Origin of the sequence: Novosphingobium aquae (assembly GCF_037572715.1) — a bacterium.
Taxonomy (GTDB): Bacteria; Pseudomonadota; Alphaproteobacteria; order Sphingomonadales; family Sphingomonadaceae; genus Novosphingobium; species Novosphingobium aquae.
The window spans coordinates 55,724-109,014 of sequence record NZ_JBBHJY010000001.1 but is presented as its reverse complement, the minus strand read 5'-3'; the positions used below and the strand labels follow the sequence as shown (position 1 = coordinate 109,014).

The following is a 53,291-nucleotide window of genomic DNA, read 5'->3' as shown; positions in this document are numbered from 1 at the left end:
GCAGTTCCAAAAACGATTTCGACTTAAACGTCGGCTTCCACGGCGGCGGTCTTGCCCGCGGTTACGCGCTCGATCACCTTCCAGGTCTTCAACTTGGAGATGGGAGCCGTTTCCTCGATGCGAACAACTTCACCGGCCTTGAAGGCGTTGGTTTCGTCATGCGCGTGGTACTTCTTCGAGCGGCGGATGATCTTCCCGTAGAGGGGGTGCTTCACCTTACGCTCAACCTTGACCACGACGGTCTTGTCAGTCTTGTCGGAGACGACGGTGCCGACCAGAATACGCTTGGGCATTCGTCTGCTCCTTACTTGGCCACGCGGGCGCGTTCGCCCTGCAGCGTTTTGATCCGGGCGATGTCGCGACGAACTTCCTTGATGCGCGCGGGGCGCTCAAGCTGGTTGGTCGCAGCCTGGAAACGGAGGTTGAACGCCTCGCGCTTCAGGTCGTGCATCTGCTCGCCCAGCTGGTCATCGGACTTGACGCGCAGGTCCTCGACGCGGGTGGTCTTGTTCTTGCCGGCCATTATTCGGCTCCCAGGTGCGAAGTGTCGCCAAGGCGGGCAACGACCTTGACCTTGATAGGCAGCTTCATCGCGGCGCGGCTGAAGGCAACTGCCGCCAGCGGACCGGGAACGCCATCGAGTTCGAACAGGATGCGGCCCGGCTTTACCTTGGCTGCCCAGTATTCGACCGAGCCCTTGCCCTTGCCCTGGCGGACTTCGGCGGGCTTCTTCGACACCGGCACGTCGGGGAACACGCGGATCCACAGGCGTCCCTGACGCTTGATGTGGCGCGTGATCGCACGGCGGGCCGCTTCAATCTGGCGAGCGGTGATCCGCTCAGGCTCAAGAGCCTTGAGGCCGTAGGAGCCAAAGTTCAGATCCGAGCCGCCCTTGGCGTCACCCTTGATCCGGCCCTTGAACTGCTTGCGGAACTTATGTTTTTTCGGTTGCAGCATGGCTTAGTTCCTGCGGTCATCGCGCGCGGGGCGCACGCCGGAGGTCTGGGCCTCCAGCATCAGGCGGTCCTGGGCCATCGGGTCATGGCCAAGTATTTCACCCTTGAAAATCCAGCACTTGATGCCGATGATCCCATATGCGGTCAGCGCTTCGGCTTCGGCATAATCGATATTGGCGCGAAGCGTATGTGCCGGCACGCGGCCTTCACGGTACGATTCAATGCGGGCGATTTCTGCACCACCAAGACGGCCGCCGCAGGTGATCTTGATGCCTTCGGCACCGAGACGCATGGCGGACTGCATGGCGCGCTTCATCGCACGGCGGAAAGCCACACGGCGGATCAGCTGATCGGCAATGCCCTGGGCAACAAGCTTGGCATCGACTTCCGGCTTGCGGATTTCAACGATGTTCAACTTGACGTCGCCGGCGGTCATCTTGGCCAGCTGCGAGCGCAGCTTTTCGATGTCCGCACCCTTCTTGCCGATGATGACACCCGGGCGGGCGGCATAGATCGACACGCGGCAGGTCTTGGCCGGACGCTCGATCACCACCTTGGAGATCGCGGCCTGGGGCAGCGTTTCCATGATGAACTTGCGCATCTTGAGGTCATCCTCAAGCAGCGTGCGGTAGTTCTTGCCTTCGGCGTACCAGCGGCTGTCCCAGGTCCGGTTGATCTGGAGGCGCAGGCCGATCGGATTGCTCTTGTGACCCATGATCAGGCCTCCCCAGCTTCGTCGGAAACTTCACGGACAACGATCCGCAGCCGGCTGAACGGCTTCAGGATGCGGGTCGACTTGCCGCGACCACGGGTGTGGAAGCGCTTCATCGTGATCGACTTGCCGACCGAGGCTTCCGCCACGACGAGCGAGTCGACGTCCAGGTTGTGGTTGTTCTCGGCATTGGCGATCGCCGAAGCGAGTACCTTGCGAGCGTCAACCGCCATGCCCTTCTTCGAGAAGGCCAGGATGTTCATCGCGTCTTCAGCGCGGCGACCACGGATCAGCGCAGCCACGAGGTTCAGCTTCTGGGCCGAACCGCGGATCTGCGTGCCGACCGAGAGGGCCTCGTTGTCACCAACGCGGCGGGGAGCTTTCTGCTTGCTCATCAGCGCTTGCCCTTCTTGTCAGCGGCATGGCCGGGGAACGTGCGCGTCGGCGCGAATTCACCAAGCTTGTGGCCGACCATCTCTTCAGAGACGGAAACAGGGATGAACTTGTGGCCGTTGTAGACGTTGAACGTCAGACCAACGAACTGCGGCAGGATCGTCGAGCGACGCGACCAGGTCTTGATCGGCGCGGCGCGGCTGCCCTGATCCTGCGAGGCTTCCGCCTTCTTCAGCAGGTGCAGGTCGACGAAAGGGCCCTTCCATACGGAGCGTGCCATGGTCGCTTACCTCTTCTTCTTGGCGTGGCGCGACCGGATGATCATGCCATCGGTGCGCTTGTTGTGGCGGGTACGGGCACCCTTGGTCGGCTTGCCCCACGGGGTAACCGGATGACGGCCACCCGAGGTACGACCTTCGCCACCACCGTGCGGATGGTCGACCGGGTTCTTGGCAACACCGCGGGTCAGCGGGCGGATGCCCTTCCAGCGGTTGCGGCCAGCCTTGGCGAGGTTGGTGTTCTGGTTGTCGGGGTTCGAAACCGCGCCAACCGTACCCATGCAATCGCCGCGCAGGTAACGCTGCTCACCCGAGTTAAGGCGGACGATAACCATGCCGCGGTCACGACCAACGACCTGGACGTAAGTCCCTGCCGAACGGGCGATCTGACCGCCTTTGCCCGGCTTCATCTCCACGTTGTGGCAGATGGTGCCGACCGGCATGGTGCTGAGCAGCATTGCGTTGCCCGGCTTCACGTCCGTCTTCTCACCAGCAACAACGCTGTCGCCAACGGCGAGGCGCTGCGGCGCGATGATGTAGTTCTGTTCGCCGTCTGCATACTTGATGAGGGCGATGAAAGCCGTGCGGTTGGGATCGTACTCGAGCCGCTCGACGGTTGCGGGAGCATCCCACTTCCGGCGCTTGAAATCGATGAAACGATACGACTGCTTGTGACCGCCGGCGATGCCACGCGAGGTGACATGGCCCTTGTTGTTACGGCCGCCAGTCTTGCTCTTGCCTTCGGTCAGCGCCTTGAGCGGCTTGCCCTTCCACAGCGACGACTTGTCGACGAGGATCAGGCCGCGCCGTGCGGGGCTGGTCGGGTTATAGTTTTTGAGTGCCATTGTCCGCGCCTCAGATACCGGAGGTGACGTCGATCGACTGGCCTTCAGCCAGGCGAACTACGGCCTTCTTGAAATCCGAACGGCGATAGGGCTTGCCCTTCCACCGCTTGGTCTTGCCCTTTTGGTTCAGCGTATTCACGCTCAAGACCTTCTTGCCGTAGATGGCCTCGACGGCCGCCTTGATTTCCGGCTTGGTGGCATCGTTAGCCACCTTAAAAACCACAGCGTCGTTCTCGCTGGCCAGCGTCGACTTCTCGGTGATGTGGGGAGCCACGATCACGTCGTAGTGACGCGTATTGATTGCGTCCTTAGCCATTGAACCGTGCCTCCAGCTTTTCGACAGCGGCGCGGGTCAGCACCAGCGTGTCATGCTTCAGGATGTCATAGACGTTGGCGCCGACAGCCGGGAGGACGTTGACGCCGATGAGGTTACCGGTGGCGCGGGCAAAGCCCTCGTTCACCTGCTCGCCATCGATGACCAGCACCTTCTTGCCCCAGTTCGCCTTGGCGAGCTGAGCGGCCAGGACTTTGGTCTTGGCGTCGGTCACGTCGAGTGTGTCGACGATCACGAGGCCCGACTGAGCCTTGCTGGACAGAGCCATCTTCAGGCCCAGAGCGCGGATCTTCTTGTTCAGCGAAGGGTTGAAGTCACGAACGCGGGGTCCGTGCGCCTTGCCGCCACCGATGAAGATCGGAGCAGCACGATCGCCGTGACGAGCCGTACCGCCGCCCTTCTGATTGCCGAACTTCTTGCCGGTGCGGGCAACGTCCGAACGCTCGCGGGCACCGCGGGCAGTGCCGCGGCGATTTTCGAGCTGCCAGGTTACGACGCGGTGCAGGATGTCAGCGCGCGGTTCGAGGCCGAACACGGCATCGGACAGCTCGACTTCACCCTTGCCGGCGGAACCGTCGAGGTTGGAAAGCTTGACTTTCACGACTTAGCCCTCCTGGCCTTCGGTCGCTTCGACAGCCGCCACGTCTTCCGCGGGGGTGTCGGCAGGCGCCGAATCGTTGCTGTTGGCGACCTGCTTGAGGCCGGCGGGATAAGGCGCTTCGGCGTGGCGCGAGACCTTCACCGAATCCTTGACGGTCAGCCAGGTGTTCTTCGAACCCGGAACCGAACCCTTGACGAAGATCAGGCCACGCTCGTCATCCACGCGAACCACTTCGAGGTTCTGCTGGGTGCGCTGGCGATCGCCCATGTGACCGGCCATCTTCTTGTTCTTGAAGACGCGGCCCGGATCCTGGCGGTTACCCGTCGAACCGTGAGCACGGTGGCTGATCGACACGCCGTGGGTGGCGCGCATACCGCCGAAGCCCCAACGCTTCATGGCGCCGGCGAAGCCCTTGCCCTGCGTGTGACCGCCGACATCGACCAGCTGGCCAACCGCGAAATGCGAGGCAGCGATCGTCGATCCGACTTCAAGGGTAGCGTCGTCCGCAACGCGAAATTCGACAACCCGCGCCTTCAGTTCGACTTCAGCCTTGGCAAAGTGTTCACGTTGCGGCTTGGCAACGTTCTTCTGCTTGGCAGAGCCGGCGCCCAGCTGAACAGCGACATATCCGTCGCGGTCAGCGGTACGAACCGAAACCACCTGGCAATTCTCCAGCGACAATACGGTAACCGGCACGTGCCGTCCGTCGTCCTGGAAAAGGCGGGTCATCCCCACCTTTTTAGCGATCACGCCGGTGCGCATGATCCATTCTCCTACAGAGGCCTATGAGGACCATCCCCAAAGGCGTGCTCAGCCCATTTGTGATACGAGCCCCGTCCGGGCTGAATGCCCCTTGCAAGCAAGGAGCGAGACGGGGGACGCATGCCCGTTTCTTACCCAGACTGGGCAAGCTCCGGAGGTATCCCTTGTGTCCGCAGCAATTGTGCTGTGGCTCTGTCTCGTCGCAGGCGAGGCCTGCTAGGAGCCGAACCGAAGTCCGGTAGGACGCGGACCCGAAGGTCCGAAACTTTGGCTGATTTAAGGTCTTGCCAGACCCCCGCCACCCCCGCCTTCGCGGGGGCTAAAGGCAAACTCGCTTATGCGAGTTTGATTTCGACGTTCACGCCAGCTGCGAGGTCGAGCTTCATCAGCGCGTCCACGGTGGTGGCGTTCGGCTGCACGATGTCGAGCAGACGCTTGTAGGTGCGAACTTCGAACTGCTCACGCGACTTCTTGTCGATGTGCGGCCCGCGGTTCACGGTAAACTTTTCAATTCTCGTCGGCAGAGGAATGGGGCCCCGGATCAGCGCGCCAGTGCGGCGTGCGGTCTCGGCGATTTCGCCGGTCGCCTGGTCAAGCACGCGATGATCGAATGCCTTGAGGCGAATGCGGATATTCTGAGCTTCCATGTCCTGATACCGATGAGAAAGAGCAAACAAAAAACCGACCGCACCGCCGAGCTTCCCTTTTCGGGAGAGCGGTCCGATCGCTGAAAACCTACCCGCAGGGGGAGCGAATCCCCCTGCGGAGCGCGGCCTATATTACTTAGTGATCTTGCTGACAACCCCCGAACCGACGGTGCGGCCACCTTCGCGAATTGCGAAGCGCAGACCTTCATCCATCGCGATCGGAGCGATCAGCTTGACCGAGAGACCGATGTTGTCGCCCGGCATCACCATTTCGGTGCCCTCGGGAAGGATCACTTCGCCGGTCACGTCGGTGGTGCGGAAGTAGAACTGCGGGCGGTAGTTGGCGAAGAACGGCGTGTGACGGCCGCCTTCATCCTTCGACAGCACGTAGACTTCAGCCGAGAATTCGGTGTGCGGCGTGACGGTGCCGGGCTTGGCCAGAACCTGGCCACGCTCAACGTCTTCACGCTTCAGACCACGAACCAGCGCGCCGATGTTGTCGCCGGCTTCACCCTGATCGAGCAGCTTGCGGAACATTTCGACGCCGGTGACGACGGTCTTCTGGGTGTCGCGGATCCCGACGACTTCAACTTCTTCGCCAACCTTGACGATGCCGGTTTCGACGCGGCCGGTAACAACCGTACCACGGCCCGAGATCGAGAACACATCTTCAACGGGCATCAGGAAGGGCTTGTCGGTCGGACGCGGCGGCTGGGGGATGGCGGTGTCGACAGCGTTCATCAGGGCGATGATCGATTCCTTGCCGATGGCATCGTCGCGGCCTTCGAGTGCGGCAAGAGCCGAACCCGGGATCACAGGAATGGCGTCGCCGTCGAAGCCATAGCTCGACAAGAGTTCGCGGATTTCCAGCTCGACGAGCTCGAGGATTTCAGCGTCGTCAACCTGATCGACCTTGTTCATGTAAACAACAAGGGCAGGCACGCCGACCTGGCGGGCAAGCAGGATGTGCTCGCGGGTCTGCGGCATCGGGCCGTCAGCAGCGTTCACCACGAGGATGGCGCCGTCCATCTGCGCCGCACCGGTGATCATGTTCTTCACATAGTCAGCGTGGCCCGGGCAATCGACGTGCGCGTAGTGACGGGCAGCCGTTTCGTACTCGACGTGAGCGGTCGAGATGGTGATACCACGCTCGCGCTCTTCGGGAGCCTTGTCGATGTTTGCGAAGTCAACAGCGGTGCCGCCGTTGATTTCAGCCATGATCTTGGTGATCGCGGCGGTCAGCGTGGTCTTGCCATGGTCGACGTGACCAATGGTGCCGATGTTGCAGTGCGGCTTGTTCCGCTCAAATTTTGCCTTGGCCATTGTCTCAAACCTTCTTTCAGATGATCTCGAATCTACGGGGGGAAAGGACGGCGCCCGCTGAATCAGGCGCCGCCGTTAGTATCATCTTGCCACTTAGGCAAGCTTCTCCTTGATTTCGGTTGCGACATTCGCCGGAACCTCGTCGTAGTGGGAGAAGAACATCGAATAGTTTGCCCGGCCCTGGGTGAACGAGCGCAGCTGGTTCACATAACCGAACATGTTTGCCAGCGGCACCAGAGCTTCAACAGCCTGTGCGTTGCCGCGGGTGTCGGTGCCCTGAATCTGACCACGACGGCTGTTCATGTCGCCGATGACGTCGCCCAGGTAATCTTCCGGGGTAACGACTTCAACCTTCATGATCGGCTCGAGCAGCTTGATGCCGGCCTTCTGGGCGACTTCACGCATGGCACCACGACCGGCGATTTCGAAGGCCAACGCCGACGAGTCGACGTCATGGTAGGCGCCGTCGTAGAGGTTGATTTCGAAGTCGATGATCGGGAAGCCGATGAGGCTGCCGCCTTCAGCGGTTTCGCGCATGCCCTTTTCGATCGCGGGGATATATTCCTTCGGAATGTTACCGCCCTTGATTTCGTCCTTGAAGACGAAGCCCGAACCGCGCTCGCCCGGCGTGACCTTGATCTTCACGCGGCCGAACTGACCGGTACCACCCGACTGCTTCTTGTGGGTGTAATCGACGTCCACCGGCTTCGCCAGGTATTCGCGGTAAGCCACCTGCGGCGCACCGACGTTGGCCTCTACCTTGAACTCGCGGCGCATACGATCGACGATGATGTCGAGGTGCAGTTCGCCCATGCCCTTGATGATCGTCTGGCCCGATTCATGATCGGTCGAGACGCGGAACGAGGGATCTTCGGCCGAGAGGCGATTGAGCGCGATGCCCATCTTTTCCTGGTCAGCCTTGGTCTTGGGTTCAACCGACAGTTCGATAACCGGCTCGGGGAATTCCATGCGTTCAAGCACGATCGGCTGACGTTCAGCGCAGAGCGTGTCGCCCGTGGTGGTTTCCTTCATGCCGGCCAGCGCGATAATGTCGCCAGCGAATGCCTCGTCAACGTCCTTGCGGTCGTTGGCGTGCATTTCGAGCATGCGCCCGACCTTTTCCTTCTTGTCCTTCACCGAGTTCAGGTAAGTGCCCTTGACGAGCGTACCCGAGTAGATGCGAATGAAGGTGAGCGAGCCGACAAACGGATCGTTCATGACCTTGAAGGCAAGCGCGCTGAACGGCGCGTCATCCGTAGGCGGACGGCTGTCCTTCTCATCGCTGTCCATCTTGACGCCCTGGACGTCAGGAATGTCGAGCGGCGAAGGCAGGTAGGCTACGACCGCGTCGAGCAGGGGCTGGACGCCCTTGTTCTTGAACGCCGAACCGCAGCAGACCGGAACGAACGACTGGTTGAGCGTACCCTTGCGGATCAACGCGCGCAGCTGATCGGCATCCGGAAGGTTGCCTTCCAGGTACGCTTCCATCGCGTCGTCGTCCTGCTCCACGGCCAGCTCGATCAGCTTTTCACGGTATTCCGCAGCTTCGTCGACCATGTCGGCGGGGATTTCTTCGAAGAAGAACTCTGCACCGAGCGCTTCATCCTTCCAGATGATCGCACGGTTCTCGACCAGGTCGACCAGACCCTTGAGATCGGCTTCGAGACCGATCGGCAGGAACAGCACGGCAGGCTTGGCACCGAGGCGGTCGATGATCGACTGCACGCAGTACTTGAAGTTGGCGCCGGTGCGATCCAACTTATTGATGAAGCACATGCGGGGTACGCCGTACTTATCTGCTTGACGCCAAACGGTTTCTGACTGCGGCTCAACGCCGGCAACGCCGTCGAAGCAAGCCACGGCACCGTCAAGCACGCGCAGCGAACGTTCGACTTCGATGGTGAAGTCGACATGCCCGGGGGTGTCGATGATGTTGATCCGGTGATCGTTCCAGAAGCAGGTCGTGGCGGCCGACGTGATCGTGATGCCGCGTTCCTGCTCCTGCTCCATCCAGTCCATCGTCGCGGCGCCGTCATGGACTTCGCCGATCTTGTAGGACTTGCCGGTGTAGTAGAGGATACGCTCGGTCGTCGTGGTCTTGCCAGCGTCGATGTGCGCCATGATACCGATATTACGGTACATGCTGAGCGGATGGCTACGTGCCATGGTCTTAGTGTCCTTTTACCAGCGGTAGTGGCTGAATGCGCGGTTGGCGTCGGCCATGCGGTGGGTGTCTTCGCGCTTCTTCACCGCGTTGCCGCGGTTGTTGGCAGCGTCGAGCAGCTCGCCCGAAAGGCGTGCCGCCATCGTGGTTTCGCTGCGATTGCGCGCGGCGGTGATCAGCCAGCGGATGGCCAGAGCCTGGGCGCGCTCGGGGCGAACCTCGACCGGCACCTGGTACGTAGCACCACCGACGCGGCGCGAACGCACTTCGATCTGCGGCTTCACGTTGTTCAGGGCATCGTGGAACAGCTGGATCGGATCGGCCTTCGCCTTGGTTTCCATGGTATCCATGGCGCCATAGACGATGCTTTCCGCAACCGACTTCTTACCATCGAGCATGAGGTTGTTCATGAACTTCGACAGGATGTGATCACCGAACTTGGGATCAGGCAGGATTTCCCGCTTCTCGGGACGACGACGACGTGACATTTTCGAAACTCCTTCGGAGTGCGGCAGCCATGTCCATGGCTGCCTTGCGGCTCCGGCCCACTCGCATTTTCAGGTTTGACAAAAATGCAGAGATTTCTGTCTGGCCCGACCACCCGTCACCGAGTGAAAGCGTAGACCGTTTCCGCGTGAAACTTACTTCGGACGCTTGGCGCCGTACTTCGAACGGCTCTTCTTGCGGTCCTTGACACCCTGGGTATCGAGAACGCCGCGCAGCACGTGGTAACGCACGCCGGGAAGATCGCGGACACGGCCACCGCGGATCAGCACGACCGAGTGCTCCTGCAGGTTGTGGCCTTCACCCGGAATGTAGGAAATCACTTCGCGCTGATTCGTCAGACGGATCTTGGCAACCTTGCGAAGCGCCGAGTTCGGCTTCTTCGGGGTCGTGGTGTAAACACGAGTGCAAACGCCGCGCTTCTGCGGGTTCTGCTCCATCGCAGGGACCTTGCTCTTGGCCTTCTGCGGAACGCGGCCCTTGCGGACCAGCTGGTTGATTGTGGGCATGAAGTACTCTTCACCTTGGTTCGTGGTCTTGCCGACAAGATGAAGGGAACAAAATCGCGGCGCACCTGCCGCAAGCGAATCGCCTGCGGAAACTTGGCACTGCGAGTCTGAAACGCTCCACCCTGGCGAAAAACCGGGTTACTTTGACGGATTACCGCGAATTCGCGACGCCCCGGCAATGTTCAGCTCTATCCAGGGAGACCCCGGAAGTGGCGGCCCTTAGGGAGATTCTGGGGTGGGGTCAAGCTGGATCGGCCGGTTCAGGCCGGTGCCAAGAAACATATGACTTGCCTGCGAACCTGTTACTACGCCAAGCCTATAACCGCACAAGACTTCATTGCCAAATGCGACGCCATTGAATCAACACCCAGCCAGCCACGCAAGCAATTTAATAGGTCCTGAGCCTAGTCGTGCGCGAGCCCGGGGTTGTCCTCGGGTATCCCGACCGCATTTTGCCCAAGGACGAATCGGTAGCGAAGGAACTGGCCAAGAGCAAGCTCACTAACCTCGACAACGCCCGCCCCGCATGGCTCGACCACGCCCACCGAGCGCTCGATGAAGCCGTGGCCGAAGCCTATGGCTGGGGCGGAGATTTCCGCGCCGGCACGCTCACCGACGATGCAGTGCTGGCCCGCCTGTTCCGCCTCAATCAGGAAAGGGCAGCCTGAAAAGCATTTTCCTACAGCCCCCGCTCCATGCGATACCCTCCATCAAGGACGACGAAAAACCTGCATGGAGCCGCTCTTCGCAGTGACCGTTTGCCCCTTATCGCTCGCCCCTGTTCCGCCCGCCCCTTTCTCGCTCTCCTCCGCCCAGCGCCCGGCCCTTGCCTGCAAGTCCGCGCGCCCTTCGCGGCGGACCAGCCGCACCGCCTTTACCGCTGAACCGCCCGCACCGGATGATCCGTTGCTGGGCTTTGCCCCCTATGTCCACAAGCAGCCCCGGCGCAATTCGATCACGCCGGACCTGCAGCGTGCCTTTATCGCGGCGCTCGCTGCGACAGGCATCGTCACTCAGGCCGGGTTGGCGATCGGGGTGAGCATGAAGACGCGCTATAAGCTGCGGCAGATGCCGGGGGCCGAGGGCTTTGCCGCGGCGTGGGAGGCGGCGATTGATCGGGGGATTGCCCGGCTGGAAGATTGCCTGCTGGCGCGCGCGATCGAGCGGGAGGAGCGGCCGATCGTCTCGGCCGGACGCCTGCTCGGCACCGGGCGGCATTTCGACAACAGGCTCGTCATGTTCCTGCTGCGCCAGCGCCGCTGTGCGCGGTGGTCGGGCGAGGATGACGCCTTTGCCGCGCTGCGCCCCGGCCATCCGGTCTATGAACGCCAGCGCGCCGAGTCGCTGGCCCGCGACGCGGAGGATGAGGACGCCATCATGGCCTCGATCAATGCCAAGCTGGATGCCATGCAGGCCCGCGAGAAGGCCATCCACGCGCTCCTCGCCGCGCCGGCTGGGGAGCGCCGGGGACGACGGAGCGGGCGGCTGTCCCCCTCAGTTGTGCAGCAGTTCGGCGGCGCGGCGGGCGATCGGATCAAGCGCGCTTTTCGTTTCGGGAAGACGCAGCGCCGCGCGCATGCGGGGGTCCCAATAGTCCTTGATGTGCTCCGCCGTGGCCTCGGCGGCATGGTCTTCGCCAAGCGCGGCGAAATTGCGGACGATCTGGTTGGCCATATAGGCGAGGCGCTGCGGGTCCATGGCGCTACTCCGCCGGCTCGGCAGCGATACGGCGGTGACTCTTGGACAGGGCAGCATAGGATTCCTGCCATTCGCTGGGGCCGTTGCTGGGGCTGACCTGCACCGCGGTGACCTTGTATTCGGGGCAACTCGTCGCCCAGTCGGAATGTTCGGTGGTGACGACATTGGCCTGCGTCGTCGGGTGGTGGAAGGTGGTATAGACGACGCCGGGGGCGACCCGGTCAGTCACAGTGACGCGCAGGGTGGTCTCGCCCGTCCGGCTCGCGAGGCGGGCCCAGTCGCCATGCTTGATGCCCCGGTGCTCGGCGTCTGAAGGGTGCATTTCGAGCAGGTCTTCCTCATGCCACACGGTGTTCGCCGTGCGCCGCGTCTGCGCGCCGACATTGTACTGGCTGAGGATGCGCCCGGTGGTGAGCAGTAGCGGATAGCGCGGGCCGGTGCGTTCGTCAGTCGGCACGTAGTCGGTGATGATGAAGCGGCCTTTCCCCCTCACGAAACCATCCACATGCATGATCGGGCTGCCGTACGGCGCGGCCTCGTTCACCGGCCATTGCAGTGAGCCTTCGCGATCCAACCGGGCGTGGCTGATGCCGGCGAAGGTGGGCGTCAGGCGGGCGATTTCGTCCATGATCTCGCCGCTGTCCGCATAATCCCAGCCGAGGCCCATGGCCTTCGCCAGTTCCTGCGTCACCTGCCAGTCCTCGTATCCGTTGGCCGGCTCCATCACCATGCGTACCATCTGCACGCGGCGTTCGGCATTGGTGAAGGTGCCGGTCTTTTCCAGGAAAGTGCTGCCCGGCAGGAAGACATGCGCGTAGTTCGCGGTCTCGTTCAGGAACAGGTCGTGAACGATCACAAGGTCCATCGCCGCCAACCCCGCCGCGACGTGGTGGGTGTTGGGATCGGACTGCAGGATATCCTCGCCCTGGATATAGATCGCGCGGAAGCTGCCATCGAGCGCGGCGTCGAGCATGTTGGGGATGCGCAGGCCCGGGTCAGGATCGAGCGCAACGTGCCAGTCCGCCTCAAAACTGGCGCGCACGTCATCGCGGGCGATGTGGCGGTAGCCGGGCAATTCGTGCGGGAAAGAGCCCATGTCGCAGGCGCCCTGTACATTGTTCTGCCCGCGCAAGGGGTTCACGCCCACCCCGCGACGGCCGATGTTGCCGGTGGCCATGGCGAGGTTGGCAATGGCCATGACCGTGGAGGAGCCTTGCGAATGTTCGGTGACGCCAAGGCCGTAATAGATGGCTCCGTTGCCGCCAGTCGCGAACAGCCTTGCGGCTGCGCGCAAGTCGGCGGCAGGCACGCGGGTGACGAGTTCGAGTGCCTCGGGCGAATGGCGCTCCTGCGAAACGAACGCTGCCCAGTCGGCAAATTCATCGAACTCGCAACGCTCGCGGATGAAGGCCTCGTCGGCCAGACCTTCGCTGACGATCACGTGGGCCATCGCAGTCAGTACCGCGACATTGGTGCCGGGCTGAAGCGCCAGATGATGCGCCGCCTCGATGTGCGGTGAGTGGACGAGATCGATCCGACGCGGGTCGATGACGATCAGCTTTGCGCCCTGCCTGAGCCGCCTTTTGAGCCGGCTGGCAAACACCGGATGCCCGTCGGTCGGGTTCGCGCCGATCACCAGGACGACATCGGCGTCCATCACGCTGTCAAAATCCTGCGTGCCGGCGCTGGTGCCGAAGGTCTTCGACAAGCCATAACCCGTGGGCGAATGGCACACCCGCGCGCAGGTATCGATGTTGTTGCTGCCGAAGCCTGCGCGGACCAGTTTCTGGACCAGCCAGACTTCCTCGTTGGTGCAGCGGCTGGAACTGATCGCGCCAAGCGCTCGTGCGCCGTACTGCGCCTTGATCGCGTTCAACTTGCCAGCAGTATAGGCCAGCGCCTCGTCCCAGCTGACCTCGCGCCACGGCTGCTCGATGGATTCGCGGATCATCGGGCGGGTCACGCGGTCCTGGTGATTGGCATAGCCCCAGGCGAAGCGGCCCTTGACGCAGGAGTGGCCTTGGTTGGCCTTGCCATCCTTCCACGGCACCATGCGGACGAGTTGCTCCCCGCGCATTTCAGCGCGGAAGGTACAGCCCACCCCGCAATAGGCGCAGGTGGTGATGACCGCGCGTTCGGGCAGGCCGATCTCCTTGACCGCCTTTTCCTGCAGGCTCGCGGTCGGGCAGGCCTGAACGCAGGCCCCGCAGGACACGCATTCGCTCGACAGGAAGGTATCACCCGCCTGCCCCGCGCTGACCGCAGAGGCAAAACCGCGCCCGTCAACGCTGAGCGCGAACGTCCCCTGCACCTCGTCACAAGCACGCACGCAGCGCGAGCAAACGATGCATTTAGCCGGATCGAAATCGAAATAGGGGTTCGAGCTGTCGGTCGCCGCACCAAGGTGGGTCTCCCCGTCGTAGCCATAACGCACATCGCGCAGGCCGACTTCGGCCGCCGTGTCCTGAAGCTCGCAATCGTTATTGGCAGAACAGGTCAGGCAATCGAGCGGATGGTCGGAGATATAGAGCTCCATCACCCCCTTGCGCAGCTTCGCGAGACGCGGCGTCTGGGTGTGAACGACCATGCCCTGTTCGGCAGGCGTGGTGCAGCTGGCCGGAGTGCCGCGCCGCCCGTCGATCTCGACAAGGCACAGGCGGCACGAGCCGAAGGCCTTCACGCTGTCGGTGGCGCAGAGGCTGGGGATCGCGCCGCCGCATTCCTTTGCGGCGCGCATGACGCTGGTGCCAGCGGGCACGGAAACTTCGCGGCCATCGATGGTCAGCGTCACCTGCGTGTCGGAGCACACTGCCGGTGTCCCGAAGTCGGCTTGCGGTTCATAGCCCATCGGCAAAATCCTCTGGCCAATACTTCAGCGCCGAGCGCACCGGATAGGGCGTAAATCCGCCCAGCGCGCAAAGCGAGGCGTGCTGCATCGTATCGCACAGGTCCTCGAGCAATTGCAGCGCCTCTTCGCGGCTGCGCCCGGTCTTGGCAGCATTGTGCATCTGCGGCAGCCCCTCGACCCTGTCCGCTGCCCGCGTGCCGCCCGCGCGTATGCGGTCGACCAGTTCGACCCCGCGCGTCGATCCGATGCGGCAGGGCGTGCACTTGCCGCAGCTTTCTGCGGCGCAGAACTGAAAGGCGAAGCGGGCCAGCGCGCCCATGTCAGCGCTGTCGTCAAACACCACCACGCCTCCGTGGCCGATCAGGGCGTCATTGGCGGCATAGGCTTCGTAATCGAACGGCAGGTGGAACTGATCCGTGTGGATATAGGCGCCGAGCGGCCCGCCGACCTGCACCGCCTTGACCGGCCGGCCCGATGCCGTGCCGCCGCCGATGTCGTTGATCAATTCATGCAGGGTGATGCCGAAAGCCGTCTCGTAAATTCCGCCGTGCCTGATGTTGCCAGCCAGCTGGATCGGCTTGGTTCCGCGCGACCGACCGTGGCCCAGCTGCGCATAGAGCGATGCCCCGCCTTCGCTGAGTATGTGCGGCACGGCCGCCAACGTCAGCACGTTATTGACCAGCGTCGGACGGCCAAACAGTCCTTCCAGTGCGGGCAGCGGCGGCTTGGCGCGGACCTCGCCACGCTTGCCCTCGATCGAATTCAGCAAGGACGTTTCCTCGCCGCAGACATAGGCCCCTGCCCCGACACGCACTTCCAGCGCGAACGGCGCGATGTGTGGCTCGGCAAGGGCAATGGCCGCGTTCAGCTTGGCGATGGCGTGCGGATATTCGCTGCGGACATAGATGTAGCCCTGACCCGCGCCCACCGCGTGAGCGGCGATGGCCATGCCCTCGATCAGCTGAAAGGGATCGCCCTCCATCAGCATCCGGTCGGCAAAGGTACCGCTGTCGCCCTCGTCGGCATTGCAGACGATATACTTTCGCTCACCTGCAGCCTCGGCTACGGTGCGCCACTTGATGCCCGCCGGAAAGCCCGCACCGCCGCGCCCGCGCAGGCCCGATTCGAGCACTTCGGCGATGACGTCAGCGGGGGACATGGCGCGTGCGCGGTTCAGCCCGGCCCAGCCGCCGGTCGCGGCGTAGTCTTCAAGGTTGAGCGGCCGCGTCCGTCCGGCGCGGGCGAAGGTCAGCCGCTGCTGGCCGGCGATGAAGGGGTGGCGCTCTATCCTTTCGCCCCAGATCCCGTCGCCCCCATGCAGGCGGGGGTCCATCGAGTGTGCCTCATCGCGCTGATCGGGCGCGGATGGATCCCTGCCTTCGCGGAGATGAAGAATTATGGAAGCGACATCGGCGGGCGTAACGGGGCCAAAACCAAGGCCATCGATCTCCACCAGCGGTTCAAGCCAGTGCATGCCGCAGGAAGATACCCGCTGAACCTGCCAGCCCAGCCGTTTGAACTCGGCGGCCACGGCATTGGCACCGCAGGCCAGCGCCAGCGCGTCATCAGAGATGCGGACGGTAATCATGCCGACTTCACCAGAGCAACCAGCGCCGCTTCATCCAGCCGCGCGTGGACCTGATCGCCCACCCGCGCGGAAGGCCCCGCGCTGCACAGGCCGAGGCAATAGACCGTCTTCAGCCTGACGCGGATTCCGGCAGCTTGCTCCGCCGCCGGGACTAGGGCCTCAACACCGCGCGCCTGACAGGCCTCGGCCCGGCACAATTCAACGCAAGGGCGCGGATCGGGCGTTGCAGTGAAATCGTGGTAGAAACTGACAACGCCGTGCACTTCGGCGCGGCTCAGATTGATCGCCTTGGCAATTGCCGCCTCTGCCGCCGCATCAACGCAGCCGAACGCCGCCTGCACATCGTGCAGGATCGGCAGCAACGCGCCTTCGCGGTGGGCATGGCGCGCGAGGATATCGGCAAGGTCGACTTGCATGAAGCGATCCTACACCAGTCCTTGAGGGGCGAACAGACCGCCGACGGCCATCGGCTGTCTGATATCACTCACCGCTCGAACACCACCGTCCTCGCGCCGTTGAGGAACACCCGGTCCTCGAGGTGCGCCTTCACCGCCTTGGCGAGTACGCGGCGTTCGACATCGCGGCCCTTGGCGACGAGTTCCTCCGGCGATTCGCGGTGGCCGATCGCCTCGACGTCCTGCGCGATGATCGGCCCTTCATCGAGATCGGTGGTGACGTAATGACTGGTCGCGCCAATCATCTTTACACCGCGCGCATGGGCCTGGTGATAGGGTTTGGCGCCCTTGAAGCCGGGCAGGAAAGAGTGATGGATATTGATGCAGCGGCCGGAGAGAAAGCCGGCCATCTCGTCCGATAATATCTGCATGTAGCGCGCCAGAACGATCAATTCGGCGCCGGTTTCCTCGACAATAGCCCGCACCTGTCCTTCCTGCTGCGGCTTGGTATCGCGGGTGACTGGGCAATGGTAATAGGGCGCCCCCTCCAGCATCCCGGCGCTGCCAGCCCCGCGCTCGTGGTTCGAAACCACCGCGACCACGTCCATAGCAATTTCACCGATGCGCTTGCGGTAGAGCAAATCGACAAGGCAATGGTCGAACTTGCTGACCATCAACAGCACCTTGGGCCTGTGGCCGGGCGCGCGGAGTTTCCAGTCCATGCCGTTTTCCGCCGCGATCGGTGCGAAGGCGGCGCGCAGGGCATCGGGCGAGGCAATGCCGGGATCGAATTCGACCCGCATGAAAAAGCGCTGCGTCGCGGGGTCATTGTACTGCTCGGCATCGGTGATGTTGCCGCCCTTGGCCGCAAGAAATCCGGCCACTTGGGCAACAAGGCCGGGTTTGTCACCGCAAGACAGGCTCAGCACGCAGGTAGTGTTCACCGGATTCTCCCAGACCATTCACCGCACAATCAACGATTGCAGTTCACCGAAGCGGTTAATGCATGGAAATCGCAGCGTCGATAGGCGTTTGAGCGCGCAAGTTGATTTAAGATTGGCAATGGCTTTCCTTGTCCGCTCTACGATTGAGTATTGTTCGCGAAACAAAAGATACGAATCGGGTCGAAGCAAAATGAATTGTGGGCAACAATCCGCTATTTTGGCGTAATATTCATACTGCGGAGGCTTAATGATTCGTGACACCGTCTCGCTGGGAAAAACTTCCGGCATCGTAACGGCCTTGTCCCTTGGCATCGCTCTCTCTTCCATCGCCAATGCGCAGGCCCTTGCCGGCAGTGTCGCGCCATCGCGCGACCAGGTCGAGACCAAGATCCCTGACAGCACGCAGCCAAAGGCGGAGGTCTTCGCCAAGGAATTCAAAAAGGCCTACGAGGACGAGGCGGCCAGACGGCGTTGACCGCCAGCCACCTTCGGCACGAACATCACTTCGTCGTCCGGCTTTAACGCCGTCGTCCAGTCCCCGGCCACCACTCCGCCAATGGCGATTGCCGCCCGGCCTTCCACCGCCTCGGCAAAGCCCGGAGCCTCAGCATCAAGCGCGCGGACCAGCGCGAACAGGCTGCCCGCATCAACCTCCATCTCGCCGCGCCCGCCGAAGAATTCTCCGGCGAACGGCGGCAGCAGGATGACGCGGGCCAAGCGACTCAGTCCCCCACGCTCAGGCCGACGCCTTCAGCCCCGCGTAAACCCGGTCGGGCGTCAGCGGCAACTGGGTGAACCGCTTGCCGGTGGCATCGCGCACCGCGTTGGCTACGGCGGCGAGCGGCGGCACAATCGGCGCTTCGCCCACGCCCTTCACGCCATAGGGATGGGCCGGGTTTGGCACTTCGACAAGCACGGTGTCGATCATCGGCAAGTCCGAGGCGACTGGCATGCGGTAATCGAGGAAGCCGGGGTTCTCGATCCGGCCCTGCCCGTCAAACAGGTAGGCTTCATTCAGCGCCCAGCCGATCCCCTGCGCCGCGCCGCCCTGAAGCTGGCCTTCGACATAGTCGAGGTGGATCGCCGTGCCGACATCCTGCACCGCTGTATAGCGCACCACGGCAACCTGCCCCGTCTCGGCATCGACTTCGGTGTCGCAGATGTGGACAGCGAACGCCGGCAGGTAGTCGAGCGGATTGACCGCTGCTTCGGCCGAGATCGGCCCGGAGAACTGGCCAGCCTTGCCGGCGATGGCGGCGATGGTCAGCACTTGCTCGCCCGGGCCATGCGCCGCGCCGTCGCGCCAGACAATCTGGTCTTCGGTCACGCCCATCAGGCTCGCCGCGCGGGAGACCAGAGTGGCGAGGACTTCGCGCGCCGCCACGACCACGGCCTTGCCCGTGGCGAAGGTCACGCGGCTGCCGCCGGTCACCATCGAATAGCCGATCGAGGCGGTGTCGGCGATGGTCACCCGAACGCTTTCGTAAGGCACCTGCAGCGTTTCCGCTGCCATGATCGCCATCGACGCGCGGCTGCCGCCGATGTCGGGGCTGCCAGTCGTTACCTGCACTGATCCATCCGAAGCGAGCGCCACCGAGGCGGTCGATTGGCCGCCATAATTGCCCCAGAACGCGCCCGCGACACCGCGCCCTTGATTGGGCCCGAGCGGAGCGGACCAGTGCGGGTGCGCTTTCGCTGCCTCAAGGCATTCAACATAGCCGATCTTGCCGTGCGGCAGGCGAACCGGGCCGGGATCGCCCGGCACCACGGCGTTCTTCAACCGTAGGTCGATCGGGTCCATGCCAAGCTTAAGCGCGAGATCATCGAGGCAGCTTTCGACCACAAAAGCGATCTGCGGCGCTCCCGGCGCGCGGTAGGCCTTGGTGCCGGCGAAGTTGGACAGCACGTCCCATCCCCGCGCCCAGAAGGCCGGGAGGCGGTAGGCGCCCAGCGCAGTCATCACGCCAGGATGGATCGTCGATCCGGGATAGGCGCCCGACTGGTTCCAGAATTCGAGCTTGAGCGCAGTCAGCGTGCCGTCTTCGCTCGCCCCGATGATGATGTCCGCCACCACGCCCGGCGCGGGGCCGCTGCCGGCGAAGACTTCTTCGCGGCTCATCGTCAGCCGTACCGGGCGGCCCGACTTTTTCGAAAGCAACATAGCGACCGGTTCAAGGTAGATCCCGGTCTTGCCACCAAAGCCGCCGCCGATCTCGAGCGGATAGGTCCGCAGATCGCCGATCGGCATGTGCAGCACGGCGGCGGTCTGGTTCCGCAGGTCGAAATGGCCCTGGCTCGAAATCCACAGCTGCCCCTGCCCGTCGGCATTCCAGCTGGCGACGCAGGCGTGCGGTTCGATATAGCCCTGATGCACCGGCGCGGTTCGGTATTTGCCCGTCGCCGTCACCGCCGAAGCGGCCAGCGCGGCATCAACATCGCCATCATGCAACGTGAAGGAGGCCGAGGCGTTCGACGGCTTCGTCGGCGCGGGTTCGATGCCCTTGGTGATCATGCCTTCGTGCAGGATCGGCGCGCCATCGGCGAGCGCCTCTTCCACTTCGATGACATGCGGAAGGACTTCGTAATCGACCACGATCAGCTTGGCCGCAGCCTCGGCAATCGCCTTGGTTGTCGCGGCAACGGCGGCGACGGCGTGGCCGATGTACAGCACCTTGCCCTGCGCCATGCAGGTCGAGGCGATGTGCTGGAGGTTGCTGCTGGTCTCCCCCGCGGCGACGACTTTCGATTCCTGCCCCGGAAAGTCGGCGCTGGTCACCACCGCCTTCACCCCCGGAAGGGCCTCGGCCTTGCTGGTATCGATAGAGATGATGCGTGCATGAGCGTGCGGGCTGCGCAGGATCGCGCCATGGATCATGCCTGCCGTGGTGAAGTCAGGTCCGTAGACCGCCTTGCCGGTGACCTTGTCGACGCCGTCCGGGCGCACCGGACGCGTACCGATAACCTTGAAGGTCTTAGGATTTTCAGGCGCGTTCATGCGGTGGCACCCTCTTGGCGCATCTGCGCGGCGGCGGCCTGAACAGCGCGGACGATCTTGTCATAGCCGGTGCAGCGGCACAGGTTTCCGGCGAGCCAGTAGCGGATCTCGCTTTCGTCCGGATCGGGGTTGCGTTCGAGCAATGCCTTGGCCGCGACGATGAAGCCCGGCGTGCAGAAACCGCATTGCAGCGCACCGAATTCGAGGAACTTGTCCTGCACGGGATGGAGCACGCTACCCTCGGCCACGCCTTCGATCGTCGCGATGGTCCGGCCTTCGGCCTCGGCTGCAAGAACGAGGCACGAGCAGACCATCTGGCCGTCGAGCATTACCGTGCAGGCTCCGCAATCGCCCGAACCGCAACCTTCCTTGGCCCCGGTCAGCCCAAGGCTGGACCGCAGGGCATCGAGCAGGGTTTCGCTCGGATCACATAGGAATTCCGCCGGATCGCCGTTGACCGTGGTGCTGATCGCCATTCTGCTCATGCCTGCTCTCCCTTGGCCCGCGAGAGGGCAATTATTGTAGCCCGGCGCGCCAGGACGCCGGCCATGTGGGTACGATATTCGGCGCTGCCGCGTTTGTCGCCGATCGGACGGCAAGCCGCGCGCGCGGCCGCCTCCATGACATCGAGCGCCGTGTCATCGACCCGCGTGCCGACCAGCGCCGCGCCCGCCTCCGGGACGAGAATCGCTGTGGGCGCAACCGCACCAAGCGCCACCCGCGCTGCGATGCACACGCCGTCAGCGCCGATTACCAGCGAGACGCCGACGCCGACGATGGCGATGTCCATCTCGGTGCGCGGGGTGGCGCGCAGGTAAGCGTCGCCGCCGCCAACGGAACGCGGCGGCAGGCGCAGTTCAGCGATGAATTCGCCCGCGCTGAGCGTCGTCTTGCCGGGAGCGGCGGGGATCTCTTCGACCGGCACCAGCCGCTCGCCTTGGGGACCAACCACCAGCGCGGTGGCTCCGGCCGCGATCAGTGCCGGGACGGCATCGGCGGCGGGCGAGGCGTTGCACAGGTTGCCAGCCATTGTCGCGCGGTTGCGCACCTGCACCGAGCCGATCAGGTTCGCCGCCTCGACCACGCCCGGCCATGCGGCGGCGAGGTGCTGCGACTGCTTGAGGCCCGTGCACGGCATTGCCGCGCCGATGGTGAAGCCTTCATCGTGGCCCTGCACCGCCTGCATCGCCGAAATCCGCTTGATATCGATGACGGCTCCGGGAGCAACACGCCCGCTGCGCATCTGGACGATCAGGTCGGTCCCGCCGGCCAGAATACGGGCGGATGGATCGGCGGCGAGCAGCGCGGCAGCCTCTTCGCGGCTGCGCGGCTGGTGGTATGTCATGGTCATCTTGCCACTGTGGCGGGCCGTGAAGACTCCCGCAAGTCGGAACGCGGCAATTTGTCCTGCCGCTGCAAGCAAGCGGACCCGCGATGCCGTCAAGCCGCCGCTGGACCTTGGCCTGCACGTCAGACTAGGCTGCGCGCCAACGGAGGATGCCGATGGGCAAATATGTAATGATCGCGCAGTCGGCACCGCTGCCGGGGCGCGAGGCTGAATATGACGCGTGGTACGATGCGGTCCACATGAAGGACATCTGCGCCCTGCCCGGCGTCACCGGCGGTCGCCGCTTTACCGCCACGCCCTTCGCCATGCCCGAACCCGGCGCACCGCGGCTCGCCATCTACGATATCGAAACCGACGACGCGGCGGCATTCATGGCCGAAATGGGCCGTCGCAGCGCCGATGGCATGATTACCCGCTCCGATGCGATGGACCGCTCCGCCGCCAGGATGTGGATTTACGAGGAACACCCCAGCTCATGAATGCCGAAACAAACGTCACCGCGCAGGCGTGGTCGATTCCGACCGAGGCCTACCTCTCGCCGGACTATGCCCGCGCCGAACGCGACGCGATCTGGCGCAAGGTCTGGCAGGTCGCCTGCCGCGAAGAGGAGATCGAGAAGCCGGGCGATTTCGTCACCTATGACATCCTCGACGATTCTATCATCGTTACCCGGCAGGACGATGGCGCAATCAAGGCCTATCACAATGTCTGCCCGCACCGGGGGCGCAAGCTGACCGAAGGCTGCGGGCATGCCAAGGGCTTCAAGTGCGGCTTCCACGGCTGGACCTGGGCGCTCGACGGGCGCAACCTCGGCGTCACGCGCAAGTCCGGCTATGGCGACAGCCTGAGCGCGGACGACATCCGCCTGAAGGACGTGCGCGCCGAGACCTGGGGCGGCTGGGTGTTCATCACCATGGACCCGGACGCTGTGCCCTTGCGTGCATACCTCGGCGAGGTCGCGCCGCTGCTCGACCCGTTCGAGATGCAGAATATGCGCTATCGCTGGCGGCAGTGGCTGCACTTCCCGTGCAACTGGAAGGTCGCGGTCGAGGCGTTCAACGAAGGCTACCACGTCATCGGCACGCACCCGCAGCTGGCGGTCTATTCCGACAAGCCGACCTGGAGCCGCTCACTCGGCATCCATGGCAATTTCGGCGCACTGCAGCGTGAAGGCGTTGGCGGCGGCACGGCCGGAGCGGCGGGGGCGCCGGACATGCGCGTCGGGCTCGCCACCAGCCTGAACCAGGTGTGGAAGGAAGTCTGGGCAACGACCACGCAGACCATGGTCGATGTTGCCAACAAACTGGTCGACGAATTGCCCGAGGGCACCAGCGCGATGGAAGTGCAGATGCATTTCATGCGCCGCGTGATCGAGGAGGATGCCAGGAACGGCATCACCTGGCCCGCGCTCGATCCCAAGCACGCGGCGGAAGCAGGAACCGATGTCCACATCTTCCCCAACACCGTGCTGATCTATGGCCCTACTTTCGCCCTTTGCTACCGCGCACGGCCCAACGGCTATGACCCCGATTCCTGTATTTTCGAGGTCTATACGCTGGAGAAATTCGCCGAAGGGCAGGAACCGAAGCCGGAGAACCTCTACAAGCCCGAGCAGACGCTGGACCACTGGCCGGTGGTGCTGCTGCAGGACTTCTCCAACATGGGCGCGGTGCAGCAGGGGATGAAGTCGATGGCCTTCAGCTCCGCCCGCCCGCACCCGACCGAGGAGGAAGCCGTCGTAGGCTTCCACCGCGCGCTGGCTGGGTACATGGGGACTGGCGGACCGGTGGAGGTGGGTTAATCCAACCGCGGATCAACCACCACCCGCACCGGCGCACCTGGCCCTGACATCGCCGCCAGCGCCTCGGCCACGCCTGATCGTCCGATGCGCGCGCCGATCCATGGGGCGACGTCGATCCGCCCGTCGCCGATCGCGCGCATGGCGAGGTCCATGTCCTGAGGCTCTTCCCCGCCGGCGAACTGGACGTTGAGCCGCTTGTTCTGCGCGGCGAAGACGAAGAGGCTTTCCTCTTCCATGCAATAGCCGCCCATGACGATGCGCCCGTCGAACGGCGCGGCCTCTATCAGGGACTGGAGCATCCCTGCACGTCCGACGCATTCGTAGATCAGGTTTGGCGCCCGGCCCACGTCGGGGAGCGGCGCGTGGGGGCTGACCTCGCGCGGATCGACGGCGTTATGCGCGCCCATCCGCAGCGCTTCTTCGCGCCGGGCGGGGTGGAAGTCTGCCGCGACAATCGGGGCAATTCCCATAAGCTTGAGACCGGCGATCACGCCGAGGCCGATGGCCCCGCAGCCCAGCACCAGCGCAACATCGCCCTTCTCCGGCCGGCCCCGCCGCGCGTGTTCGAGACCGACGGCGAGCGGCTCGATCATCGCGCCGTGATCGTCATCGAAGCTGTCCGGTAGGGAGAACATGATGTCCTCGTCGAGCAACATCAGTTCGCCGTAGCCACCTGGGCAGACGTGGTTGAAGCCCACTACCGCGTGGGCCCCGCCGGCCCTCATGATCGGCACCGAGGTGACCTTGCTGCCGACCGCAACCTTGCGCGCGGAACCGGGCCCGTAATCGATTACCTCGCCAACGAATTCATGCCCCGGCACGAAGGGCTGATCCCATTGCAGCGCAGCGTAGGGCCCGCCGAGTTTGCGCGACAGGTCGATGATGTTCTGCCCGGCGTGGAGGAAGTGCTGCTCGCTGGCGCACATGCCGCACGAATGGGTGCGCACCAGCGCCTGGCCCTTGCCGGGGACGGGATCGGGGACCTCGCCGGTGAGGACTTCGCCGTTCTGGATGTATGCTGCCTTCATGACGCAAATGCCGCCTTCACTTCTGGAATGACCTGTTCGAGCAACTTGAGGCACTTCCACCCTTCTTCCGGGTCCAGACCGCCAAGCAGCGGCTGCAGGCCGAGCGAGGTCTTGTCCTCCATGCGACCCGCCTGGGCCACGAACTGCTCCGGGGTCCAGCAGGCGAAAAGCCCCGCCTGTCTCAGCGCCGCCGGGTTATCCAGCCCCTTGAACGGCGAGTTGGAGGCATCGCCCTCCTGTTCGGCCCACTTGGCATATTCGGTGATGACGTGGACGGCGTGGCGCTCGATCGCCTTCCAGCCGGCTTCGGGGTCCTCGCACAGATGGATCGCCAGCGGCATGCCGCTCTTGGGCCGGGAGTACTGACGCGGCGCATGGCCGAGCCGCGCGCATTCCTCGAGATAGAGATCGACCAGCTCGCCCTTCATCGGCCCGAAACCCACGCCAAACCGCGCCGCGCGCCGCGCCGATGCGGGCACCCCGCCGCCGACAAGGACGATATCCTCTGGTTCCTGCACCGGTAGCGGGCGCACGAAGACGGGCTTGCCGTCCACCTCGAAGCGTTCACCATGCAGCGCGCGCAGGATCAAATCTATATTGTGATCAAGCAGTTTTGCCCGATCCTTCAGGCTCTTGCCGAACATCGCGAATTCGAACGGCACATAGCCCGCGCCGAAAATCACGTTGAGCCGCCCGTTCGAGATCAGGTCCACCAGCGCGATCTTTTCCGCCAGCATCACCGGATCATGCAGCGGCAGGATCACCGCGCCGAGCATGAAGCTGATCCGCTCGGTTACTGCCGCCATGGCGCTCGCCAGCACGAAAGGCTGCGGCAGGTAGCCGTCGTCCGAACCATGATGCTCCATCAGCCCGATACGGTCGACGCCGATCCTGTCGCAGAACGCCGCCATGTCGACAGCAGCACGATACAGTTCGGTCGCAGGCGTGCCCCAGTCGGGCGCGCGCATGTCAAAAGAGACGGTAAGTTTGGTGTCTTTCATGCTGACATTCCCATGTTTTTCAATTCGTCATCCTGAACTTGTTTCAGGATCCATTTGGCCTCTTGGCCCGGTTCATGCGAAAGCGTGCGGACGGCGCCGTTGCACCATCAAACCTTATCCGCGCGCAAGGCCTGATGGATCCTGAAACAAGTTCAGGATGACGCAGTTGGGCAAGATGGCCGTCATACCTTGAGAACTTGATAGGAGGGATCACTGCGGTCGCGCGTCCAGCCGGTGTGCTGTTTCATCGGCGTAACCTCGCGGATTTCGTCCATTTCCATCACCGCGCGCCGGTGATCGAGCGCCCAGCGGCCCTCGCGCCTGGACCAGCGATCGACATAGCGGGACAGGACCGTCATCTGCATCAACCGCCCCTCGCGCTCCATGCGCAGGGTGGCGGTGACATAGCTTTCGCTCCCCGCCCGGTCCCCGTCGAGCTCGATCAAGATGTTCGACATCTGGTGAGAATGTTGCAGCAAATAACTGTGCTGGCTGCAAACATGATCGATGAAGGCGCGCCCGGCGCCTTGGAAATTGTGCTCGTAATCGGCCGTGCCGTCGTCGTGCCAGATCGAATAGCCAAGTTCATGATCGATCCTGTCCATCGCGCGGCAATAGCGGTAAATCTGGTCAGTGATGGCTTGCCGGTCGGCCACCTGGGTGAGAAGATCGCTCATGACTTCTTGCCTGCATAGGCGCCCGATGCCTTCTCGATCATGAGGATACGCTCACGCCGCGCATCGGGTGATTGCGGCGCGAAACCGACTTGGTCATTGGGCGATCCCCAATTGTAGATCGGCCCGTGGGGCAGTTGCTCCAGCCCGACGCGGGCAACATCGGCAGAACTTGCCATGCCGGCTGTGTTGACCGTCTGACCACTGGCTTCCAGCGCCCTGCGATGCGCGGGCGTATCGGTGCGGCCAAGGATCAGGTTGAGCACGTCCACGCCGTAGTGGCGGAATTCGGCCCACAGGCCTTCGGCGAGGTTCATCACGAAGGCCTTTGATCCGCAATAGACGCCCATGCCGTTGAGCCCGCCATAGCAGGCACCCGAGCCGACAAGGATCATACCCCCGCGTTTCCGGTCGCGCATGCCCGGGCCAAAGTGGTGGGCCAGCCCCATGGTCGTCGTCACGTTCATCGTGACCAGCGCGTTCCAGGCCGCCAGGTCGCGATTGAGGAAGCGCGCCCCGTTGGTGTCAGCACCGGCATTGGCGATGAACAGTCCCACTTCGAACGGCGCGGCGATTTCGGCAATGCGGGCAGCGGCGTTCGGCTGGGCCAGATCGACCGAGCCGGTCACGACCTTGACCCCATGGCTCGCGCGGATCTCCTCGGCGAGTTCCTGCAGCGGACCTTCCCGGCGCGCGATCAGGACAAGGTCAAAACCCTGCGCCGCAAGCTGGCGAGCGAATTCGGCGCCGGTCCCTTCGGAAGCCCCGGTTATCACCGCGCAGGGTCCGTATCGGTCGAAGAATTCCGTAGCCATTCCATGATCCTCTGATTGCCCGCCAAACTTGGCGCTTGCCTTCTGTGCATAAATTCAGGAATCAGTGAATATGTCAAACACACCCCTGCCCGCATCGACCCGGCGATTTATGGATGAGATGGTCACGCTGATGGAGCCGTGGGGCTGGTCGCGCACGATCGCGCGGATTTTCGCCTATCTGCTGGTGCGTGAAAGGCCGGCCACGCTGGACGAAATCGCCGCCGATCTGGGCATCGCCAAAAGCAACGCATCGATGGCAACGCGCGAACTGGTCGATTACGGCAACGCCGTCCGCCTGCGGCAGCCCGGCACCAAGCAATTGTTGTTCGACGCGCCATCGGCGCAAACGGGTCCGTTCGCCCGCCGGTCGGAAATGCTGATCCACATGGCGAACCTGCTCGAAGCGCAGCGCGAAGGCATGGGGAATGCTGCGGTGGAGCGACTCAGCCGGCAGGCCGAATTCCTGCGCGCGATGGGCGAGGCGATCGACACGGTAATCCGCACTAGAGGCTCGCTTCCGCCCGAGTGATATCGCGGTTACAGGCGTTTCAAAGCATCCCGCCTGCTGGCAGCATGGCAGTGAAGCGAAGGACGCCGAATGACCTTGCCCCAATCCTTGAGCGACCGCCTTGTCCTGCCGGTCTTTGCCGCGCCGATGTTCCTTGTCAGCGGGACAGACCTGGCGATCGCCTGCTGCAAAGCAGGCGTGATTGGCTCGCTCACCCGCAACCACTGCCGCGACTATGACGAGATGGTGGAGCAACTGCGCACCGTGCGCGCGGCCCTCGATGCTTTCGCAGGCGAAGGCGGGCACGCCGGGCCGCTGGCAATGAACATTTCCCCCACCATGGGTCACGAGTATTTCGCCCGCCACCTTGCCGCCTGCCGCGATGCCGGCGTGGCGATCATCGTCACTTCGGTCGGCGATCCCACGGCCAATGCGCCGCTGGTCCGCGATCATGGCATGCTTCATTTCCACGACGCGACGACGGTCCGCTTTGCCGAGAAGGCCGCGAATGCCAGCGTGGACGGCATCGTCTGCATCGGCGCTGGCGGCGGCGGCCATGCCGGACAGATCAGCCACCTCGCCTTTGTGCCGCATGTCCGCAGCTTCTTTGACGGCACGATCGTCATGGCCGGGGCGATTTCCACCGGCGCAGCGATCCGCGCGGCCGAGGTGCTCGGCGCAGACCTTGCCTATATGGGCACGCGCTTCATCGCCACGCAGGAGAGCGACGCGCCGGCGGCCTACAAGAAGATGCTGGTCGAAGGCGGCGCGGCGGATGTCACCTATACCAGCGGGGTGAACGGCATGCCGGCATCGTGGCTCAAGGCCAGTCTGCGCGAGATCGGCCTCGATCCGGAAAACCTGTTCATTCCTGACGCCCGTTCGACGGAACACTTGCCCGAGGGCAAGACCCCCTGGCGCGATATCTGGAGCGCGGGACAGGGAATTGCCCTGATCGACGATTATCCATCGGTGGCCGATCTGGTGGCACAACTGCACGCTGAATACGCCGCCGCCTGCGCCGTGCCGGTATGGGAGGCGGCACGATGAACGACCGCGTCCTGCGCCGCGATGAGGGCGAAGTCTGCGTCCTCACGCTGAACCGCCCGGAAAGCCTCAACGCGCTCGATACGGCAACATTCGAAGCACTGGATGCGCACTTTGTCGATCTGGAAGCGCAGGCGGACTCGATTGGCTGCGTCGTGCTGCGCGGGGCTGGCCGGGCGTTCTGTGCCGGGGCCGATCTCAAGGCGATGGCGGGCGTTACGGTCGATCCGCGCTTCAAGCCGGGCATCGTCGAGCGGCTTGCCCGCCTGCCGCAACCGGTGATCGCGGCGGTCCACGGCGCCTGCTATACCGGCGGCCTTGAAATGGCGCTCGCCTGCGACATGATCCTTGCCGACACCACGGCGCGCTTCGCCGATACCCACGGCAAGTGGGGACTGATCGGCGCATGGGGCATGAGCCAGCGCCTGCCGCACCGCATCGGCCCATCGGCAGCAAAGCGCATTATGCTCTCCGCCCAGCCCATCGACGGCGTGGAAGCGCACCGCCTCGGGCTGGTCGACATACTGGCGGAAGAAGGCGGGCTCGATGCCACGGTAATGGATTTCGCCGCGCAGGTGGCGGACAATTCTCGCTACACCAACCTCTACGTAAAGCGCGCGCTGGCGGCGACCGAGGGCATGGCCATCGATGCGGCATTGCAGTGGGAGGCCGAGAATTATCCCGGCCGCTCGCCCGATCACAATGAACGGATCGCGCGGTTCGCGAAGAAGGGCTAGCGGCTCCGCACTTCCGCCATGGCCTGCCATTCAAGCAGTCCGGCCTTGCGGTTTGCGGCGAGGATCGGGCCGGGTTCGCCATTGCCGAGCGTCAGCGCAATGTGCGTGCTATCGAAGCTGCCGACCGAAATGTCGAAGCTCTCCCACTTTCCATCGACATGAGCGATCACCCACGAATGTGGCTGAAACGCGTTTTCGGACCCGAAATAGCGTTCGCGCATGAAGACCAGCCCGTTCGCCACCCGCGTCGGGATGCCTGCCGCGCGGGCAAGGGCGGCGTAAAGACTGGCGTCTTCGGTGCAGTCCCCAGCCCGCCGCTTCCAGGCCTGCCGCGCGGAATGGTGGCCGAAGAATTCCACGCGGCTGATCCGCGCGCGGGCCATGTCGCCCAGCATGCGCATCCGGGTGCGTTCCGATACCTTGCGCCCGGCGATGGCGCGGACTGCGGCGACCAACTCGGGGGCATCGCTCTCGATCCACGGCGAAGGCGTGCGCCAGCGGGCGAGGCGCTCGGCGTCATCGGGCAGGCCCGTACCACAGGCGCGGCACACATCGATCCGCAAGTTGCCGTCTGGCTGTTCGCGCACCCGCTGTTCGGCCGTTTCGGGAATGGCGAGCGGCGCACCGGCACGCGGGCGGAAGGTGTAGCGGATGTGACCGCGCAAAGCCGCTTCGGAGATGGCGAAGGGCGATTTGAACCGCAGGCTGGCAACCGCCCGGCCAGCTGAAAGGTCCGTCGCCCGCACCGGCTCGGCGCTGCGTTCGAAGACCAGCCGCCCGCCCGGGAGCGGTTTCTCGGCGCGCTGGACTTCGCCCTTGTCGTCCCGCGTGACCAGCCAGGCGTCGGCAAATTCGCCGTCGCGGTAATGGAGTAGCGCCTCTTCCGCTCCTGCCTTCGAACGTTCGATGCGACCGCGCGGGATCGTGGTTGTGCCGGGTTCGATCTCGGCAATATCGCCCGTCAGCGGCGCTCCGGAGAGCCACTCCCCGTCCGCCAGCCGCAGCGCCGGATCAAGCAGCATCTGCCGCATGGTCCGCGCCTTGCCGCGCTCACCCTCGACCAACATTGTCGTGCCCGCGACGGTCAGGCGCACCCGGCTTTTGCTGCCATTGCGATCGGTCTCGGCGAGCAGACCAAGCAGGCGTCCCTCCAAGTCTTCTTCACGCACCACACGCACGGTCAGCCGCGCGGCGGGGTGGTCCTTGATGCGGAAAGCCGTGACCCTTTCGCGGGTCAGGCGGCGGCCTAGGGGTAAAGCGTCGACGCTTTCGTGCTGCCAGCCGATCAGCTGGCCCTGCTCATCGGTGATACGGAACCATGTGTCCGATGCCAGCGCTGGCCCTGCCCACAACACGGTCAAGGCATAAACCAGACGCAAGCCGATCAGGACCCGAGCGCCACCACTCCGCCGGTCGAACCGAAGCCGCCCGCGCCTCGCGCCGTGTCATCCAGTTCGTCGACCTCAACCCAGCCAGCCTGCACCACCGGCGCCAGCACCAGCTGCGCCACGCGGTCTCCGCGGCGGATATCGAAAGCTTCACTGCCGAGGTTGATGAGGATGACCTTGAGCTCACCGCGATAGTCGGAATCGATCGTCCCCGGCGTGTTGGGCACGGTGATCCCATGCTTGAGCGCAAGGCCTGAGCGCGGGCGTACCTGCACTTCGAAACCCGGCGGAATTGCCAGGGCCAGCCCGGTCGCAACCGCATGGCGCGCGCCGGGAGCAAGGGTCACATCTTCGGCCGAAACCACGTCCATGCCAGCCGCGCCGCTGGTGGCATAGGCCGGAAGATCAAGCCCCTCGCCATGATCCAGCCGCTTTACGAGAACAGGCACGGCTTCACTCATTCCACGGTCTCCAGCGCCTGCGCGATGCGTTCCATGATCGCCATGGCCACGGCTTCCTTGGGCATTTCAGGCAGATGTTCGACTCCGGTCGACGTGATGATCGCCACCCGGTTGACCGCGCCGCCCATGACATCGCCCGATACGTCGTTGGCGACGATCCAGTCCGCGCCTTTGCGGGTGCGCTTTTCGGTCGCGTGTTCGAGAACGTGATCGGTTTCCGCCGCAAAGCCGACGAGCAGCTTCGGCTTGCGTCCGCCGGCTGCTACACTCGCCAGAATGTCCGGATTCTCGGTCAGCATGAGCACCGGCGGGGCCGATCCGCGCTTCTTGATCTTGCCCTTGGACACGTCCTTGGAACGCCAGTCAGCCACGGCGGCGACCATGACCGCGCAGTCGGCAGGGAGCGAGTGTTTCACCGCGTCGGCCATCTGCCGCGCGGTTTCCACGTCGACACGGTCCACTCCGCGCGGGGTGGGCAAGCTCACTGGGCCGGACACCAGCGTAACCCGCGCACCCAGCCGGGCGGCGGCTTCGGCAATGGCATAACCCTGCTTGCCCGACGAGCGATTGGCGATGTAGCGCACCGGATCGATGGGCTCGTGCGTGGGGCCGGCCGTCACCAGCACATGCTTGCCCGAAAGCGGGCCTTCGACCGGTTCGCCCGGATCGAAATCGGGCTGGCCGTCGAGGATGTCGACCCGCACGCCATGGTCGTCACCGGGGATCGGTTCGGGCGCGGACTGGTTAGCGTTGACTGTGTGGTTGATCGCCTGCGGATCGGTTGGCGGAGCAGCGCGCGCGCGGCCCTTTTTCGCCAGCGGGCCGCCTGCGGTGGGGACCGGGGTGGCCTCCTCCGAGGTGGCCGGCACCTCGGGAATCGCCGGGATCGGCAGCTCGACCGGATCGCTGGATGGCGGCGCTGGCAGGTAATCGATATCGTCAAGCGACGGCGCCTTGCCCTTGCCTTCGCGCTGGATCAGTTTGGATGCCATCGGTCCCAGCCCGATATCGCCGCTGCCATCATCGTCAGGCTCAAGCGCTTCGAGCACCGAGCCTGCAAACGGGGCGCTTGGGCCCTGCATTGGAAGTGCATCGGGTCCTTCGAACAGGCTCGCAATCCGTGCCCAGATCGCTTCGGGTTCGGGCAGGCGTCCAGGGCCGTATTCGCCGCAGGCCATGTCGCCTTCGTCGGGTTCGACGACGAGACAGCCGGCGCTGGCAAGCGTTTCGACATTGCGCTGGGTGGCGGGATGCAGCCACATGCGCACGTTCATTGCCGGGACTGCCATCACCGGCTTGTCGGTAGCGAGGAGCAGCGTGGTGGCAAGGTCATCGGCGATGCCCGCTGCCATGCGCGCCAGAAGGTCCGCCGTTGCCGGGCAGACCACGACAAGGTCCGCTTCGCGGCTGAGCCGGATGTGGCCCATCTCGGCTTCGTTGCGCAGGTCCCACAGGGTGGTGTGGACGGGATTTTCTGACAGCGCGGCAAGGCTCATCGCGGTGACGAACTGCGATCCGCCTTCAGTCAGCACGCAGGTTACCGAGCCGCCGCTCTTGCGGATCAGGCGCACCAGTTCGCACGACTTGTAAGCCGCGATGCCGCCGCCGACGACGAGGAGAATCCGGGGTCCGATCATGCGCCCTCGCTACTAGCCGCTGCTTTGGCCGAGGGAAAGGCCGCGCTTGCCAGTCCCTTGAGCGCCATCGGCACAAATGCGAGGCCGAGCCACATCATCGGCGCGATCATCATGCCCCAGTACCAGTTGTCGCCGCGCCCGCCGATCATGAAGGCGAGGCCATAGCCGAGGAACAGCAGCGTGGCGAAAGTGGCGATCGGGGTGCGCCAGCCGGCCCAGCCGAAGACCATCAGGACCATCAGCGGCCCTGCCAGCATCGCTGGGATCAGCCGCAGGTTGCTCGACAGCACGACCATCGACATCCAGCCGGACAGCCCCCGGAGCGTAAGCCACGAAGGCCCGACCGGATCGTCAGGCCTCACCAGTCCCGCGACAGTATGCAGGTGCAGTGCCATGGCGGCGATGAATAGTCCGACCAGCAGCGCCCAGGCTCCGAATTCCCTCCAGCGCCGGTTCCACAACGCAAAAGCACCGAGCAGCAGCACGAAAGGCAGCGCATGTTCGCGCAAGGACAGCGCGGCGGCGGCGGCGATCCATGCGCCAGTCCACTTGCCCTTCTCCGGCCGGTACAGCCCCATGGCGAGCGCCAGCAGCCCGCCCGACCACAATTCGTGCAGCACGAAGAAATAGCCGATCGACAGGATCTGCACGCCAAGGAACACCAGGACCGTCGCCCACAGGCGCACGCCTTCGCCGCCCGGTTCCTCACCAAGCCGCCGCCACCAGACGATCAGGATCGCAGCGATCAGAGCCAGCGCGAGCAGCGCCTCCACCTTGCCGCCATCGCTCGGATTCGCCGGCGGCGGCAGCTGCGCCTGGATCGTCGCCAGTGTCGGCAGGCGCACGGCAAAGCCGGGGCGCAGCGGGTAGCGGCTGGCGCGGTGTTCGATCGCCACCGCCTCGTAATAGTTCTCACCCCGGCGCAGGTGCTCGGTCACACGGTCGTAGAGCGCCAGATCCTCGTCCCGCGCCTTGGCTCCCTCCTCGACCTTGCGCCCTTCGGCAAGCGAGGTGTGTACGCCCTCGCCCGAGCGCATCGGCGTGATCGCGGCGAGGACGAGGAAAGTCAGCAGCAGCGCCAGCACCGCGCGCGCTGGCCCGGCCTTCCAGTGGGCGAAGCGGTTCCACTCGGGCGCGGTCATGCGCGTTGCTCCCGCGCGGCATCGATCAGGTTGCGTAAGCCGAACGGCATCCACGCAAGGCCCATGAACAGGAACGGCACGGCAATCACCCCCCAGTAGAAATTGTTCTGCCGTCCAGCGATCATAAACGCCAGCGCATAGCCCAGCGATAGCAGCGCGCCAAAGCGGCCCGCGTGGCTGTTCCACCCGGTCCAGCCGAACACGGCCAGCACGGCGAGCGGACCGGCAAGCACTTGCGGCAACAGGTTGAGCAGGCTCGAATGTTCGATCTTGTAGAGCCAGCCGCCGATCCCTTCGAGCGCCAGCCATGACGGCGACACGGCATCGCCGGGCCGGATCTGCGCTTCGGCAAGGCTGAGGTGCCAGGCGAGTGCGGCGGCATACAACGCAACCAGCAATGCCCAACCCAGCGCCTCACGCCGGTTCCCGCGCCACAGCGCCAGCGCGCCCATCAGCAGCACGAAGGGCAGCGCCAGTTCGCGCACCGCGAGGGCGGCAGCGGCAACCAGCAGGGCAGCGATCCACTTGCCCTGATCGGGGCGGTGCAGCGCGAAGGACAGGACCATCAATTCGGCGGACCAGACCTCATGCAGGCTGAGAAATTCGGCGGGCATTGACGTGGACAGGCCCACAAGCAGCAGCGCCGTACCAACCAGCTTCACCGCATCTCCGCCTGGCTCGGCCGCAAAACGCCGGTAAATGAAGGCTAGCGCGACGAAGACCAGAACAAGGTTCAGTCCGACCAAACCCTTCGCCCCCAGCGCCGCGGTAACATAGGCCAGCGTCGGCAACCGCACGGTCAAGCCCGGCGCGACCGGATAGCCGTTGGCGCGCTGCAATTCGGTGGCAGCGACATAGTAATCATCGCCCGCCGCGACGCGCTCGGCAATGCGGCGATAGAGCAGGAGATCGTTGTCCTTCTCGCCTTCGATGGCTTCTTTCGCGGCAACTGAGGCGACAGATAGAGAACCAGCAGTCTGCGGCGCAAGATCTGGCGCATCCGCCAATTCGCGCGGCATTCCGGGCGCCCATGCGGCAAGCGCCATGAACAGCAGCAGCACGGCAAGCGCGATCCGCGCCGGGCCCTGCCGCCAATGCGCATAGCGGTCAAAGGCCGGCGTGGCCGCTTGCGCCTTCACTTCCTCAACGCTCATGCGCCCCCCTGAGCCCCGGTGCTGCCGCATAGCTGGCACAGCCCCGCCGCGCACGCAAAGCTGGCTTTGCGCACTATGGGGGAAATCCTTAGGTTGCCATGGTTGCGATTTCCTTTCCGTGGGCCAGTTTGGCCCGGCGCTTTCGCTGGCGCAGTCAGGTGCTAAGGTCCGCGCCATGTCCGCCGGATTCGCCGCATCATGACCGCACCTGACCCGGCGATTGCCGCGATCAACAGCGACGCGGTGGACTGCGACGCCGATTTCAGCCTGCCTGGCTGGACCTATCACGACGCCGAATTTCACGCCGCCGAGATGGAGCGAGTGATCCGTCCGTCATGGCAGATCGTCTGTCACGACAGCGATCTTCCCGCCCCCGGCGATTTCCAGACGATCTATTATCTGGGCGAAAGCGTGATCGTGATCCGCGGCGACGACGGCCTTGTCCGCGCCTTCACCAACGTCTGCCGCCACCGCGCGATGCGGCTGGTCGAGGGGCCTGCGGGCTGCGCGAAGAAGCTCGTCTGCCCCTATCACGCGTGGACCTATGGCAGCGATGGCAGCCTGCAGAGCGTGCCGATGAAGGCCGACTATCCGGCGCTGCGGCTGGAGGACAATGGCCTCGCCCCCGTGGCGCTCGAGACATGGCAGGGCTTCCACTTCGTTTGCCTGAAACCCTCCGGTTTTCCCACGCCCGCCGAAATGATGGCCCCGTTCGAGGCCGAGATCGCGCCCTACCGCTTTGCCGAAATTCGCCGCATGGCCCCCGTCCGCCACCGCCCGCGCGGAGTGAACTGGAAGACCGTGGGCGACAATTATTCGGACAACCTGCACATCCCGGTCGCGCACGATGGGCTGACCCGGTTGGTCGGCGACTCCTACCGCATCGAGGCGCATGGCTGGGTGGACCGGCTGTCAGGCGAAGTCGCAGTCAGCGAAAAGCAGAATTTCTGGGAGCGCTTTTACGCCGCTTATCTGCCGCACGTGGAGCACTTGCCGGACGAGGCACAGCACCGCTGGCTCTACTTCAAGCTCTGGCCGAACATGGCCTTCGATATCTACGCCGACCAGATCGATTTCATGCAATGGCTGCCCACCGGGCCGACCTCTTGCCTGCTACGTGAGGTCGCCTATGCCCTGCCGGATGAGCGCCGCGAAATGAAGTTGGCGCGCTATGCCAACTGGCGGATCAACCGCATGGTCAATGCCGAGGATACCTGGCTGATTTCCCGCGTGCAGGCAGGGATGGAAAGCCGCAGTTTCACCACCGGGCCGATTGCGACGAGCGAAGTCTGCCTCCGCTCTTTCGCGCGCAAGATCCGCGCGCTGATCCCGCAAGCCCGCCTTTCCCATTCGCCCGCAGCGGGACGGAGCAAAGAATGACCAAGCACTACGACGCCCTGATCATCGGCGGCGGGCACAACGGCCTCACCTGCGCCTTCTACCTCGCCCGCGCCGGGATGCGGGTGCGCGTGCTTGAACGGCGCCATATCGTCGGCGGCGCGGCGGTGACCGAAGAGTTTGCGCCCGGCTTCCGCAACTCGACCGCCAGCTACACGGTCAGCCTGCTGCGGCCGAAGGTGATCGCCGACATGAAGCTGCACGATCACGGCTATCGCGTGGTCGAACGCAAGATTTCCAACTTCTTTCCGCTGGAGAATGATTACCTGAAACTGGGCGGCGGACCCGGCCGGACCGAGGCGGAATTTGCGCGCTTTTCCGCCAGGGACGCCGCGGCCTATCCCGCTTATGACGCGGCGCTGGAAAAGGTCGCCGGCGTGCTGCGTGACCTTTCCTTGCAGGCTCCTCCCAATGTCGGCGGCGGGCTGGCGGCGATTGTCGCGGCGGCGAAGCAGGGCTGGCCGATGGCCAAGCTCGACCTCGCCACCCAGCGCGACCTGCTGGCGATCTTCACCAAGTCCGCGCGCGATTTCCTTGACGGCTGGTTCGAGCATGACGTGGTCAAGACCGCCTTCGCCTTTGACGCGGTGGTCGGCAATTACGCGGGCGTTTCCACCCCCGGATCGGCCTATGTCCTGCTTCACCACGTCTTCGGCGAGGTCAACGGCAAGCTCGGTGCATGGGGCCACGCGGTGGGAGGCATGGGGGCGATCACGCAGGCGATGGCAAAGGCCTGCGAATTGCAGGGCGTGGAGATCAGCCTTGAAACGCCGGTCGAGAAGCTGCTGGTCAGCGGCGGAAAAGCACGCGGCGTGCGGCTCGAAAGCGGCGAGAAGATCGTCGCCCCCATCGTCGCGGCCAATGTCGGCCCGGCGCTGCTCTATCGCCAGATGATCGACGAGGCCGATCTTGATGCCGACTTCAAACAGCGGATCAAGACCTACAAGACCGGATCAGGCACCTTCCGCATGAACGTGGCCTTGTCGGAATTGCCCGATTTCGCCGTCCTACCCGGCAAGGAACAGGCCGAGCACCACACCGCAGGGATCATAATCGCGCCGGGCATGGATTACATGGATCAGGCTTTCATCGACGCGCAGCAGCACGGCTGGTCAAAGAAGCCTATTGTCGAGATCACGATCCCCTCGACAGTCGATGACAGCCTCGCCCCGCCGGGCTGCCATGTCGCCACGTTGTTCTGCCAGCAGTACGATCCCGCGCTGGATTGGGACACCCACCGCGAGACGGCGGCGGATGGGATCATCGATACGATCACCGACCATGCGCCCAACTTCAAGGGCAGCGTCATCGCGCGGCAGATCCACTCTCCGCTCGATCTTGAGCGCAAGTTCGGCCTGATCGGCGGCGACATCTTTCACGGTACGATGGGCATCGACCAGCTGTGGGCCGCGCGCCCGGTGCTGGGCCACGGCGACTATCGCGGCCCCATCAAAGGCCTCTACATGTGCGGCTCAGGCACCCACCCGGGCGGCGGCGTGACCGGCGCGCCGGGGCACAATGCGGCGCAGGCCATCCTTGCCGACCGGCCTCTTATCCGGAAGCTGCTGCGGTCCTGACCCCGCTCCGCCGCGCCAGCCAGTAGAGTGGCAGAGCCATGGCCATCAGCGCCAGGCTCAGCAGGAATATGTCGCGCCCGCCGCCATAGAACAGCCCGGCAGCGAACAGCAAGCCAAGGCCGGCAGCGATGCGCCGCACCTTCAGCACCAGCGCGGTGATGCAGGCAAAGGCATAGATCCAGATGCCCGAATCCGACGTCAGCCGGATCATGAAATCCATCAGCCCTGCCCCGTTGCCCCAGCTCGCCACCAGCATCAGCACGCAGCTGAGCGTACTGGCAAAGGCCAGCGGCTGCCAGGCGACGTCATGCTTGTTGGTTACTGCCAACCAGCCGGGAAGCTGCCCGCTGCGCACCAGTGCGAGTGGCACCTCGCCCTGCATCAGCACCCAGACGTTGAGGCAGCCGACCGTGGAGATCACCGCAAAGGCGGCGACCGCAAGCTTGGCCCAGCCGCCCCACTGCGCGCCGACAAAATCCGCCACTGGCGCGTTCGAAGCGGCCACCACGTCACCCGGCATGCCAAATGTCACGCCTGTGCAAACCACGAGGTACAGCAGGCAGGACAAAACCACACCGATGATCGTCGCGCGCGGGACGTTGCGCTTGGGATTACGCACCCGCTGCGCTGCCAGCGCCGCCGATTCAAAGCCCATGATCGCCGCGAAGGCGAGCGAGCTGGCGTCGAACAAGCGCGAGCCATCGAAGGTTGGTTGTTCATAGCGCGTCAGCTCCCCGCCCCCGGCAAACAGCATTGCTGCGACAATGGCGACCACGGCCAGTAGCGGCACCAGCTTGAGGGCGGTCGTTACCACCTGGAAGCGGCCCGAGGACTTGAGACCCGAGAGGTTGAGCAAGGTCAGCGCCGCGATCAGCACACTTGCCGATATGGCCTGCCGCTGCGGCGTGGCAGCGAGGTCGGGCCAGAAGGTGCCGGCATAGCGCACCGAAGTCAGCGCGATATAGGCATTGGCGCACCAGTAGCTGACCCAGGCGCCAAAGCCCGCGAGCACGCCCGCGACTGGCCCCAGCGTCTCGCCGATCACCGCGATCAGGCCGGGCTCCTCAGGCTTGGCTTCGGCCACGGCGGAGAGCACCATTGCGAGCAGGATTGCTCCGAAGCCGCCGAGTAACCAAGCCCCCACGGCGGTCCAGCCATAGGCCGCAAGTTGGCTTGGCAGGACGAATATGCCCGCCCCGATAACGCCGCCAACTACCAGCGCGGTCGCGGTCCAGAAGCCGAACGGCCTCTTTTCGGTGTCTTCCATCGAAGTCTCCCCGCGTCCCGGCAAGGAGTGCAACACGAAATACGCGGGCTGTCGAGGTAATCCGCCTCAGTCAGGCAGCTTGCAGATATCCACCCAGGTGCCGCCGACCAGTTCGGCCAGCCGCTGCGGAGCGATTTCGACCGACGATGTGTGCGATCCCGCCGCCGGGAACACTGTCTGGTAATCGAGCAAGGACCGGTCACAAACGATAGCCACCGGGTTCGCTAGCCCGAAGGGACAGACGCCGCCGACGGCATGGCCGGTCAGTTCCAGCGTGGCATCGGGATCGAGCATCCGCGGCCGCCCGCCAAGCGCCGCCTTGCACTTGGCATTGTCCAGCCGCGCATCGCCGCGCGCGACGAGCAGCATGGGCGTGTCCCCCACCCGGAAAGCGAGCGACTTGGCAATCCGCCCCGGTTCCACGCCGAGCGCCAGCGCGGCTTCAGCAACGGTGGCCGTGCTCATGCCCTGGTCGATCAGCGCGATGTCAGGCGCGTGTTCGCCCAGCCAAGCGCGTACGGAGGCCTCGCTCATTCGTCAGGATCGCCGAAGCGTCCGAGGTGGAATGCGGCCTTGAGGTATTCCTCAGCAGCCGCTTTCAGCTGCGGTTGCTTGGCAAAGGCATCGGCCGGCAGCGGCGCATGGCCAAGTCCGTCGAGCAGGGTCCACAGCGCAAACTTGCGGCCCTCTTCGCGTTCCAGCTCGAAGCCCAGCCGCAGCCGCTCAACGCCCAGCGAGAAGTCCTCCTGAGTCAGGGTAGATGGATCTTCGGTTGCGAAGAAATGCAGGAACAGCGCGTCGAGGTCCATCGCGTCAGAGCCAGCCGAGCGCGCCTGCGCCCCAGACCGCCGCGCCGCCGATGGCCAGCGCCAGCGCGTAACCCGGCCAGCGCCGCTCGCCATTGCGCTCCCATACCAGCGCAATTTCCGGCAATTGCCGCTGTTCAGGCGCGCCGCCCTTGGCCGGGAAGCGGTCTTCAATCCGCCGCAACAGCTCGGGCAAGCGCAGCAGCGTTTCCGCATCGGTGCGAAGGCGATCTGCCAGCGCCGCCTCGGGGCCAAGCTCGTCGCGAATCCAGTTCGTCACAAAGGGGCCGGATACGTCCCACATATTGATTTCGGGATGGAGCGAAGTGGCCAGCCCTTCGACCATGACCATGGTCTTTTGCAGCAGCAGCAAGTGCGGCTGGACCTGCATATCGAAATCGCGGGTGATGGCGAATAGGCCGTCCAGCATCCCGCCGACCGAAAGCTCGCTCACTGGCTTGCCGCGCATCGGTTCGCCGACCGCGCGAAGAGCCGTAGCGAATTCGTCGATGGAGTGGTGCGAGGGCACGTATTGCGCCTCGAAATGGATCTCGGCAACGCGGCGGTAATTGCCGGTCGTCAGACCATAAAGGATCTCCGCCAGCCACAGCCGCGCGCGGCGGTCGATCCGACCCATGATGCCGAAATCGATCGCGGCAATCGTGCCGTCTGCTTCGACGAACAGGTTACCCTGATGCATGTCGGCATGGAAGAATCCGGCGCTGATCGCTTGCGTCAGGAACGAGAGCACCAGCCGCTGCGCCAGTTCGGGCAGGTCAATCCCGCCGGCACGCAGGGCATCGAGGTTCGACAGCTTGGTGCCGTCGATCCAGGCAATCGTCATGATCGTGCCGCAGGTGCGGTCCCAATCGATGTCGGGCACGCGGTAGCCGGCATAGCCGTTCATCGCATCGGCCAGTTCGGAGGCGGAGGCCGCCTCGCGCCGCAGATCGAGCTCGCGCGAGGTCCAGCGCTTGAAATTGTCGATCACCGCGCGCGGGCGCAGGCGTGTCGCCTCGCCGCCCATCGCCTCAAGGTGCGCGGCGGCCCATTCGTAGGTTTCGATATCGCGGGCGAATTTTTCGCGGATGCCGGGGCGCAGGACCTTTACCGCCACGTGCCGCCCGTCGGTAGTGATCCCGCGGTGCACCTGCGCAACCGATGCCGAGCCGACGGGATCGGTATCGAGCGACAGGAACATCTCGCTCACGGGCTTGCCGAAACCCGCTTCGATCGCCTGTTCGATGACGGCGAACGGCAGTGGCGGAAGGCTGTCCTGCAAGGTCAGCAAGTTGCGCGCGGCCTCTTCGCCGACAAGGTCTGGCCGGGTGGCAAGGCTCTGCCCCAGCTTGATTGCCGCCGGACCGATGGCCTGAAAGGCACCGGCATAGTCAGGCACTTTCGGCTGGAACGTGCCGAGACGCGCCAGCCGCACCAGCCGCTTCACCTGCTTGGGCGCATTGCGATCATTCTCGATCCCGCGCAGCGCCCCGTGCCTGGCCAGCACGCGGCCCCAGCGCAGCAGGCGCAGGATGTGGGTAGCGGGTGAGGTCACGTTGCTAGATCTTCCACCCCGAGTGAATCGCGACCAGCCCGCCAAGGATCGGCTCCACCTTGGTCCGGGCAAAGCCGGCCTCGCGGATCATGGCTTCGAATTCGCGCATCGGTGGGAAGCGGCGGATCGATTCGATCAGGTAGCGATAGGACTCCGCGTCACCGGCGATCTTCTCACCCAGCCACGGCACCAGCTTGTGCGAATAGGCATCGTAGACTTCCTTGAAGCCGGGCCATTCGGTGGTCGAAAATTCGAGGCAATAGAACCGTCCGCCGTGCTTCAGCACACGGTGCGCCTCGGCCAGCGCCTTGTCGATGCGGGTGACGTTGCGGATGCCGAAAGCGATGGTGTAGGCATCGAAGAAGCGGTCCGGGAAGGTCAGTTCCTCGGCATTCTGGCGCGACCAGACGAGATCATCGAAACCGCGCTCCATCGCGCGTTCGATGCCGACATCGAGCATGTCCTGGTTGATGTCGGACACGGTGACTGTCGCCCCGCGCTCGGCCATGCGAAAGGCAATGTCGCCGGTGCCGCCCGCCATGTCGAGGATCTGCTCACCCTCGCGCGGTTTGACCCGGCGGACGAACTGATCCTTCCACAATCGGTGCATCCCGCCCGACATGGCGTCGTTCATCACATCATACTTCTTCGCCACCGCAGAGAAAACCGCGCCAACACGGGCGGTCTTTTCCTCGATGGGCACGTCTTCGTAGCCGAAGGAAACCTGATCATTCATGCGCCGTGCCTTAGGGGAGTTTGTCGCTCAGGCAAAGGCTGTTAGGTGTAGGAAATATGCCTGAATTGCCCGAAGTCGAAACCACCGTGCGCGGCCTTGCCCGCTATCTCGAGGGCGAGCGCATCGCCCGCGTGACGCTCAACCGCGCCGACCTGCGCCGGCCATTTCCGGAAGGGCTTGTACAAAGCCTGACCGGCGCAACCGTCACCTCGCTGGGCCGGCGGGCGAAATATGGCCTGATCCATACCGACCGCGAACAGACCATGGTGTTCCACCTCGGCATGAGCGGGCGCTGGCGGATCGAGCCGGAAACGCCGGACAAGCACGACCATCTGGTGCTGGAGACAGGCAGCGGCCACATGCTGGCGCTGAATGACGCACGCCGGTTCGGCTCAGTCGACATGGTATTTACGCCAGGCCTTTATCAATGGCCTGCCTTCGCCGCGCTTGGCCCAGAACCTCTGGGCGAGGACCTGACCGCCCAGCACCTTGCCGCCGCGTTCAAAGGCCGCGCCGCACCGGTGAAGCCGCTGCTGCTCGACCAGAGAATCGTTGCGGGCCTTGGCAATATCTATGTCTGCGAAGCCCTGCTGCGCGCCGGCATCCGGCCCGACAAGGCTGCAGGGGCAATCAGCCGCAAGGCGATTGACCGGCTGGTGCCCGAGATTAAGGCCGTGCTTTCCGAATCGATCGAGGCGGGCGGATCGACGATTCGAGACTACGCCCAGCCCAACGGCGAACTCGGCTATTTCGCGGCAAACTGGCGGGTCTATGGCCGCGAGGCACAGCCCTGCCGGCATTGCGGCACCCCGGTACAACGCATGGTGCAAGGCGGGCGCAGCACGTTCTGGTGTGCCAAATGCCAGAAATGAAGCATGGTTTGGCAAGACTCCCGCTTGACGATTCGGGGGCCGCTCGCTAAGGGCCGCGCTTTCCCGGCGGGCTTCGGTTCGCCTTCCTTGCAGTTTTTCCAGCATTCCGGCTGCTCCGGCGGCCCCCAGAAGACGAGAGTCAGACACACATGGCCAATACGCCGCAAGCCAAGAAGCGCATCCGTCGCAATGAAAAGCGTGCCGAAATCAACGGCAACCGCATCGGTCGTATCCGTACCTTCGTGAAGAAGGTCGAATCGGCGATCGCCGGCGGCGACAAGACCGCTGCTGCGGACGCTCTCAAGGCGGCACAGCCTGAACTGGCTCGCGGCGTTGCCCGCGGCGTGCTTCACAAGAACACTGCCAGCCGCAAGCTGTCGCGTCTGACCAAGGCCGTTTCGGGCCTCTGATCCGGCCTGCGCCGCGGCCTTGTCCGCGCGTACCGAAACAGACCAAAATTCGATCAAGGCCGGGGCCAAAACCCCGGCCTTTTCGTTTGCCCGCAGAAGGCGTCACAAGACCGCCATGAAAGTGCTTGAATTCTTGTGATTCGGGGTCCGATAGAGCCAAAATCGACGTAATTCAGCCAGTTTCAATTGTTACAGTTGCATTTCAGCGGGTCCTTCAGAGTCAAGGCGATTATTATTATTTTTTGGCTTTATCCCCCCTTGCCCTGAAGGCCGTCACCGAGTTTAATCCTGCTTGTCTGACGGAGAGATTCTCTCTTTCCGAAGGGCCCACAGATTCGGAACGAGACTGCATGAACGCTTGGGGCAAGCTGCCTCAACGGTCGTCGGTTTGTGTCCGGACGCCCGGTCGCTGGGGAGCCCGGGCACGTTACCTTCGGGGGAGGGTGCGGTCTCTGTGTCGCAATGGGGTGGGGGCAGCGCGCTTTTCGCGATGGTCCAGTATGTTATTATGAGTGGAGACCAGGCCGTGAAGGGCAAAGCAAACGGATCGCGCATCGAAGACCAAGACGCGCTCGATCTGGCCGCCGACTGGGCGGATATCAGCCAGGGTCTGCGCAAGGACCTGGGTCACCAGCTTCACAGCCAGTGGATCAAGCCGATTCAGGTCGGCACCTTTTGCAAGGAAACCGGCACGCTGGACCTGTTCTTGCCGACCGAATTTTCCGCCAACTGGGTGTCCGACCGCTTTGCCGACCGGCTCTCGCTGGCTTGGAAGATCGCCCGGCCCGACGTGCGCCACGTGCGTGTTGCCGTACACCCCGGCCGCCGCGGCATGCCCGACCTGCGCCTCGGCGATTTGCGCCGCCCGGCCAATGACGGCGCGCCTTCGGGTTTGATGCCGCAGGGCGGCCAGCTCTCGATGGCGAGCGGCGATTTCGGCGGAATGGCCAATGATGCGCTCGGCCTCGGCACGATGGGCCTCGATCCGTCGCTGACCTTTACAAGCTTCGTCACTGGCGGCTCGAACGTGCTGGCCTGCAACGCAGCACAGCGCATGGCGGCCACCGAAACGCCGCAGTTCGCGCCGCTCTATCTCAAGGCGGCGACCGGTCAGGGCAAGACTCACCTGCTCCACGCCATCGGTCACGCCTTCCTCGCCACGCATCCGCGGGCGCGCATCTTCTACTGCTCTGCCGAACGGTTCATGGTCGAATTCGTCCAGGCGCTGCGTCAGGGCCAGATGATCGAGTTCAAGTCGCGCCTGCGCGGGTTTGACCTGCTGATGGTCGATGACATCCAGTTCATCATCGGCAAGGCTTCGGCCCAGGAAGAGCTGCTTTACACGATCGATGCCCTGCTTGCCGAAGGTAAGCGGCTGGTCTTCGCCGCCGACCGCGCCCCGCAGGCGCTCGACGGAGTCGAACAGCGCCTGCTCTCGCGCCTGTCGATGGGGCTTGTCGCGGACATCATGCCCGCCGACATCGAACTGCGCCGCTCGATCCTCGAACATCGCCTCGCGCGCTTCTCCTCGCCAACCGAAGTGCCTTCGGACGTCATCGAATTCCTTGCCCGCACGATCAACCGCAACGTGCGCGAGCTGGTGGGCGGACTGAACAAGCTGATCGCCTATGCCCAGCTGACCGGACAGGCCGTTTCGCTGCAACTGGCAGAGGAACAGCTCACCGACATCCTCTCGGCCAACCGCCGCCGCATCACCATCGATGAAATCCAGCGCACGGTCTGCCAGTTCTACCGCGTCGACCGCACCGAAATGGCCAGCAAGCGCCGCGCCCGAGCGGTCGTCCGTCCACGCCAGGTGGCGATGTACCTCGCCAAGGTCCTTACGCCGCGCTCGTACCCGGAAATCGGCCGCAAGTTCGGCGGGCGTGACCACTCGACCGTGATCCACGCGGTGCGCCTGATCGAAGACCTGCGCACCCGCGACGCCGATATGGACGGCGACGTTCGTTCGCTGCTGCGCCAGCTCGAAAGCTAAGCCGTAATCGCCAGTTCCACCGGATCGAGCCCGTCGATCCCGCCATGCAGGCTGTCGCCCGGAACCACCGGGCCGACACCCGCTGGCGTGCCGGTGTAGATCAGGTCGCCTGCTTGCAGGTGATAATACTTTGACAGGTCTGCGATCAGGTCGGGCACGCTCCACACCAGATCGGCAAGCGTCTGGTCCTGCCGGACCTCGCCATTGACGCTGAGCCAGATGCGCTGATCGGCAAGTCCGCAAAACTCCGCCGCGCGCGTGATCGGCGCGATGATCGCCGCGTTTTCAAAGTCCTTGCCAGTATCCCACGGCCGGCGCTTGTCCTTCGCCGCGTTCTGCAAATCGCGCCGCGTCATGTCGAGCCCGCAGGCATAGCCGAAGACATGGTCCATCGCGCGGACCGGGGCAATTTCGAAACCGGGAGCGCCGATAGCGACGACCAGTTCCATCTCGTGATGCAGGTCCGCCGTGCCCGGCGCATATGGCACGCTTGCCCCAGACAGCGTCAGCGCCGCCGGGCTCTTGGTGAAATAGAACGGCGCCTCGCGATCAGCCGTGGTGCCCATTTCCTGTGCGTGGGCTTCGTAATTCCGCCCGACGCAGAAAATCCGGTACACCGGGAACCGCGCATCGGTTCCGCGCACCGGCACGGCAAGAATGGCGGGCAGGTTGAACAGAAGATCAGGCATCGCTTTTCCCTGGAACAGAGCCCCTTCGCTGCCCCCTGCCCTGCGCCCTGTCAATCCCGACCTGACAAGTGCTCCGTTCCCCTCTAGGCTGCGCGCCATGCCCTTCACCGACTCCCCAATGCTCGAACATATCAACCAGCCGGTCATGCTGCTGGAGGATGACATCGTCCGCTTTGCCAATGCGGCGGCGCGCGCCATTCTGGGCGGCCATGTCGTAGGGCAGGACGTGCGCATCGCGGTGCGCATTCCGCAGGCCCTGGCCGTAATCGCCGCACCGCAGGGCGGATCGGCGCGAATCGAGGGACTTTCGGGGCGCGGCAGCCAGTGGGACCTTGCCTGCCATCCGCTGAGCGCGCGCCGCAAGATGGTGGTGCTGGAAGACCTGTCGGTCCGCGTCAGCGTTGCCCGCGCCCACGCCGATTTCGTCGCCAATGCCAGCCACGAACTGCGCACGCCGCTCGCCGCGGTCTTGGGCTACGTCGAGACGCTGGAGGATGACAAGGCCGGCGGTGATCCCGATACGCGCAAGCGTTTCCTTGGCATCATCCGGCACGAGGCGCAGCGGATGCGGGCGCTGGTCGAGGACCTGATGTCTCTCTCGCGGATTGAAGCGGTCAAGCACGACGCGCCGACCGATCCGGTGGATATTGCCGCGCTGGTGCGCGAGGCAGCGGGCGAAGTCCAAGACCGCGCCAAGGTGGTGATTACCGGCAATGGCGACAGCGCCATTGTCGCCGGTGATCGCGGCCAGCTGGCGCAGGTGCTCCGCAACCTCGTCGATAACGCAATCAAATATGGCAAGGCCGACAGCCCCGTGCGGATCGAGGTTGATAACAGCGGTTCGGGCCGGATCGCCATTTCCATCTCCGACGACGGCGAAGGCATTGCCCCTGAACACCTGCCGCGCCTGACCGAGCGCTTTTACCGAGTAGATGCCGGGCGCAGCCGCGCCGCGGGCGGCACCGGGCTGGGCCTTGCCATCGTCAAGCACATTGCCGAGCGCCATCGCGGCTGGTTCGATATTTCCAGCCGGCCAGGCCAGGGCACCACGGCAACGGTCATTTTGCCGCTAAAAAAAGAAATTTCACCCTCTGAATGACGACGGAACTCACGGATTTCTGTGACTTTTGGCATTGTCACAAGACTGTCACGGAAGCGCAATATCTCTACCGGCGATTCGCAAGAAAGGTTCCCAAAATGCGCTTTAAGACGCTGGCATTTGCCGCCATTTCCTCAGCCGCTCTCACCGCCTGTGGCGGCGGTGGCTCATCCTCCAGCCGTGATGCCGCTTGGGCTGTCGGCTCCTCGACGCTTTACCCCTTCGCCTCGGCTGTTGCGGAAGAGACGGCCAAGTCAGGCGTCAAGGCCCCCAAGGTCGAACAGAACGGCACGGGCGCAGGCATCAAGCTGTTCTGCGCCGGCGTTGGCGCAACCCATCCCGATATCGCCAATGCCTCGCGCCAGATCAAGAAGTCCGAGTATGAGGACTGCCTGAAGAATGGCGTCAAGGACATCGCCGAAATCCAGATCGGCATTGACGGCATCGCCTTTGCCGAGGCCAAGGAAGGCCCGGCGATGAAGCTCACGCCAGCAGATGTCTACAAGGCGCTGGCAGCCAATCCCTTTGGCAAGCCCAACACTGCCAAGAACTGGAATGAAGTGAACCCCGCCCTCCCGGCGATTCCGATCCTCGTCTATGGTCCGCCCTCCACCTCGGGCACCCGCGACGCGCTGGCCGAGCTGATCCTGACCAAGGGCTGTGACAGCGATCCGGCGATGAAGGCGCTGAAGGAAAAGGACAAGGACGCCCATAAGAAGACCTGCACCGAAGTCCGCGAAGACGGCGCCTATGTCGATTCGGGCGAGGCAGATAACCTGATCGTCCAGAAGATCGCCGCCAACCCCAAGGCCATCGGCATTTTCGGATTCTCCTTCCTTGAAGAGAACACGGACAAGCTGAAGGGCGTACCGATGAGCGGCATCGACCCGACCTATGCCACCATCTCGGACTTCTCCTATCCCGGTGCCCGCCCGCTCTACATCTATGTAAAGCTGGCGCACCTGAACGCCATTCCCGGCCTCAAGGAATTCGTCGCCGCCTGGGCCAAGTCGTGGGGTCCTGATGGCCTGCTGAAGAGCAAGGGCATGGTCATCTCGCCAGAGGATGTTCGCACGAAGAACGCCGAACTTGCCGCCAAGCTTTCGCCAATGGACGCCTCGGGCCTCAAGTAAGACCGATGCATCCGGCAATAGTCTTGGCAATGATCCTTGCACTCGGGGGCGTGTCCTGGTGGACCGCGCGCTCCCGGGCGCAAGCCCTGTACACGGGCCGCGGCTCGCTGAAGGCCATGCCCAATTACCATGGCTGGCACATGGCCCTGTGGGTGCTGGTGCCCGCCCTGCTGGGCTGGGCCGTGTGGAATGGCGTCGCCCCCGGCCTCGTCCGCAGCGCGCTGCTCGCCGATCCCGCCGCCTCGATCCTGCCCGCGATGGACATGGAACGCGACGCCATCGTCAACGAAGCGCTGGCCGCCGCGCGCAATGGCGGCTTTGGTGCCTTCCGGCCAGAGACGGCACAGCTTGTGCCTGCTGCGACATCCATCTTGTCCCGCTTCGACCTGATCGGCGCGGCGCTAGTTGCCGTGCTGGCCTTCGCTGGCGGCGCTTTCGGCTTCACCCGCGTGCGGGCTGATTTCCCGGCGCGCACCCGCGTGGAGCGCGGCGTGCTCGGATTGCTGCTCGCGGCAAGCTCGGTCGCCATCCTCACGACTGTCGGCATCATCGGATCGCTGATCTTCGAGGCAGGCCGGTTCTTCACCTTTGTCAGTCCGATCGACTTCCTGTTCGGAACCAACTGGAACCCCGATCCCTTCGCTCCGATCACGCCCGAAATCGGCGAGAAGCTGGGCGCATTGCCGCTTTTCTGGGGCACGCTGTTCATCGGGGCAGTGATCGCCATGATCGTCGCAGTGCCGCTCGGCCTGATGAGCGCGATCTTCCTCACCCAATATGCCAGCCCCCGGTTTCGCCGCTGGGCCAAACCGATTCTCGAAATTCTCGCCGGCGTTCCGACCGTGGTCTACGGCTATTTCGCCGCGCTCACCGTTGCGCCGTTGATCCGCGATTTCGGCACGGTCATCGGCATTGGCAACCCGACGACCGAAAGCGCGCTTGCCGCCGGCCTTGTCATGGGCGTGATGATCGTGCCGTTCGTCTCCTCTATGGCAGATGATGCCATTACTGCCGTGCCGCAATCGATGCGCGATGGCAGCCTGGCGATGGGCGCGACCACATCGGAAACGATTAAGAAAGTGCTGATCCCCGCAGCCCTCCCCGGCATCGTTGCCGGCGTGATGCTGGCGATCAGCCGCGCCATCGGGGAAACGATGATCGTGTTCATGGCCGCCGGTGCCGCCGCGCGCCTGTCCGCCAATCCGTTCGAATCGATGACCACGGTGACCTACCAGATCGCCCGCCTGCTGACCGGCGACGGCGATTTCAGCCACCCGTCCACCCTCTCCGCCTTTGCGCTAGGGCTGGTGCTGTTTGTCGTCACCCTCATGCTCAACATCGTCGCGCTTCGCGTCGTCAAGAAGTACCGGGAAGCGTATGACTGAGCCCGCCCTCCCCCCTCAGGTGTCAACGTGGAACAGTCCGGAAATGGCGAAGCGGCTGCAAGGCCGCTACGCCGCCGAACGCCGCTTCAAGGCGATTGGCGCAGGCGCGGTCGCACTCAGCCTGTCGTTCCTCGCTTTCCTGCTGTTCATCATGCTGCGCGACGGTCTCGGCGGGATCGATTGGGCGTTCCTGACCGGTTCCGATTCGACCGACGCGGACACCGCAGGGATCTGGGGCGCGTTCAAGGGATCGCTGCTGACCATGGGCGTCACGCTGGCGCTGTCGTTTCCGCTTGGCGTGCTGGCAGCAGTCTATCTCGAACAGTTCGCGCCGCGCAACCGCTGGGTCGACTGGATTGAAGTGTCGATCAACAACCTTGCCGCCGTGCCCTCGATCATCTTCGGCCTGCTCGGCCTTGCCGTGTTCATTCAGGTGATGGGCCTGCCGCGAAGTTCGGCGCTCGTCGGCGGCATGACCCTGGCGCTGATGACCATGCCGGTCATCGTCATCGCCGGACGCAACGCGATCAAGGCCGTGCCGCCGTCAATCAAGGACGCCGCGCTGGCCGTCGGCGCAAGCCCGGTTCAGGCCGTCTTCCACCACGTTCTGCCGCTCGCGCTGCCGGGCATCCTCACCGGCACGATCATCGGCATGGCCCGCGCGCTGGGCGAAACCGCGCCGCTGCTGATCATCGGCATGCGCGTCTTCGCCGCCGCTCCGCCCGAGGGGGTGACCGATACGGCAACGGTGCTGCCGATGCAGATCTTCCTGTGGTCCGATGAAATCGACCAGGCCTTCGTGCAGAACACGTCGGCCGCGATCATCGTGCTGCTGGCCTTCCTGCTCGCGATGAACGGGCTGGCCATCTACCTCCGCAACCGCTTCGAAACACGCTGGTAAACATGACCGAAACCAACCGAATTTCCGCCCGCAACGTCAAGGTCTTCTATGGCGAGAAGCAGGCGATCAACGATGTCTCGATCGACATCGCCAGCGAGCACGTGACTGCCTTCATCGGCCCATCGGGCTGCGGCAAGAGCACCTTCTTGCGCGTGCTCAACCGCATGAACGACACGATACCCGGCTGCCGGGTGACGGGCGAGATCAAGCTTGATGGTCAGGACATCTACGGCCCCGACATGGACGTGGTCCAACTGCGCGCCCGCGTCGGCATGGTGTTCCAGAAGCCGAACCCGTTCCCCAAGTCGATCTATGAAAACGTCGCCTATGGCCCGCGCATCCACGGCCTTGCCAATGGCAAGACCGAGATGGACGCCATCGTCGAAAAGTCGCTGCGCCGCGCCGGGCTGTGGGACGAGGTCAAGGACCGCCTGACCGACGCCGGCACCGCGCTTTCGGGCGGCCAGCAGCAACGCCTGTGCATCGCCCGCGCCATCGCCGTCAGCCCCGAAGTGATCCTGATGGACGAGCCGTGCTCCGCGCTCGACCCGATCGCCACCGCGCGCATCGAGGAGCTGATTGACGATCTAAAAGGCCGCTACGCCATCGTCATCGTCACCCACTCGATGCAGCAGGCCGCGCGCGTTTCGCAGCGCACCGCGTTTTTCCACCTCGGCACAATGGTCGAATATGGCCCGACCGAGCAGATCTTCACCAATCCGCGCGAAGTGCGCACCAAGGATTATATTACCGGACGGTACGGGTAAGGAACCGCAGAGATGGCCGAACATACAGTCAAGGCATTCGACACCGAGATCGGGCAACTGCGCGGACTGATCGCCGAAATGGGCGGCATTGCCGAAGTGATGATCCGCGATGCGGTCGATGCGCTCGCCAACCATGACGAGGCACTGGGCCTCGAAGTGATCGAAACCGACGCCCGGCTCGACGCGCTTGAGGCCGAGGTGGATCGTCTCGCCGTACGCGTTATCGCGCTGCGCGCGCCGATGGCCGACGATCTGCGCGACGTGATCGCCGCGCTCAAGATCTCGGGCGTGGTCGAACGCATCGGCGACTATGCCAAGAACATCGCCAAGCGCGTCACCGAGATGGAGCACAGCAAGAAGCTGGGTCCTTTGACGCTGGTTCCCGCGATGGCCGACATCGCGCAGGGCATGGTCCGCGACGTGCTCAACGCCTATGGCGCACGGGATGCTGACCTTGCCGTCGAAGTGATCAAGCGCGACGAAAAGCTCGACAATTTCTACGACAGCCTGTTCCGCAACCTCGTCGCGCACATGATGGAAAGTCCATCGACCATCAGCAGCGCCGCACACCTGCTGTTCGTCGCCCGCAACCTTGAACGCATTGGCGACCATGCGACGAACGTGGCCGAAATGGTCTATTTCGCTGCGACCGGGCTCTACTATTCGGAACGCGAAGGCGGAAAGAAAGACATCTGATGAAAGCTTCAGTGCTAATTGTCGAAGACGATCCGGCACTGTCCGAACTGATCGTCTGGCACTTCGCCAACGAGGGTTGCAAGGTGCGCGTTACCGCCGATGGCGAGGAAGCGCTCGAACTGGTGCGCGAGGATATTCCCGATCTCATCGTCCTCGACTGGATGATCGAGAACGTGCCCGGGATCGAGGTCTGCCGCCAATTGCGCAAGGCCAAGGAAACCGCCACCGTCCCGGTCATCATGCTTACCGCCCGCGGCGAGGAGGAAGACCGGATTCGCGGCCTCAAGACCGGCGCCGACGATTACGTGACCAAGCCTTTCAGCCCCCGCGAACTGCTCGCCCGCGCCGAGGCGCTGCTCCGCCGCAGCCGTCCGGCGTTGACAGGCTCGTTGCTGATCCACGGCGATATCGAGCTTGATCCCGCCGCCCACCGCGTGCGCCGCGGCGGTGAGGCACTACATCTGGGGCCAACCGAGTTCCGCCTGCTGCGCCACTTCATGGAACGCCCGGGCCGCGTCCACTCGCGCGCACAATTGCTCGATGCGGTCTGGGGCCAGGATGCCGAGATCGACGAACGCACGGTCGACGTCCACATCCGCCGCTTGCGCATCGCCATTGCCGTGGCGGGCAAGGAAGACCCGATCCGCACCGTCCGCTCGGCCGGATACGCGCTGGGCGACTAACTCCCGTCGGTAATCAGGGTGCCGCCATCGACCACGAGGTTGTGGCCGGTGACGAAAGCCCCTGCGCTCGAGGCAAGGAACACT

60 protein-coding genes (1 of these 60 cut by a window edge) are annotated in these 53,291 nt (G+C 64.1%); 19 read left to right on the top strand and 41 right to left on the bottom strand.

Going from position 1 to position 53,291, the window contains the following annotated elements; genetic code table 11:
- Positions 1-23: 23 nt before the first annotated feature.
- The 15 genes from rpsQ to rpsL all read right to left on the bottom strand — a co-directional run bounded on the left by rpsQ (position 24) and on the right by rpsL (position 10,028).
- On the bottom strand, positions 24-293 hold the full coding sequence (gene rpsQ / locus WG900_RS00575) for a 30S ribosomal protein S17 (protein WP_339963951.1): 270 nt from the start codon (positions 291-293) through the stop codon (positions 24-26).
- Between the two features lie 11 nt (positions 294-304).
- Positions 305-523 carry a 50S ribosomal protein L29 gene (rpmC, locus tag WG900_RS00570; RefSeq protein WP_339963950.1) on the bottom strand — a complete coding sequence of 73 codons (219 nt, stop codon included), beginning with the start codon at positions 521-523 and terminating at the stop codon, positions 305-307.
- A complete protein-coding gene (gene rplP / locus WG900_RS00565; RefSeq protein ID WP_339963949.1) occupies positions 523-957 on the bottom strand; it encodes a 50S ribosomal protein L16 in 435 nt (144 codons plus the stop codon). The genes rpmC and rplP overlap by 1 nt, the downstream gene beginning before the upstream one ends.
- A gap of 3 nt (positions 958-960) precedes the next feature.
- Positions 961-1,671 carry a 30S ribosomal protein S3 gene (gene rpsC / locus WG900_RS00560; protein WP_339963948.1) on the bottom strand — a complete coding sequence of 237 codons (711 nt, stop codon included), beginning with the start codon at positions 1,669-1,671 and terminating at the stop codon, positions 961-963.
- A 2-nt stretch (positions 1,672-1,673) separates the two neighbouring features.
- A complete protein-coding gene (rplV, locus tag WG900_RS00555) occupies positions 1,674-2,063 on the bottom strand; it encodes a 50S ribosomal protein L22 (protein ID WP_339963947.1) in 390 nt (129 codons plus the stop codon).
- A complete protein-coding gene (gene rpsS / locus WG900_RS00550) occupies positions 2,063-2,341 on the bottom strand; it encodes a 30S ribosomal protein S19 (protein WP_310533788.1) in 279 nt (92 codons plus the stop codon). Before rpsS ends, rplV begins: the two co-directional genes overlap by 1 nt.
- 6 nt (positions 2,342-2,347) lie before the next feature.
- Entirely contained in the window at positions 2,348-3,184 is an 837-nt protein-coding gene (gene rplB / locus WG900_RS00545) for a 50S ribosomal protein L2 (RefSeq protein ID WP_339963945.1), read from the bottom strand.
- Positions 3,185-3,194: 10 nt separating this feature from the next.
- On the bottom strand, positions 3,195-3,500 hold the full coding sequence (locus WG900_RS00540) for a 50S ribosomal protein L23 (RefSeq protein WP_339963944.1): 306 nt from the start codon (positions 3,498-3,500) through the stop codon (positions 3,195-3,197).
- Positions 3,493-4,119: a 50S ribosomal protein L4 gene (rplD, locus tag WG900_RS00535; protein ID WP_339963942.1), complete on the bottom strand. Its 627-nt coding sequence runs from the start codon at positions 4,117-4,119 to the stop codon at positions 3,493-3,495. Before rplD ends, WG900_RS00540 begins: the two co-directional genes overlap by 8 nt.
- A 3-nt stretch (positions 4,120-4,122) precedes the next feature.
- Positions 4,123-4,881, bottom strand: a complete 759-nt coding sequence (gene rplC, locus WG900_RS00530; protein ID WP_339963940.1) for a 50S ribosomal protein L3 — start codon at positions 4,879-4,881, stop codon at positions 4,123-4,125.
- Positions 4,882-5,216: 335 nt separating this feature from the next.
- Positions 5,217-5,528 carry a 30S ribosomal protein S10 gene (rpsJ, locus tag WG900_RS00525; protein WP_100866252.1) on the bottom strand — a complete coding sequence of 104 codons (312 nt, stop codon included), beginning with the start codon at positions 5,526-5,528 and terminating at the stop codon, positions 5,217-5,219.
- A 132-nt stretch (positions 5,529-5,660) separates the two neighbouring features.
- The gene (gene tuf / locus WG900_RS00520) at positions 5,661-6,851 is read right to left on the bottom strand and encodes an elongation factor Tu (protein ID WP_339963937.1); all 1,191 of its coding nucleotides are present in this window, start codon (positions 6,849-6,851) and stop codon (positions 5,661-5,663) included.
- Between the two features lie 93 nt (positions 6,852-6,944).
- The gene (gene fusA, locus WG900_RS00515; RefSeq protein ID WP_339963935.1) at positions 6,945-9,017 is read right to left on the bottom strand and encodes an elongation factor G; all 2,073 of its coding nucleotides are present in this window, start codon (positions 9,015-9,017) and stop codon (positions 6,945-6,947) included.
- 15 nt (positions 9,018-9,032) lie between these two features.
- Entirely contained in the window at positions 9,033-9,503 is a 471-nt protein-coding gene (gene rpsG / locus WG900_RS00510; protein ID WP_339963933.1) for a 30S ribosomal protein S7, read from the bottom strand.
- Between the two features lie 153 nt (positions 9,504-9,656).
- Positions 9,657-10,028 (bottom strand): 30S ribosomal protein S12, encoded by a 372-nt coding sequence (rpsL, locus tag WG900_RS00505; protein ID WP_339963931.1) that lies wholly within the window; start codon positions 10,026-10,028, stop codon positions 9,657-9,659.
- 410 nt (positions 10,029-10,438) lie between these two features.
- Here rpsL and WG900_RS00500 point away from each other — a divergent pair, with 410 nt between their 5' ends.
- Entirely contained in the window at positions 10,439-10,696 is a 258-nt protein-coding gene (locus WG900_RS00500) for a hypothetical protein (RefSeq protein ID WP_339963929.1), read from the top strand.
- 97 nt (positions 10,697-10,793) lie between these two features.
- On the opposite strand, the gene WG900_RS00495 is transcribed toward WG900_RS00500, so the two are convergent.
- From WG900_RS00495 to purU, 6 genes are all read right to left on the bottom strand, one after another.
- Positions 10,794-11,462, bottom strand: coding sequence for a hypothetical protein (locus WG900_RS00495; protein ID WP_339963927.1), 669 nt, complete (start codon positions 11,460-11,462; stop codon positions 10,794-10,796).
- Positions 11,463-11,522: 60 nt separating this feature from the next.
- On the bottom strand, positions 11,523-11,702 hold the full coding sequence (locus WG900_RS00490; protein ID WP_339965293.1) for a formate dehydrogenase subunit delta: 180 nt from the start codon (positions 11,700-11,702) through the stop codon (positions 11,523-11,525).
- Between the two features lie 28 nt (positions 11,703-11,730).
- Positions 11,731-14,574, bottom strand: a complete 2,844-nt coding sequence (gene fdhF / locus WG900_RS00485) for a formate dehydrogenase subunit alpha (protein ID WP_339963925.1) — start codon at positions 14,572-14,574, stop codon at positions 11,731-11,733.
- Positions 14,564-16,162, bottom strand: a complete 1,599-nt coding sequence (locus WG900_RS00480) for an NADH-ubiquinone oxidoreductase-F iron-sulfur binding region domain-containing protein (protein ID WP_339963923.1) — start codon at positions 16,160-16,162, stop codon at positions 14,564-14,566. Before WG900_RS00480 ends, fdhF begins: the two co-directional genes overlap by 11 nt.
- Positions 16,159-16,578: an NAD(P)H-dependent oxidoreductase subunit E gene (locus WG900_RS00475; RefSeq protein WP_339963921.1), complete on the bottom strand. Its 420-nt coding sequence runs from the start codon at positions 16,576-16,578 to the stop codon at positions 16,159-16,161. The genes WG900_RS00480 and WG900_RS00475 overlap by 4 nt, the downstream gene beginning before the upstream one ends.
- Before the next feature lie 68 nt (positions 16,579-16,646).
- Positions 16,647-17,501, bottom strand: a complete 855-nt coding sequence (purU, locus tag WG900_RS00470; RefSeq protein ID WP_339963919.1) for a formyltetrahydrofolate deformylase — start codon at positions 17,499-17,501, stop codon at positions 16,647-16,649.
- Positions 17,502-17,748: 247 nt separating this feature from the next.
- Here purU and WG900_RS00465 point away from each other — a divergent pair, with 247 nt between their 5' ends.
- Complete coding sequence (locus WG900_RS00465) at positions 17,749-17,976, top strand: hypothetical protein (RefSeq protein ID WP_339963917.1); 228 nt, start codon at positions 17,749-17,751, stop codon at positions 17,974-17,976.
- On the opposite strand, the gene WG900_RS00460 is transcribed toward WG900_RS00465, so the two are convergent.
- From WG900_RS00460 to WG900_RS00445, 4 genes are read right to left on the bottom strand one after another with little or no spacing between them, the layout of a single operon-like run.
- Complete coding sequence (locus WG900_RS00460) at positions 17,946-18,218, bottom strand: MoaD/ThiS family protein (RefSeq protein WP_339963915.1); 273 nt, start codon at positions 18,216-18,218, stop codon at positions 17,946-17,948. The two genes, WG900_RS00465 and WG900_RS00460, sit on opposite strands and share 31 nt — an antisense overlap.
- Before the next feature lie 19 nt (positions 18,219-18,237).
- A complete protein-coding gene (locus WG900_RS00455) occupies positions 18,238-20,496 on the bottom strand; it encodes a xanthine dehydrogenase family protein molybdopterin-binding subunit (RefSeq protein WP_339963914.1) in 2,259 nt (752 codons plus the stop codon).
- A complete protein-coding gene (locus tag WG900_RS00450) occupies positions 20,493-20,981 on the bottom strand; it encodes a (2Fe-2S)-binding protein (RefSeq protein WP_339963913.1) in 489 nt (162 codons plus the stop codon). The genes WG900_RS00455 and WG900_RS00450 overlap by 4 nt, the downstream gene beginning before the upstream one ends.
- Positions 20,978-21,847, bottom strand: coding sequence for an FAD binding domain-containing protein (locus WG900_RS00445; protein WP_339963912.1), 870 nt, complete (start codon positions 21,845-21,847; stop codon positions 20,978-20,980). Before WG900_RS00445 ends, WG900_RS00450 begins: the two co-directional genes overlap by 4 nt.
- 152 nt (positions 21,848-21,999) lie before the next feature.
- Here WG900_RS00445 and WG900_RS00440 point away from each other — a divergent pair, with 152 nt between their 5' ends.
- Positions 22,000-22,323 carry a hypothetical protein gene (locus WG900_RS00440; protein ID WP_339963911.1) on the top strand — a complete coding sequence of 108 codons (324 nt, stop codon included), beginning with the start codon at positions 22,000-22,002 and terminating at the stop codon, positions 22,321-22,323.
- Positions 22,320-23,645 (top strand): aromatic ring-hydroxylating oxygenase subunit alpha, encoded by a 1,326-nt coding sequence (locus tag WG900_RS00435; protein ID WP_339963910.1) that lies wholly within the window; start codon positions 22,320-22,322, stop codon positions 23,643-23,645. Before WG900_RS00440 ends, WG900_RS00435 begins: the two co-directional genes overlap by 4 nt.
- Here WG900_RS00435 and WG900_RS00430 read toward each other — a convergent pair.
- The 4 genes from WG900_RS00430 to WG900_RS00415 form a co-directional block, all read right to left on the bottom strand.
- Complete coding sequence (locus WG900_RS00430; RefSeq protein ID WP_339963909.1) at positions 23,642-24,673, bottom strand: zinc-binding dehydrogenase; 1,032 nt, start codon at positions 24,671-24,673, stop codon at positions 23,642-23,644. The two genes, WG900_RS00435 and WG900_RS00430, sit on opposite strands and share 4 nt — an antisense overlap.
- Positions 24,670-25,674, bottom strand: a complete 1,005-nt coding sequence (locus WG900_RS00425; protein WP_339963908.1) for an LLM class flavin-dependent oxidoreductase — start codon at positions 25,672-25,674, stop codon at positions 24,670-24,672. The genes WG900_RS00430 and WG900_RS00425 overlap by 4 nt, the downstream gene beginning before the upstream one ends.
- A 182-nt stretch (positions 25,675-25,856) precedes the next feature.
- Entirely contained in the window at positions 25,857-26,351 is a 495-nt protein-coding gene (locus WG900_RS00420) for a nuclear transport factor 2 family protein (protein ID WP_339963907.1), read from the bottom strand.
- Entirely contained in the window at positions 26,348-27,163 is an 816-nt protein-coding gene (locus WG900_RS00415; RefSeq protein WP_339963906.1) for an SDR family NAD(P)-dependent oxidoreductase, read from the bottom strand. The genes WG900_RS00420 and WG900_RS00415 overlap by 4 nt, the downstream gene beginning before the upstream one ends.
- 70 nt (positions 27,164-27,233) lie before the next feature.
- Here WG900_RS00415 and WG900_RS00410 point away from each other — a divergent pair, with 70 nt between their 5' ends.
- From WG900_RS00410 to WG900_RS00400, 3 genes are all read left to right on the top strand, one after another.
- Positions 27,234-27,692 (top strand): GbsR/MarR family transcriptional regulator, encoded by a 459-nt coding sequence (locus WG900_RS00410; protein ID WP_339963905.1) that lies wholly within the window; start codon positions 27,234-27,236, stop codon positions 27,690-27,692.
- 69 nt (positions 27,693-27,761) lie between these two features.
- Complete coding sequence (locus WG900_RS00405; RefSeq protein ID WP_339963904.1) at positions 27,762-28,721, top strand: NAD(P)H-dependent flavin oxidoreductase; 960 nt, start codon at positions 27,762-27,764, stop codon at positions 28,719-28,721.
- A complete protein-coding gene (locus WG900_RS00400) occupies positions 28,718-29,455 on the top strand; it encodes an enoyl-CoA hydratase/isomerase family protein (protein ID WP_339963903.1) in 738 nt (245 codons plus the stop codon). The genes WG900_RS00405 and WG900_RS00400 overlap by 4 nt, the downstream gene beginning before the upstream one ends.
- Here the strand turns inward: WG900_RS00400 and WG900_RS00395 are convergent.
- Genes WG900_RS00395 through WG900_RS00375 form a run of 5 tightly spaced genes read right to left on the bottom strand, consistent with a single transcriptional unit; the run spans position 29,452 to position 35,237 of the window.
- A complete protein-coding gene (locus tag WG900_RS00395; RefSeq protein WP_339965292.1) occupies positions 29,452-30,810 on the bottom strand; it encodes a transglutaminase domain-containing protein in 1,359 nt (452 codons plus the stop codon). The genes WG900_RS00400 and WG900_RS00395 overlap by 4 nt on opposite strands.
- A 29-nt stretch (positions 30,811-30,839) precedes the next feature.
- Positions 30,840-31,304, bottom strand: a complete 465-nt coding sequence (gene dut / locus WG900_RS00390; protein ID WP_339963902.1) for a dUTP diphosphatase — start codon at positions 31,302-31,304, stop codon at positions 30,840-30,842.
- Positions 31,301-32,941, bottom strand: coding sequence for a bifunctional phosphopantothenoylcysteine decarboxylase/phosphopantothenate synthase (locus WG900_RS00385; protein ID WP_339963901.1), 1,641 nt, complete (start codon positions 32,939-32,941; stop codon positions 31,301-31,303). The genes dut and WG900_RS00385 overlap by 4 nt, the downstream gene beginning before the upstream one ends.
- Entirely contained in the window at positions 32,938-34,083 is a 1,146-nt protein-coding gene (locus tag WG900_RS00380) for a hypothetical protein (RefSeq protein ID WP_339963900.1), read from the bottom strand. Before WG900_RS00380 ends, WG900_RS00385 begins: the two co-directional genes overlap by 4 nt.
- Complete coding sequence (locus tag WG900_RS00375; protein ID WP_339963899.1) at positions 34,080-35,237, bottom strand: hypothetical protein; 1,158 nt, start codon at positions 35,235-35,237, stop codon at positions 34,080-34,082. The genes WG900_RS00380 and WG900_RS00375 overlap by 4 nt, the downstream gene beginning before the upstream one ends.
- A 198-nt stretch (positions 35,238-35,435) precedes the next feature.
- Between WG900_RS00375 and WG900_RS00370 the strand changes: the two genes are divergently transcribed.
- Both WG900_RS00370 and WG900_RS00365 read left to right on the top strand, forming a co-directional pair.
- Positions 35,436-36,617 (top strand): aromatic ring-hydroxylating oxygenase subunit alpha, encoded by a 1,182-nt coding sequence (locus WG900_RS00370; protein ID WP_339963898.1) that lies wholly within the window; start codon positions 35,436-35,438, stop codon positions 36,615-36,617.
- A complete protein-coding gene (locus tag WG900_RS00365) occupies positions 36,614-38,212 on the top strand; it encodes a phytoene desaturase family protein (RefSeq protein WP_339963897.1) in 1,599 nt (532 codons plus the stop codon). The genes WG900_RS00370 and WG900_RS00365 overlap by 4 nt, the downstream gene beginning before the upstream one ends.
- Here WG900_RS00365 and WG900_RS00360 read toward each other — a convergent pair.
- From WG900_RS00360 to WG900_RS00340, 5 genes are all read right to left on the bottom strand, one after another.
- A complete protein-coding gene (locus WG900_RS00360; RefSeq protein WP_339963896.1) occupies positions 38,187-39,479 on the bottom strand; it encodes an APC family permease in 1,293 nt (430 codons plus the stop codon). The two genes, WG900_RS00365 and WG900_RS00360, sit on opposite strands and share 26 nt — an antisense overlap.
- Positions 39,480-39,545: 66 nt before the next feature.
- Positions 39,546-40,013 carry a YbaK/EbsC family protein gene (locus WG900_RS00355; protein ID WP_339963895.1) on the bottom strand — a complete coding sequence of 156 codons (468 nt, stop codon included), beginning with the start codon at positions 40,011-40,013 and terminating at the stop codon, positions 39,546-39,548.
- On the bottom strand, positions 40,010-40,288 hold the full coding sequence (locus WG900_RS00350) for a hypothetical protein (RefSeq protein ID WP_339963894.1): 279 nt from the start codon (positions 40,286-40,288) through the stop codon (positions 40,010-40,012). The genes WG900_RS00355 and WG900_RS00350 overlap by 4 nt, the downstream gene beginning before the upstream one ends.
- A gap of 4 nt (positions 40,289-40,292) precedes the next feature.
- Complete coding sequence (gene ubiB, locus WG900_RS00345; protein WP_339963893.1) at positions 40,293-41,840, bottom strand: 2-polyprenylphenol 6-hydroxylase; 1,548 nt, start codon at positions 41,838-41,840, stop codon at positions 40,293-40,295.
- Positions 41,841-41,844: 4 nt separating this feature from the next.
- Positions 41,845-42,576, bottom strand: a complete 732-nt coding sequence (locus WG900_RS00340) for a class I SAM-dependent methyltransferase (RefSeq protein WP_339963892.1) — start codon at positions 42,574-42,576, stop codon at positions 41,845-41,847.
- Between the two features lie 56 nt (positions 42,577-42,632).
- On the opposite strand from WG900_RS00340, the gene mutM reads away from it, so the two are divergent.
- The 3 genes from mutM (at position 42,633) to dnaA (ending at position 45,854) form a co-directional block, all read left to right on the top strand.
- Positions 42,633-43,448 (top strand): bifunctional DNA-formamidopyrimidine glycosylase/DNA-(apurinic or apyrimidinic site) lyase, encoded by an 816-nt coding sequence (gene mutM, locus WG900_RS00335; protein ID WP_339963891.1) that lies wholly within the window; start codon positions 42,633-42,635, stop codon positions 43,446-43,448.
- A 149-nt stretch (positions 43,449-43,597) separates the two neighbouring features.
- A complete protein-coding gene (rpsT, locus tag WG900_RS00330) occupies positions 43,598-43,858 on the top strand; it encodes a 30S ribosomal protein S20 (protein WP_310534535.1) in 261 nt (86 codons plus the stop codon).
- A gap of 526 nt (positions 43,859-44,384) precedes the next feature.
- On the top strand, positions 44,385-45,854 hold the full coding sequence (gene dnaA / locus WG900_RS00325; protein ID WP_339963890.1) for a chromosomal replication initiator protein DnaA: 1,470 nt from the start codon (positions 44,385-44,387) through the stop codon (positions 45,852-45,854).
- Here the strand turns inward: dnaA and WG900_RS00320 are convergent.
- Positions 45,851-46,543, bottom strand: coding sequence for a fumarylacetoacetate hydrolase family protein (locus tag WG900_RS00320; protein ID WP_339963889.1), 693 nt, complete (start codon positions 46,541-46,543; stop codon positions 45,851-45,853). The genes dnaA and WG900_RS00320 overlap by 4 nt on opposite strands.
- 97 nt (positions 46,544-46,640) lie before the next feature.
- Between WG900_RS00320 and WG900_RS00315 the strand changes: the two genes are divergently transcribed.
- The 7 genes from WG900_RS00315 to phoB all read left to right on the top strand — a co-directional run bounded on the left by WG900_RS00315 (position 46,641) and on the right by phoB (position 53,207).
- Positions 46,641-47,642, top strand: a complete 1,002-nt coding sequence (locus tag WG900_RS00315) for a sensor histidine kinase (RefSeq protein ID WP_339963888.1) — start codon at positions 46,641-46,643, stop codon at positions 47,640-47,642.
- Between the two features lie 98 nt (positions 47,643-47,740).
- On the top strand, positions 47,741-48,775 hold the full coding sequence (locus tag WG900_RS00310; RefSeq protein WP_339963887.1) for a substrate-binding domain-containing protein: 1,035 nt from the start codon (positions 47,741-47,743) through the stop codon (positions 48,773-48,775).
- Positions 48,776-48,780: 5 nt separating this feature from the next.
- On the top strand, positions 48,781-50,160 hold the full coding sequence (gene pstC, locus WG900_RS00305; protein WP_339963886.1) for a phosphate ABC transporter permease subunit PstC: 1,380 nt from the start codon (positions 48,781-48,783) through the stop codon (positions 50,158-50,160).
- 43 nt (positions 50,161-50,203) lie between these two features.
- Positions 50,204-51,061: a phosphate ABC transporter permease PstA gene (gene pstA / locus WG900_RS00300; protein WP_417596599.1), complete on the top strand. Its 858-nt coding sequence runs from the start codon at positions 50,204-50,206 to the stop codon at positions 51,059-51,061.
- A 2-nt stretch (positions 51,062-51,063) separates the two neighbouring features.
- Positions 51,064-51,828: a phosphate ABC transporter ATP-binding protein PstB gene (pstB, locus tag WG900_RS00295; protein ID WP_339963884.1), complete on the top strand. Its 765-nt coding sequence runs from the start codon at positions 51,064-51,066 to the stop codon at positions 51,826-51,828.
- Positions 51,829-51,840: 12 nt separating this feature from the next.
- Positions 51,841-52,524, top strand: a complete 684-nt coding sequence (phoU, locus tag WG900_RS00290) for a phosphate signaling complex protein PhoU (RefSeq protein WP_339963883.1) — start codon at positions 51,841-51,843, stop codon at positions 52,522-52,524.
- On the top strand, positions 52,524-53,207 hold the full coding sequence (gene phoB, locus WG900_RS00285) for a phosphate regulon transcriptional regulator PhoB (protein WP_417596596.1): 684 nt from the start codon (positions 52,524-52,526) through the stop codon (positions 53,205-53,207). The genes phoU and phoB overlap by 1 nt, the downstream gene beginning before the upstream one ends.
- On the opposite strand, the gene WG900_RS00280 is transcribed toward phoB, so the two are convergent.
- Positions 53,204-53,291 carry the 3' portion of an SDR family NAD(P)-dependent oxidoreductase gene (locus WG900_RS00280; protein WP_339963882.1) on the bottom strand. Its footprint extends 662 nt past the window's final position, so the window shows 88 of its 750 coding nt (coding positions 663-750); its start codon lies beyond the right edge, outside the window — the gene reads right to left on this strand; the stop codon is at positions 53,204-53,206. The genes phoB and WG900_RS00280 overlap by 4 nt on opposite strands.

What these genes read in the sequence shown, in the direction of transcription:
- rpsQ (WP_339963951.1), bottom strand. Translation starts at nt 293, where the DNA reads ATGCCCAAGCGTATTCTGGTCGGCACCGTCGTCTCCGACAAGACTGAC.
- rpmC (WP_339963950.1), bottom strand. Translation starts at nt 523, where the DNA reads ATGGCCGGCAAGAACAAGACCACCCGCGTCGAGGACCTGCGCGTCAAG.
- rplP (WP_339963949.1), bottom strand. Translation starts at nt 957, where the DNA reads ATGCTGCAACCGAAAAAACATAAGTTCCGCAAGCAGTTCAAGGGCCGG.
- rpsC (WP_339963948.1), bottom strand. Translation starts at nt 1,671, where the DNA reads ATGGGTCACAAGAGCAATCCGATCGGCCTGCGCCTCCAGATCAACCGG.
- rplV (WP_339963947.1), bottom strand. Translation starts at nt 2,063, where the DNA reads ATGAGCAAGCAGAAAGCTCCCCGCCGCGTTGGTGACAACGAGGCCCTC.
- rpsS (WP_310533788.1), bottom strand. Translation starts at nt 2,341, where the DNA reads ATGGCACGCTCCGTATGGAAGGGCCCTTTCGTCGACCTGCACCTGCTG.
- rplB (WP_339963945.1), bottom strand. Translation starts at nt 3,184, where the DNA reads ATGGCACTCAAAAACTATAACCCGACCAGCCCCGCACGGCGCGGCCTG.
- WG900_RS00540 (WP_339963944.1), bottom strand. Translation starts at nt 3,500, where the DNA reads ATGGCTAAGGACGCAATCAATACGCGTCACTACGACGTGATCGTGGCT.
- rplC (WP_339963940.1), bottom strand. Translation starts at nt 4,881, where the DNA reads ATGCGCACCGGCGTGATCGCTAAAAAGGTGGGGATGACCCGCCTTTTC.
- rpsJ (WP_100866252.1), bottom strand. Translation starts at nt 5,528, where the DNA reads ATGGAAGCTCAGAATATCCGCATTCGCCTCAAGGCATTCGATCATCGC.
- tuf (WP_339963937.1), bottom strand. Translation starts at nt 6,851, where the DNA reads ATGGCCAAGGCAAAATTTGAGCGGAACAAGCCGCACTGCAACATCGGC.
- fusA (WP_339963935.1), bottom strand. Translation starts at nt 9,017, where the DNA reads ATGGCACGTAGCCATCCGCTCAGCATGTACCGTAATATCGGTATCATG.
- rpsG (WP_339963933.1), bottom strand. Translation starts at nt 9,503, where the DNA reads ATGTCACGTCGTCGTCGTCCCGAGAAGCGGGAAATCCTGCCTGATCCC.
- rpsL (WP_339963931.1), bottom strand. Translation starts at nt 10,028, where the DNA reads ATGCCCACAATCAACCAGCTGGTCCGCAAGGGCCGCGTTCCGCAGAAG.
- WG900_RS00490 (WP_339965293.1), bottom strand. Translation starts at nt 11,702, where the DNA reads ATGGCCAACCAGATCGTCCGCAATTTCGCCGCGCTTGGCGAAGACCAT.
- fdhF (WP_339963925.1), bottom strand. Translation starts at nt 14,574, where the DNA reads ATGGGCTATGAACCGCAAGCCGACTTCGGGACACCGGCAGTGTGCTCC.
- WG900_RS00480 (WP_339963923.1), bottom strand. Translation starts at nt 16,162, where the DNA reads ATGATTACCGTCCGCATCTCTGATGACGCGCTGGCGCTGGCCTGCGGT.
- WG900_RS00475 (WP_339963921.1), bottom strand. Translation starts at nt 16,578, where the DNA reads ATGCAAGTCGACCTTGCCGATATCCTCGCGCGCCATGCCCACCGCGAA.
- WG900_RS00465 (WP_339963917.1), top strand. Translation starts at nt 17,749, where the DNA reads ATGATTCGTGACACCGTCTCGCTGGGAAAAACTTCCGGCATCGTAACG.
- WG900_RS00455 (WP_339963914.1), bottom strand. Translation starts at nt 20,496, where the DNA reads ATGAACGCGCCTGAAAATCCTAAGACCTTCAAGGTTATCGGTACGCGT.
- WG900_RS00450 (WP_339963913.1), bottom strand. Translation starts at nt 20,981, where the DNA reads ATGAGCAGAATGGCGATCAGCACCACGGTCAACGGCGATCCGGCGGAA.
- WG900_RS00445 (WP_339963912.1), bottom strand. Translation starts at nt 21,847, where the DNA reads ATGACCATGACATACCACCAGCCGCGCAGCCGCGAAGAGGCTGCCGCG.
- WG900_RS00440 (WP_339963911.1), top strand. Translation starts at nt 22,000, where the DNA reads ATGGGCAAATATGTAATGATCGCGCAGTCGGCACCGCTGCCGGGGCGC.
- WG900_RS00435 (WP_339963910.1), top strand. Translation starts at nt 22,320, where the DNA reads ATGAATGCCGAAACAAACGTCACCGCGCAGGCGTGGTCGATTCCGACC.
- WG900_RS00430 (WP_339963909.1), bottom strand. Translation starts at nt 24,673, where the DNA reads ATGAAGGCAGCATACATCCAGAACGGCGAAGTCCTCACCGGCGAGGTC.
- WG900_RS00425 (WP_339963908.1), bottom strand. Translation starts at nt 25,674, where the DNA reads ATGAAAGACACCAAACTTACCGTCTCTTTTGACATGCGCGCGCCCGAC.
- WG900_RS00420 (WP_339963907.1), bottom strand. Translation starts at nt 26,351, where the DNA reads ATGAGCGATCTTCTCACCCAGGTGGCCGACCGGCAAGCCATCACTGAC.
- WG900_RS00415 (WP_339963906.1), bottom strand. Translation starts at nt 27,163, where the DNA reads ATGGCTACGGAATTCTTCGACCGATACGGACCCTGCGCGGTGATAACC.
- WG900_RS00410 (WP_339963905.1), top strand. Translation starts at nt 27,234, where the DNA reads ATGTCAAACACACCCCTGCCCGCATCGACCCGGCGATTTATGGATGAG.
- WG900_RS00405 (WP_339963904.1), top strand. Translation starts at nt 27,762, where the DNA reads ATGACCTTGCCCCAATCCTTGAGCGACCGCCTTGTCCTGCCGGTCTTT.
- WG900_RS00400 (WP_339963903.1), top strand. Translation starts at nt 28,718, where the DNA reads ATGAACGACCGCGTCCTGCGCCGCGATGAGGGCGAAGTCTGCGTCCTC.
- dut (WP_339963902.1), bottom strand. Translation starts at nt 31,304, where the DNA reads ATGAGTGAAGCCGTGCCTGTTCTCGTAAAGCGGCTGGATCATGGCGAG.
- WG900_RS00385 (WP_339963901.1), bottom strand. Translation starts at nt 32,941, where the DNA reads ATGATCGGACCCCGGATTCTCCTCGTCGTCGGCGGCGGCATCGCGGCT.
- WG900_RS00380 (WP_339963900.1), bottom strand. Translation starts at nt 34,083, where the DNA reads ATGACCGCGCCCGAGTGGAACCGCTTCGCCCACTGGAAGGCCGGGCCA.
- WG900_RS00375 (WP_339963899.1), bottom strand. Translation starts at nt 35,237, where the DNA reads ATGAGCGTTGAGGAAGTGAAGGCGCAAGCGGCCACGCCGGCCTTTGAC.
- WG900_RS00370 (WP_339963898.1), top strand. Translation starts at nt 35,436, where the DNA reads ATGACCGCACCTGACCCGGCGATTGCCGCGATCAACAGCGACGCGGTG.
- WG900_RS00365 (WP_339963897.1), top strand. Translation starts at nt 36,614, where the DNA reads ATGACCAAGCACTACGACGCCCTGATCATCGGCGGCGGGCACAACGGC.
- WG900_RS00360 (WP_339963896.1), bottom strand. Translation starts at nt 39,479, where the DNA reads ATGGAAGACACCGAAAAGAGGCCGTTCGGCTTCTGGACCGCGACCGCG.
- WG900_RS00355 (WP_339963895.1), bottom strand. Translation starts at nt 40,013, where the DNA reads ATGAGCGAGGCCTCCGTACGCGCTTGGCTGGGCGAACACGCGCCTGAC.
- WG900_RS00350 (WP_339963894.1), bottom strand. Translation starts at nt 40,288, where the DNA reads ATGGACCTCGACGCGCTGTTCCTGCATTTCTTCGCAACCGAAGATCCA.
- WG900_RS00340 (WP_339963892.1), bottom strand. Translation starts at nt 42,576, where the DNA reads ATGAATGATCAGGTTTCCTTCGGCTACGAAGACGTGCCCATCGAGGAA.
- mutM (WP_339963891.1), top strand. Translation starts at nt 42,633, where the DNA reads ATGCCTGAATTGCCCGAAGTCGAAACCACCGTGCGCGGCCTTGCCCGC.
- rpsT (WP_310534535.1), top strand. Translation starts at nt 43,598, where the DNA reads ATGGCCAATACGCCGCAAGCCAAGAAGCGCATCCGTCGCAATGAAAAG.
- WG900_RS00320 (WP_339963889.1), bottom strand. Translation starts at nt 46,543, where the DNA reads ATGCCTGATCTTCTGTTCAACCTGCCCGCCATTCTTGCCGTGCCGGTG.
- WG900_RS00315 (WP_339963888.1), top strand. Translation starts at nt 46,641, where the DNA reads ATGCCCTTCACCGACTCCCCAATGCTCGAACATATCAACCAGCCGGTC.
- WG900_RS00310 (WP_339963887.1), top strand. Translation starts at nt 47,741, where the DNA reads ATGCGCTTTAAGACGCTGGCATTTGCCGCCATTTCCTCAGCCGCTCTC.
- pstC (WP_339963886.1), top strand. Translation starts at nt 48,781, where the DNA reads ATGCATCCGGCAATAGTCTTGGCAATGATCCTTGCACTCGGGGGCGTG.
- pstA (WP_417596599.1), top strand. Translation starts at nt 50,204, where the DNA reads ATGGCGAAGCGGCTGCAAGGCCGCTACGCCGCCGAACGCCGCTTCAAG.
- pstB (WP_339963884.1), top strand. Translation starts at nt 51,064, where the DNA reads ATGACCGAAACCAACCGAATTTCCGCCCGCAACGTCAAGGTCTTCTAT.
- phoU (WP_339963883.1), top strand. Translation starts at nt 51,841, where the DNA reads ATGGCCGAACATACAGTCAAGGCATTCGACACCGAGATCGGGCAACTG.
- phoB (WP_417596596.1), top strand. Translation starts at nt 52,524, where the DNA reads ATGAAAGCTTCAGTGCTAATTGTCGAAGACGATCCGGCACTGTCCGAA.